The 56,507-nt window shown below is 62.5% G+C and carries 55 protein-coding genes and 2 pseudogenes (1 of these 57 running past the window's edge); 34 read left to right on the top strand and 23 right to left on the bottom strand.

Going from position 1 to position 56,507, the window contains the following annotated elements; genetic code table 11:
- The 4 genes from trpD to trpL all read right to left on the bottom strand — a co-directional run.
- Positions 1-1,009, bottom strand: partial view of an anthranilate phosphoribosyltransferase gene (gene trpD / locus H9627_RS05000; RefSeq protein ID WP_191732926.1) — the 5' portion only. It extends 20 nt beyond the left edge of the window; only the first 1,009 of its 1,029 coding nucleotides appear in the window; its start codon is at positions 1,007-1,009; the stop codon falls past the left edge of the window.
- Between the two features lie 22 nt (positions 1,010-1,031).
- Entirely contained in the window at positions 1,032-1,664 is a 633-nt protein-coding gene (locus H9627_RS04995; protein ID WP_191732925.1) for an anthranilate synthase component II, read from the bottom strand.
- Positions 1,661-3,241 (bottom strand): anthranilate synthase component 1, encoded by a 1,581-nt coding sequence (locus H9627_RS04990; RefSeq protein ID WP_191732924.1) that lies wholly within the window; start codon positions 3,239-3,241, stop codon positions 1,661-1,663. The genes H9627_RS04995 and H9627_RS04990 overlap by 4 nt, the downstream gene beginning before the upstream one ends.
- Positions 3,242-3,490: 249 nt before the next feature.
- Entirely contained in the window at positions 3,491-3,544 is a 54-nt protein-coding gene (gene trpL / locus H9627_RS14380; RefSeq protein ID WP_404826194.1) for a trp operon leader peptide, read from the bottom strand.
- A gap of 133 nt (positions 3,545-3,677) precedes the next feature.
- On the opposite strand from trpL, the gene H9627_RS04985 reads away from it, so the two are divergent.
- The gene (locus H9627_RS04985) at positions 3,678-4,070 is read left to right on the top strand and encodes a hypothetical protein (protein WP_191732923.1); all 393 of its coding nucleotides are present in this window, start codon (positions 3,678-3,680) and stop codon (positions 4,068-4,070) included.
- A 121-nt stretch (positions 4,071-4,191) separates the two neighbouring features.
- On the opposite strand, the gene H9627_RS04980 is transcribed toward H9627_RS04985, so the two are convergent.
- On the bottom strand, positions 4,192-4,731 hold the full coding sequence (locus tag H9627_RS04980) for an SdpI family protein (protein ID WP_191732922.1): 540 nt from the start codon (positions 4,729-4,731) through the stop codon (positions 4,192-4,194).
- Between the two features lie 385 nt (positions 4,732-5,116).
- Between H9627_RS04980 and H9627_RS04975 the strand changes: the two genes are divergently transcribed.
- On the top strand, positions 5,117-6,370 hold the full coding sequence (locus tag H9627_RS04975; protein ID WP_191732921.1) for a dicarboxylate/amino acid:cation symporter: 1,254 nt from the start codon (positions 5,117-5,119) through the stop codon (positions 6,368-6,370).
- 77 nt (positions 6,371-6,447) lie between these two features.
- Here H9627_RS04975 and H9627_RS04970 read toward each other — a convergent pair whose 3' ends face one another.
- Both H9627_RS04970 and H9627_RS04965 read right to left on the bottom strand, forming a co-directional pair.
- On the bottom strand, positions 6,448-7,791 hold the full coding sequence (locus tag H9627_RS04970; protein WP_191732920.1) for an FAD-dependent monooxygenase: 1,344 nt from the start codon (positions 7,789-7,791) through the stop codon (positions 6,448-6,450).
- Positions 7,792-7,959: 168 nt separating this feature from the next.
- A complete protein-coding gene (locus H9627_RS04965; protein ID WP_191732919.1) occupies positions 7,960-9,300 on the bottom strand; it encodes an MFS transporter in 1,341 nt (446 codons plus the stop codon).
- A 64-nt stretch (positions 9,301-9,364) separates the two neighbouring features.
- Here H9627_RS04965 and H9627_RS04960 point away from each other — a divergent pair, with 64 nt between their 5' ends.
- The 6 genes from H9627_RS04960 (at position 9,365) to H9627_RS04935 (ending at position 14,061) form a co-directional block, all read left to right on the top strand.
- Positions 9,365-10,132, top strand: a complete 768-nt coding sequence (locus tag H9627_RS04960) for an IclR family transcriptional regulator (RefSeq protein WP_191732918.1) — start codon at positions 9,365-9,367, stop codon at positions 10,130-10,132.
- A 323-nt stretch (positions 10,133-10,455) separates the two neighbouring features.
- Positions 10,456-11,583 carry a cupin domain-containing protein gene (locus H9627_RS04955; protein WP_191732917.1) on the top strand — a complete coding sequence of 376 codons (1,128 nt, stop codon included), beginning with the start codon at positions 10,456-10,458 and terminating at the stop codon, positions 11,581-11,583.
- A gap of 7 nt (positions 11,584-11,590) precedes the next feature.
- Positions 11,591-12,430 carry a fumarylacetoacetate hydrolase family protein gene (locus H9627_RS04950; RefSeq protein ID WP_191732916.1) on the top strand — a complete coding sequence of 280 codons (840 nt, stop codon included), beginning with the start codon at positions 11,591-11,593 and terminating at the stop codon, positions 12,428-12,430.
- Positions 12,430-13,164, top strand: a complete 735-nt coding sequence (locus H9627_RS04945) for a maleylpyruvate isomerase family mycothiol-dependent enzyme (RefSeq protein WP_191732915.1) — start codon at positions 12,430-12,432, stop codon at positions 13,162-13,164. The genes H9627_RS04950 and H9627_RS04945 overlap by 1 nt, the downstream gene beginning before the upstream one ends.
- Positions 13,165-13,261: 97 nt before the next feature.
- Entirely contained in the window at positions 13,262-13,597 is a 336-nt protein-coding gene (locus tag H9627_RS04940) for a Rieske 2Fe-2S domain-containing protein (protein ID WP_191732914.1), read from the top strand.
- Between the two features lie 128 nt (positions 13,598-13,725).
- Positions 13,726-14,061: a HigA family addiction module antitoxin gene (locus H9627_RS04935; RefSeq protein ID WP_191732913.1), complete on the top strand. Its 336-nt coding sequence runs from the start codon at positions 13,726-13,728 to the stop codon at positions 14,059-14,061.
- 122 nt (positions 14,062-14,183) lie between these two features.
- Here the strand turns inward: H9627_RS04935 and H9627_RS04930 are convergent, their stop codons facing one another.
- From H9627_RS04930 to H9627_RS04920, 3 genes are all read right to left on the bottom strand, one after another.
- Entirely contained in the window at positions 14,184-15,857 is a 1,674-nt protein-coding gene (locus H9627_RS04930; RefSeq protein WP_191732912.1) for an RNA-binding domain-containing protein, read from the bottom strand.
- A 113-nt stretch (positions 15,858-15,970) separates the two neighbouring features.
- Positions 15,971-16,393, bottom strand: a complete 423-nt coding sequence (locus H9627_RS04925; protein ID WP_191732911.1) for a YbaN family protein — start codon at positions 16,391-16,393, stop codon at positions 15,971-15,973.
- Positions 16,394-16,481: 88 nt separating this feature from the next.
- Positions 16,482-17,759: an amidohydrolase family protein gene (locus H9627_RS04920; protein ID WP_191732910.1), complete on the bottom strand. Its 1,278-nt coding sequence runs from the start codon at positions 17,757-17,759 to the stop codon at positions 16,482-16,484.
- 186 nt (positions 17,760-17,945) lie between these two features.
- Between H9627_RS04920 and leuS the strand changes: the two genes are divergently transcribed.
- Positions 17,946-20,819 carry a leucine--tRNA ligase gene (gene leuS / locus H9627_RS04915; RefSeq protein ID WP_191732909.1) on the top strand — a complete coding sequence of 958 codons (2,874 nt, stop codon included), beginning with the start codon at positions 17,946-17,948 and terminating at the stop codon, positions 20,817-20,819.
- An 84-nt stretch (positions 20,820-20,903) separates the two neighbouring features.
- Here the strand turns inward: leuS and H9627_RS04910 are convergent, their stop codons facing one another.
- Positions 20,904-21,521: a malonic semialdehyde reductase gene (locus H9627_RS04910; RefSeq protein ID WP_191732908.1), complete on the bottom strand. Its 618-nt coding sequence runs from the start codon at positions 21,519-21,521 to the stop codon at positions 20,904-20,906.
- 296 nt (positions 21,522-21,817) lie between these two features.
- Here H9627_RS04910 and H9627_RS04905 point away from each other — a divergent pair, with 296 nt between their 5' ends.
- The 3 genes from H9627_RS04905 (at position 21,818) to H9627_RS04895 (ending at position 24,203) form a co-directional block, all read left to right on the top strand.
- A complete protein-coding gene (locus H9627_RS04905; protein WP_191732907.1) occupies positions 21,818-22,147 on the top strand; it encodes a hypothetical protein in 330 nt (109 codons plus the stop codon).
- 154 nt (positions 22,148-22,301) lie between these two features.
- Entirely contained in the window at positions 22,302-23,525 is a 1,224-nt protein-coding gene (locus H9627_RS04900; protein ID WP_191732906.1) for an NAD(P)/FAD-dependent oxidoreductase, read from the top strand.
- Positions 23,526-23,624: 99 nt separating this feature from the next.
- The gene (locus H9627_RS04895; RefSeq protein WP_225213508.1) at positions 23,625-24,203 is read left to right on the top strand and encodes a VanZ family protein; all 579 of its coding nucleotides are present in this window, start codon (positions 23,625-23,627) and stop codon (positions 24,201-24,203) included.
- Between the two features lie 64 nt (positions 24,204-24,267).
- Here H9627_RS04895 and H9627_RS04890 read toward each other — a convergent pair whose 3' ends face one another.
- Complete coding sequence (locus H9627_RS04890; RefSeq protein WP_225213507.1) at positions 24,268-24,648, bottom strand: hypothetical protein; 381 nt, start codon at positions 24,646-24,648, stop codon at positions 24,268-24,270.
- Between the two features lie 468 nt (positions 24,649-25,116).
- Between H9627_RS04890 and H9627_RS04885 the strand changes: the two genes are divergently transcribed.
- Both H9627_RS04885 and H9627_RS04880 read left to right on the top strand, forming a co-directional pair.
- Positions 25,117-25,692 carry a VanZ family protein gene (locus H9627_RS04885; RefSeq protein ID WP_191733198.1) on the top strand — a complete coding sequence of 192 codons (576 nt, stop codon included), beginning with the start codon at positions 25,117-25,119 and terminating at the stop codon, positions 25,690-25,692.
- Between the two features lie 133 nt (positions 25,693-25,825).
- A complete protein-coding gene (locus tag H9627_RS04880; protein WP_191732904.1) occupies positions 25,826-27,367 on the top strand; it encodes a gluconokinase in 1,542 nt (513 codons plus the stop codon).
- On the opposite strand, the gene H9627_RS04875 is transcribed toward H9627_RS04880, so the two are convergent.
- Complete coding sequence (locus H9627_RS04875) at positions 27,364-28,542, bottom strand: NAD(P)-dependent malic enzyme (RefSeq protein ID WP_191732903.1); 1,179 nt, start codon at positions 28,540-28,542, stop codon at positions 27,364-27,366. The genes H9627_RS04880 and H9627_RS04875 overlap by 4 nt on opposite strands.
- Before the next feature lie 151 nt (positions 28,543-28,693).
- Between H9627_RS04875 and H9627_RS04870 the strand changes: the two genes are divergently transcribed.
- The 3 genes from H9627_RS04870 (at position 28,694) to H9627_RS04860 (ending at position 31,494) form a co-directional block, all read left to right on the top strand.
- Positions 28,694-29,695: a zinc-binding alcohol dehydrogenase family protein gene (locus H9627_RS04870; protein ID WP_191732902.1), complete on the top strand. Its 1,002-nt coding sequence runs from the start codon at positions 28,694-28,696 to the stop codon at positions 29,693-29,695.
- A gap of 5 nt (positions 29,696-29,700) precedes the next feature.
- Complete coding sequence (locus tag H9627_RS04865) at positions 29,701-30,195, top strand: methylated-DNA--[protein]-cysteine S-methyltransferase (protein WP_191732901.1); 495 nt, start codon at positions 29,701-29,703, stop codon at positions 30,193-30,195.
- 495 nt (positions 30,196-30,690) lie between these two features.
- Positions 30,691-31,494: a DeoR/GlpR family DNA-binding transcription regulator gene (locus tag H9627_RS04860; RefSeq protein WP_191732900.1), complete on the top strand. Its 804-nt coding sequence runs from the start codon at positions 30,691-30,693 to the stop codon at positions 31,492-31,494.
- A gap of 2 nt (positions 31,495-31,496) precedes the next feature.
- Here H9627_RS04860 and H9627_RS04855 read toward each other — a convergent pair whose 3' ends face one another.
- A complete protein-coding gene (locus tag H9627_RS04855) occupies positions 31,497-32,651 on the bottom strand; it encodes an RtcB family protein (protein ID WP_191732899.1) in 1,155 nt (384 codons plus the stop codon).
- Between the two features lie 308 nt (positions 32,652-32,959).
- A complete protein-coding gene (locus H9627_RS04850; protein ID WP_191732898.1) occupies positions 32,960-33,781 on the bottom strand; it encodes an Fpg/Nei family DNA glycosylase in 822 nt (273 codons plus the stop codon).
- Positions 33,782-33,942: 161 nt separating this feature from the next.
- On the opposite strand from H9627_RS04850, the gene H9627_RS04845 reads away from it, so the two are divergent.
- Complete coding sequence (locus H9627_RS04845) at positions 33,943-34,440, top strand: Dps family protein (protein WP_191732897.1); 498 nt, start codon at positions 33,943-33,945, stop codon at positions 34,438-34,440.
- Between the two features lie 178 nt (positions 34,441-34,618).
- On the top strand, positions 34,619-36,106 hold the full coding sequence (locus tag H9627_RS04840) for a DUF1846 domain-containing protein (RefSeq protein ID WP_191732896.1): 1,488 nt from the start codon (positions 34,619-34,621) through the stop codon (positions 36,104-36,106).
- 6 nt (positions 36,107-36,112) lie between these two features.
- Here the strand turns inward: H9627_RS04840 and H9627_RS04835 are convergent, their stop codons facing one another.
- Positions 36,113-37,201, bottom strand: a complete 1,089-nt coding sequence (locus H9627_RS04835; protein WP_191732895.1) for an inositol-3-phosphate synthase — start codon at positions 37,199-37,201, stop codon at positions 36,113-36,115.
- A 236-nt stretch (positions 37,202-37,437) separates the two neighbouring features.
- Between H9627_RS04835 and trhO the strand changes: the two genes are divergently transcribed.
- Positions 37,438-38,376, top strand: a complete 939-nt coding sequence (gene trhO / locus H9627_RS04830) for an oxygen-dependent tRNA uridine(34) hydroxylase TrhO (protein ID WP_191732894.1) — start codon at positions 37,438-37,440, stop codon at positions 38,374-38,376.
- 50 nt (positions 38,377-38,426) lie between these two features.
- On the top strand, positions 38,427-38,774 hold the full coding sequence (locus H9627_RS04825; protein WP_191732893.1) for an antibiotic biosynthesis monooxygenase family protein: 348 nt from the start codon (positions 38,427-38,429) through the stop codon (positions 38,772-38,774).
- Between the two features lie 80 nt (positions 38,775-38,854).
- Here H9627_RS04825 and H9627_RS04820 read toward each other — a convergent pair whose 3' ends face one another.
- The 3 genes from H9627_RS04820 to H9627_RS04810 form a co-directional block, all read right to left on the bottom strand.
- Positions 38,855-39,346, bottom strand: coding sequence for a hypothetical protein (locus tag H9627_RS04820; RefSeq protein ID WP_191732892.1), 492 nt, complete (start codon positions 39,344-39,346; stop codon positions 38,855-38,857).
- A 62-nt stretch (positions 39,347-39,408) separates the two neighbouring features.
- Positions 39,409-40,353: a universal stress protein gene (locus H9627_RS04815; protein WP_191732891.1), complete on the bottom strand. Its 945-nt coding sequence runs from the start codon at positions 40,351-40,353 to the stop codon at positions 39,409-39,411.
- 28 nt (positions 40,354-40,381) lie between these two features.
- The gene (locus tag H9627_RS04810) at positions 40,382-40,843 is read right to left on the bottom strand and encodes a MarR family winged helix-turn-helix transcriptional regulator (protein ID WP_191732890.1); all 462 of its coding nucleotides are present in this window, start codon (positions 40,841-40,843) and stop codon (positions 40,382-40,384) included.
- A gap of 197 nt (positions 40,844-41,040) precedes the next feature.
- On the opposite strand from H9627_RS04810, the gene H9627_RS04805 reads away from it, so the two are divergent.
- The 10 genes from H9627_RS04805 (at position 41,041) to H9627_RS04760 (ending at position 50,853) form a co-directional block, all read left to right on the top strand.
- The gene (locus H9627_RS04805; RefSeq protein WP_191732889.1) at positions 41,041-41,403 is read left to right on the top strand and encodes a DUF5318 family protein; all 363 of its coding nucleotides are present in this window, start codon (positions 41,041-41,043) and stop codon (positions 41,401-41,403) included.
- Between the two features lie 91 nt (positions 41,404-41,494).
- Positions 41,495-43,711: a transglycosylase domain-containing protein gene (locus H9627_RS04800; RefSeq protein ID WP_191732888.1), complete on the top strand. Its 2,217-nt coding sequence runs from the start codon at positions 41,495-41,497 to the stop codon at positions 43,709-43,711.
- Positions 43,712-43,776: 65 nt separating this feature from the next.
- Positions 43,777-45,258, top strand: a complete 1,482-nt coding sequence (locus H9627_RS04795) for a glycosyltransferase family 87 protein (RefSeq protein WP_191732887.1) — start codon at positions 43,777-43,779, stop codon at positions 45,256-45,258.
- 11 nt (positions 45,259-45,269) lie between these two features.
- The gene (locus H9627_RS04790; protein WP_006768823.1) at positions 45,270-45,461 is read left to right on the top strand and encodes a hypothetical protein; all 192 of its coding nucleotides are present in this window, start codon (positions 45,270-45,272) and stop codon (positions 45,459-45,461) included.
- A gap of 449 nt (positions 45,462-45,910) precedes the next feature.
- Positions 45,911-46,198 (top strand): 30S ribosomal protein S6, encoded by a 288-nt coding sequence (rpsF, locus tag H9627_RS04785; RefSeq protein ID WP_191732886.1) that lies wholly within the window; start codon positions 45,911-45,913, stop codon positions 46,196-46,198.
- 37 nt (positions 46,199-46,235) lie between these two features.
- The gene (locus H9627_RS04780) at positions 46,236-46,946 is read left to right on the top strand and encodes a single-stranded DNA-binding protein (RefSeq protein WP_191732885.1); all 711 of its coding nucleotides are present in this window, start codon (positions 46,236-46,238) and stop codon (positions 46,944-46,946) included.
- 54 nt (positions 46,947-47,000) lie between these two features.
- Positions 47,001-47,453, top strand: coding sequence for a 50S ribosomal protein L9 (gene rplI / locus H9627_RS04775; protein ID WP_191732884.1), 453 nt, complete (start codon positions 47,001-47,003; stop codon positions 47,451-47,453).
- A gap of 753 nt (positions 47,454-48,206) precedes the next feature.
- The gene (gene dnaB / locus H9627_RS04770) at positions 48,207-49,790 is read left to right on the top strand and encodes a replicative DNA helicase (protein WP_191732883.1); all 1,584 of its coding nucleotides are present in this window, start codon (positions 48,207-48,209) and stop codon (positions 49,788-49,790) included.
- A 291-nt stretch (positions 49,791-50,081) separates the two neighbouring features.
- A complete protein-coding gene (locus H9627_RS04765; RefSeq protein WP_225213505.1) occupies positions 50,082-50,660 on the top strand; it encodes a PadR family transcriptional regulator in 579 nt (192 codons plus the stop codon).
- Positions 50,635-50,853 (top strand): hypothetical protein, encoded by a 219-nt coding sequence (locus tag H9627_RS04760; RefSeq protein ID WP_225213504.1) that lies wholly within the window; start codon positions 50,635-50,637, stop codon positions 50,851-50,853. Before H9627_RS04765 ends, H9627_RS04760 begins: the two co-directional genes overlap by 26 nt.
- Here H9627_RS04760 and H9627_RS04755 read toward each other — a convergent pair.
- Positions 50,813-52,132 (bottom strand): MFS transporter, encoded by a 1,320-nt coding sequence (locus H9627_RS04755; RefSeq protein ID WP_191732881.1) that lies wholly within the window; start codon positions 52,130-52,132, stop codon positions 50,813-50,815. The two genes, H9627_RS04760 and H9627_RS04755, sit on opposite strands and share 41 nt — an antisense overlap.
- 193 nt (positions 52,133-52,325) lie before the next feature.
- Positions 52,326-52,535, bottom strand: a complete 210-nt coding sequence (locus tag H9627_RS04750; protein ID WP_191732880.1) for a heavy-metal-associated domain-containing protein — start codon at positions 52,533-52,535, stop codon at positions 52,326-52,328.
- A gap of 196 nt (positions 52,536-52,731) precedes the next feature.
- On the opposite strand from H9627_RS04750, the gene H9627_RS04745 reads away from it, so the two are divergent.
- Positions 52,732-53,109, top strand: a complete 378-nt coding sequence (locus H9627_RS04745) for a thioredoxin family protein (RefSeq protein WP_191732879.1) — start codon at positions 52,732-52,734, stop codon at positions 53,107-53,109.
- 212 nt (positions 53,110-53,321) lie between these two features.
- Positions 53,322-54,203 (top strand): PspA/IM30 family protein, encoded by an 882-nt coding sequence (locus H9627_RS04740; protein WP_191732878.1) that lies wholly within the window; start codon positions 53,322-53,324, stop codon positions 54,201-54,203.
- A 63-nt stretch (positions 54,204-54,266) separates the two neighbouring features.
- Here H9627_RS04740 and H9627_RS14375 read toward each other — a convergent pair.
- Both H9627_RS14375 and H9627_RS14370 read right to left on the bottom strand, forming a co-directional pair.
- Positions 54,267-54,605 (bottom strand): annotated as a pseudogene (locus H9627_RS14375) (NYN domain-containing protein); the annotation flags it as partial.
- 399 nt (positions 54,606-55,004) lie between these two features.
- Positions 55,005-55,574, bottom strand: a pseudogene (locus H9627_RS14370) (NYN domain-containing protein); the annotation flags it as partial.
- A gap of 218 nt (positions 55,575-55,792) precedes the next feature.
- Here H9627_RS14370 and H9627_RS04730 point away from each other — a divergent pair.
- Positions 55,793-56,167 (top strand): GntR family transcriptional regulator, encoded by a 375-nt coding sequence (locus H9627_RS04730; protein WP_191732876.1) that lies wholly within the window; start codon positions 55,793-55,795, stop codon positions 56,165-56,167.
- The last annotated feature ends 340 nt before the right edge of the window (positions 56,168-56,507 follow it).

Here is a 56,507-nt window from a genome sequence, read left to right as displayed (position 1 = left end):
CCTCGTGCTTCTTCAGCCAGTCGGCGACGGTGCCGTCATTGATCAGGGACAGTGCGTGGGCGGTGCCCTCGCGCAGGGATTCCGACTGGGAGTTCAGGTAGAACATCGCGCCCGCGTTCACGGCCACGGCGTTGCGGTGTGCGGCCGGACCGGTGCCGTCGAAGATGGCGCGCATGTGGCGGGCGTTCTCCACGCCGTCACCACCGACCAGATCAGCCAGGTTGCACTGTTCCACGCCGAGGTCTGCCGGGGTGACCTCATAGGAGATGATCTCCCCGTCCGCCTTCAGCTCCCACACCTGGGTGGTGCCGTGGACCGCTATCTCATCGGTGCCGGCGCCGTGGACCACCAGCGCGCGGGTGCGGCCGAGTTCGCGGAAGACCTCGGCGAGCATCTGGCCGTGGCGGGGGTTGGCCACACCCATGATCTGAAACTCGGGGCGCACCGGGGACAGCAGTGGGCCCAGGACGTTGAAGATGGTGGGCACCTTCAGCGCCTTGCGTACCGGCTGTGCATGGGCGATCGCAGGGTTGTAGGCCGGGGCAAACAGGAAGGTGAAGTTGGAGGCCTCGAACCAACGCTGGGCGCGTTCCGGATCCAGATCCAGGGGGATGTTCAGGGCTTCCAGAACATCGGCGGAACCGGACTTGGAGGACACGGAACGGTTGCCGTGCTTGACCACCTTGAGACCACCGGCGGCGGCCACGAGCGAGGCGCCGGTGGTGATGTTGATGGTGTTGGCGCCATCGCCACCGGTGCCCGCGGTGTCCAGGACACCCGTGCCCGGGACCGGGAACGGGCGGCCAGCGTTGAGGAAGGCCTTGGCGGCACCGGCGATATCGGCGAAGGTCTCGCCGCGGGTGCGGATGGTGGCCAGCAGGGCCGCGATGTGGACATCGTCGTATTCACCGATGGTCATCGGGGTGAACACCTCCACCGCCTCCTCGAGGGTGGGGTTGGGGTTGTCCAGGTACTTGATCAGTACGGCCAGGGTTGCATCAGAGGTCATATGGGAAAAATCCTTCACTTAACTAGTTGTTGACGGACAGCAGCTTGTCCACGCACCGGCTCAGGATGATCGGGCCCGTGGGACTGAGCACCGACTCCGGGTGGAACTGCAGGCCGATGGCCATCTCATCGGTGGTCTCGGCGGCCATGATCACATCCCCGATCTCGGAGGAACAGGTGCCCAGGGAGATCATCCCCTTCGGTGCCTCCACGCATCCGAGTGAGTGGTAACGCCCGATCGGGACGCACCGACCCGGGAGCTCCGGCCGGTCCGGTTCCACATCGGTGGCCAGTCCGGCGAACACGGAGTGGGTGACTCCGGCGTTGGTGAGCACCATGTCGTCGGTGGTGCCGTGCACCGGGCCGCAGGGCTCCACCCGGCCACCGTGGTGCTCGATGAGTGCCTGGAAACCCAGGCAGATGCCCAGGATCGGGATCTCACCCAGCACCCGGTCGAGCAGCGCCATCATGTTGCCCGCATCCGCCGGGTAGCCGGGGCCGGGTGACAGGCAGATCAGATCCGGTTCGGCGGCGAGCACCGTCTCGATGTCGACGGTGTTGCGGAACACGGTGCAGCGGTACCCGGCGACGGCGAAGGCATCGACGAGGTTGTAGACGAAGGAATCATGATTATCAATGAGGACCACGTGTGTCATCGGACGACCTCCAGGGTGGAACCGGCGGCGAGTGCGATGGCATTGAGCACGGCGTAGGCCTTGTGCAGTGTCTCATCGGCTTCGGACTGGGGATTGGAATCGCGCACAACACCGGCGCCGGCCTGGACGGCCGCCACCCCGTCCTGCACGAACGCGGAGCGGATGACAATGCAGTTATCCATGTCGCCATTGCCGCGCAGGTACCCCACGGCACCGCCGTAGGACCCACGACGACGCTTTTCGACGCCCCGCAGCAACTCCATGGCGCGCAGCTTCGGGGCACCCGTCAACGTCCCCATGTTCATGCATGCACGGTAGGCATCCAGGGCATCCAGCTCCGGATCCAAGGTGGCGGTGACTCGGGACACCAGGTGCATCACCCGGGAGTAGCGGTCGACCTGAAGGAGATCCGCCACACGACGGGTGGCGGGTACGGACACGCGCGCCAGGTCATTGCGGGCAAGGTCCACCAGCATGGTGTGCTCCGCAACCTCCTTGGCATTGGTGCGCATATCCAGTTCATTACGGATATCCAGCTCATCATTGATGGTGCCATCGGCATTCAACCCACGCGGGCGGGTGCCGGCGATCGGATACAGCTGCAGCTCCCCGGTGGCGGCGGTGAACTTCAGATTGGATTCCGGGGAGGCACCGAAGAGTTCATAGGGACGGTTGTTGTCCAGACCGCGCACGTAGAACATGTACGGGCTCGGGTTGGTGGCGCGCAGCTGAAGGTACGCGGCGAAGGCATCGGGGCACGGTGCGGAGAAGGACCGCGCCGGCACCACCTGGTAGATATCACCGTTGTGGATATTCGCCTTCAGGTCGGTCACCTGCTGGCGGAACTCCGCGTCCGGGATGTCAGCGACCACGCGCAGGGTGTCGCCGGCGTGTGGGGTGACCTTGTAGGCATGATCGGTGCCGGGCAGTGCGGCGTCGATAAGCCCGGCGAGCTGCGCGAGCTCCTCCCCCAGCGCGTCCGGGTTGCTGGACACCCCGACCAGCTGGGCGGTCTGCTCCTGGTGGTTGATGTCCAGGATGATCTCCGCGACCAGGAACTGGTAATCCGGGTAGGTGTTGATCCCCTCCCCCACCTCCGGCAGGGTCTCGAAGGTCTCCAGGTAGTCGAAGGCGAAACCACCCATCAGCAACGGCAGCGCCGGGTGATCATAACCGGAATCGAACTGCAGCTTCCGCAGCACCTCGATCGTGCTGATGGAGGTGAGACGCTCGCGCTCATCCACCGCATCCGAGACTGGGAACTCGAAGGTGACCGGGTTGCCGTGTTCCGGCGACAGGGCGGTGATCCGGTACTCACCCAGTTGCTCCGCCAGGCGCGAGGCCACGATGCGACCCGACTCCGTCAGGGGCTGCGCCGTGACCCGCTGGCCCTCGCAGGTGACCCGGACCGACCCCTTGAGCACAGCCAGGGAGGAGATGCCGTTCTTGGTGGTGATGTCCGCGCTCTCCAACAGTGCGGCATCATCGGCGACCGTGCCACCGAGGTGGGCGAACAGACTGGAGGCATCCTCGTGGTACCGCACCGTGCGGGATAGAACGTGGGGGGCGGTGCTCATGGGGCACTCACCTGCCTGAGACTCAGGACGGGTGTCACTACTGACATGGGAACCGGGCCTTTCACTGGAACGAACGTTTAAGAACAACTCATTAATGGGGCTTTGAGCTTCGTTCGATCCCGGGGCGTGCCGGTTGTGGGTTATCCAGGTTTGTCCTGGGAACCACAAAAGGCCCGCTGCTTCGCCGAACGAAGTGCACGAGCCTTGAAATCTTCAGTGTGAAAACAACTTGGTGATCCGTGGGCCCGCTTAACTAGCGCGCCACCACCACTGGGTGCCCTGGGATTGACAGAAGTTGTTCACAACCCAGAACTTTATCACGGAGTGGGAAATTTGTCTCATTACTACAGGGGGCAGGCCTTGTTCGTCCGTGGATGTAGGGATACATTTAAAGGGCCATATTTTTCATTGATCATGGATTAAAGGGGGTAGGGACATGAACCCGCGGGCCAAAGTCGTTCTCACCAGCGCAGTGTTCATGTTCCTCGGCTGGACGGAAGTCGCCATCATCACCGACTTTGCCCACACCCTCACCAGCGGGGCTCCGGGATGTTTCTGGATCGCGGTGGCGGTTGCCCTGATAATCACTGTAGCCTTCCCCCTCTGGCGCTTGAACCGACCCTACAAGGGCATCTGGCGGGAAATAGCCATGGGCTTCCTGGGATTCTGGCTCATGGGAGGGATCACGGAGTTGATCATCAGGGGTACAGAGGGTTTCGGTCTGCTGTGGTGGTTGTCTCCGGTATCCCTCCTGGTGATCCTCTGGGTGGCGCAGGAAACCGATAAGCAGGAAGCTGAACGGGCAGCCGCTCAGGCAGCGGGAAAATAGGGTGGGGCTGGAGCGGTTTCCGCGAGTAAATCTGTCCGAACAAAGAAGAAACCGGCCTTCTCCAACTGGAGAAGGCCGGTTCCACCCCTACGATGCTGGCCGGCGTAAGAAGCGTCAGAAATCAATCCTGCCTGGCCCGGCTCTGGGCCTGTGCGGCACGACGCACAGCATCCAGGTCAATCGCGGGCGCATTCAGCGCAGTGGTGTTCTCCACCGGCGCGGGAGCGCCATTGTCAGCAGGTGAGCAGCAACCGCCCTCTCCCCCACCATCGGCAGAACAACAGGCACCCTCGGAGCTGTCGCCAGCGGCCTTGCGCTTGGCGTCGACCATGGCCACGGTGTGGGCTCCCATGCCGGCACCCATGCCGAGGAAGACCAGACCTCCGATGACAGCGAGACCGACCACGAGCCACATCCATCCGGTGGCGGCGAACGCCATCAGGGACGCGATCGCCCAGGCGACACCGGACAGCACCCACAGGGGGCCGGCCACGCGGTGAGCCATGTCCCACAGTTCCTGGGACTTGCGGACCTCCGGGACACGGATGCCCAGAACAGGGTTGCCGGGGAGCTTCGCCTTCCAGGCGAGAACACCGGTTACGACGAGTAGGACTGCGAGAATGCCGAAGAGGCTGCCAAGGATAATGCCGATCACCGTCATATCAACCACTCTAACCCCTGGTTCATGCCTTCCAGTAATCCTTATCTGACAGGCTGGGAACAGCCTGATAGCCGGCAACAGGATAAGTTCTCCGGATAGGTCGTACCTGCGATGTGCAGTAATCTGACAGGTGTCGCAGCTGGCTGGTTGCTCCACCACACAAAACCCAGTGCCCTTCGTAGCTCCCGCAGTACTTCCCACCGGGCGCCAGCAGGAAACTCACCCGGGTATGCGGTGACTGCCCGATCCAGCGCGTGAACAACCTGAACAATTCGCCGCTTCCCCACGCGGATTGCCCGGCCCACCCCTCCCCTACCGGAGTCTCAAGGGGCCGGTTCCTTCCCGGGAGGCGGATCACACGCCCCACAAACATGTAGGAACAACCATGGACTTCAAGAGCATCCGCTCGTCGCTGCTGTTCCGGGTGGTCATCGCGATCATCCTCGGAATCGTCTGCAGCCTCTTCTTCCCGGTGTGGCTCGCCCAGATCTTCACCACCTTCAACGGCCTGTTCGGCAACTTCCTGAACTTCTTCATCCCGGTTCTGATCTTTGCCCTCATCGCCCCCGCCATCGCCGGGCTTGGCCGCGGTGCAGGTAAATGGTTGGGCATCGTCGCCGGTATCGCCTACGCCTCCACCATCCTGTCCGGCCTGATCGCCTATGGAGCAGCCCAGGCGCTATATCCGTGGATGCTCGCCGATCACGCCAACATCAGCGAGATTGACCTGGATGCTGATGCGCTGGTCCCCTACTTCAGCATTGAAATGCCCCCGCCATTTGAGGTCATGACCGCCCTGTTGCTGGCTTTCTGCCTGGGCCTGGCCATGACGGTGGTCAAATCCGATAATCTCTACCGGGTTACCCGTGAGCTCGAACGCGTGGTGATGAAGGTGATCACCGCGTTCGTGATCCCACTGTTGCCGGTGTTCATCTTCGGTATCTTCCTCGGCCTCGGTATGAACGGTGGTCTGTTGGAGATCATGTCGGCCTTCGGCAAGGTGCTCATCCTGGCTGTGGTGGGTACCCTGGTGTTCCTGGCCATCCAGTTCATCGCTGCCGGTGTCATCGCGGGCCGCAACCCGTGGACCCTGTTCAAAACCATGTTGCCGGCTTACTTCACCGCCCTGGGCACCTCCTCATCTGCCGCGACCATTCCAGTTACCTACCAGCAGACCCTGAAAAATGAGGTCGACGTCAACGTCGCCGGCTTTGTGGTGCCCCTGTGTGCCACCATCCACCTCGCCGGCTCCATGATGAAGATCGGTCTCTTCGCCTTTGCCGTGGTCTATATCTACAACATCGAGGTGAGCATCGGCCTGGCCCTGGGCTTCCTGCTCATGCTCGGCATCACCATGATCGCGGCCCCGGGTGTCCCGGGTGGTGCCATCATGGCGGCCACCGGCATGCTGTCCTCCATGCTCGGTTTCGACACCGAACAGGTCGCTCTCATGATCGCAGCCTACATCGCCATTGATTCCTTCGGCACCGCCGCCAATGTCACCGGTGACGGTGCCATCGCGGTCATCGTGAACAAGCTGTCCAAGGGTCGTATCTCCGAGACCCACCAGGAGGACCTCCCCGAGGAGGACCGCGTCGAGTTCGGAATCACCCCCTCCGACATCGACCACCGCGGCTAACGCCAGCCCCCCTGGAAACCCGAAACGGCCGCCCCACGCTACTGCGTGGGGCGGCCGTTTTTCGTCGTCAAGCGTGCTTAGGCATTGACTTCCCGGTTCTTCTCCAGGAGCGCGTAACGCCACTCCTGAATCTCCTTGGGCAGCTCACCCTTGGAAGGATCCTTCAGGTACTCACGCTTGGAGGCGTCGTAACCCCACAGCCAGTCTGCGTACTGGAACCAGCCGGTGCGGTCAGCCTGACGGAACAGCTCATTGCGGATCAGACGGGCGGTGCCCTCGAGGTGCCACAGCTCGCCCCAGAAACGGCCGGTGGTCTGGATGCGGGCACAGCGTGGTGCGCGCTCCGCGGAGACCTCCTCGAAGATCTGCTCCCAATCCAGGTTGCCGGCGTTGGCGGCGTCGGAAGCGAAGATCGCGATGGCCTCAGCGTCCTCCATGGCCATGACGGCACCGGAAGCGAGGTACTGCAGTGGTGGGTGTGCGGCATCGCCGACGAGGATCATGCGGCCGTGGTTCAGCTTCAGCAGCGGCTCACGGTCGGACATCTGCCACCAGTTGTGGGTCCACAGGGTGTCCAGACGATCCTGGATGAACTCGGAGCAGTGGGTATAGGCCTGCTTGAGCTCCTCCGGGTTACCCCAGTCCTCTGGGACATCACCGGCCTCACGGCCCTCCAGGTAACGCTTGGACTCGAAGACAGCCACCTGGTTGAGCAGCTCGCCACCACGCAGCGGGTACTGGATGAAGTGCACATGCGGTCCGATGTAACCGATGACGGACTTGAGATCCTTCATGGCCTCATCCTCCTGCAGCTTGGAGGTACCACGGTAGGCCACGTAGGCGGACGGGACAGGCGCATCCTCAACGAGGTGGTGGCGGTGACGGGAGTGGATGCCGTCGAACGCCAGGAAGGCATCAGCGTGGAAGGTGGCCGGGCCCTCCTTGCTCTCCCACTCCAGATCGACCTCAATGCCGGTCTCGGTACGACGGGACTCACCAACAGTGGCACCGTTGTGCAGGGTGGCACCGGCCTCACGAGCAGCATCCACAAGGATGGACAGCAGATCAGAGCGGTGGATGACCAGGTAGCGGCCACCGTAGTGCTTCTCGAACTCCTCGTCGAAGCTCAGGGTCAGGATGGTCTCACGGGTGATGGCATCACGAAACTGCATATCCTGCGGCAGGTAACCGGCCGCGATGATGCGGTCGATGACACCCCAGCCCTCCAGCATGCGCCAACCGTGCGGGCCGATCTGCAGGCCGGCACCGACCTCCTTGAACTCCGGTGCACGCTCGAAGAGGGTGACGTCCGCACCGCGCAGGGACAGCGCCAGGGCGCCAGCCGCGCCACCGATGCCACCGCCAGAGATGACAATGCTCTGGCCCTTCAGTTCATCTGTCTTGTTAAGAGTGGAAACCATGATTGAAACTTCCTTACTTGAAAACTTCGGTGATAGTGGTAGTCCCGGAGTCGATGATGTGCACCGGCCCCGGGGGACGTGCAACCCGGGCTCGCACCCTGGGAGGGGGATCCTCGTTTACTTCGGGGCCCGAGTGGCCCCTTGGTCGTGGTCGGGGTTGGGGTCTGTTTAACCCTGGACAACAACCTTGTGGCGTACGCTGAAGTTCTTCTGCAGACGAAGCAGAATGGCCAGTGAGAGCGCCGAGAATACGGCCGCGGCTGCGAACATGATGAAGTTGGAGTTCACGCCGAGGTTCCAGGCCAGCAGCAGACCCGCCAGCTGAGGTGCGGCGACCGCACCGATGCGTCCGAGGCCGAGCGACCAACCCAGAGCGGTGCCACGTAGGTTGCTTGGGTAGAAGTTGGCCACAGCCGCAATGATGAGGATCTGGGTGCCATGGGTGCCCACGCCTGCCAGGATCAGGATGATGTAGACCGCCCAGACCGGTGGGTAGAGCAGCAGGGTGAACAGGGCGATACCCGCGATGCCGGCGGCGATCGCACCGGAACGGATCGGTCCGAAGCGGTCACCGGCCCAGGCCGTGACGACGGAACCGATGATCGCACCGAGGTTGAGTGCCAGGGTGAACATCAGGGCGGCGCCGAAGTTGTAACCGGCTTGTTCCATGAGGCGGGGCAGCCAGGTGCCCAGGCCGTACCAGGCCAGCAGGGTGAAGAATGTGGCCACGGCGAACCAGATGGACACCCAGCGGAACCGGGAGTTCAGCAGGTCCTTGAAACTTGCGGATTCCTCCTCACCCTCGCGGGCTGCGTGGTCTGCACGGATCTCGTTGTCGGAGGGGATCACCTTCAGTGCCAGCGGGAGGCCCACAACCAGTGGGACGAGTGCCAGCAGGAACATCAGGCGCCAGCCCCACTCCTCGGAGGAGGTGACGATCGGGCCGGCGAGGACGGCGGCGATGGAGCCACCCAGGGGCACGCCTGACATCATGACGGTGGCCCATGCGGACATGGTCCGGCGTGGCACCATGTCGGAGACCATGGCGTTGATGGAGGGAACCAGTCCGCCGAGGCCCAGGCCCGCGATGAAGCGGAAGGCACCGAACACCCACGGGTTGGGCGCGAAGGCGCACAGGAGGGTGAACACGGAGAGGATCACCACGGAACCGATGACGGCTGCCTTGCGGCCGAGGCGGTCGGAGAGGCGTCCGATGAAAACTGCACCGATGGCCATGCCGAAGAATGCCATGGAGCCGATGGTGCCGAGTTGGGCGGAACCTAGGCCCCACTCGTTGGCGAGCGCGGACTGGACGGTGCCGTAGACGATCAGGTCGTATCCGTCGAAGACGACGAAGAACCAACCGAGGAGTACCGCTGCCAGACGTCGTCCACCGATGCCGAGAATGGTGAATGAGTGTTGCTGGGATTCGAGAGTGTCTACCCCGGCGGTGGCCGGGCCGGAACCGCCTTTGGAGGCGCCCCCGTTCTCTGTTGCGTGTGATGTCATAGAAATATGTTCGAGGTGAGTTAGGTTACAATCAAAATGATTCCTCTATGTGGAAAGCAGAATAATGAGAAACATTTCCCCCACCCACGGCCTACCCCCGAAGTCATTTCTGAGCTCAGTCGACACCGCCCTGCAGCTCATTTTGCTGCTGCGTGATTCCGGCGCCCTCACTATATCCGCCGCTGCGGAGGAGCTGAACGTGGGCCTGTCCACCGTGCACCGATCCATGGCCATGCTCGTCTACCGGGGGTTCGCGGTGCGCAGCGAATCCCGCACCTACCTGCCCGGTCCCGCCCTGGCCACCTCAGCGCTCCAGCCGGGGCTCGGGTCCGATCTGACCCGCTTGTGCCAGCACCACATGGAGGCCATGGCTCGGGAAACCGGTGAGACCAGCCATCTCATCATTCTCCAGGGTGCGAACTGCCACTTCATCCACAGTGTTGAGGGCACCAATCCGGTGCGCGTGGGCAGTCGCCGGGGGCAGGTGATGCCCGCGACGCAGAACTCCGGAGGGCTGGTGATGTTGGCGGAGCTGTCCCAGGGTGAGCTCCGGTCGCTGTATTCCACTCTGAGCGATGACGAGTTTGAGAATCTGCGCAAACGCCTACGGCGCACCCGTGATCGTGGGCATGGAACGAACTTCGGCTTCTTCGAACAGGATGTGAGCGCCGTTGCAGAATGCCTGCTCAATGACGTGGGTGACGTTCTGGGCGCATTGTCGCTCGCCGTACCCTCCAGTCGCTTTCGTGAGGCGTACCCCCGTTGCGTGGAGGCGATGAACCGTCATATGAAGGATTTGAACCGCACTCTGGCCTCATATCGAATCCCCTAAAACTGCATTCAAGGGGTGAAAAATAAAGCCTTTCCACCCCCGGAAAGTATAACTTCCGCATAGCGGAAACTCTTTGAGTCACCTTCCATAAGTCAATATGTTCGAGTTCACAAACAGTGAGAAGACTTAGCTGTTCGCCACAACTGTTAAACGGTGGGATCCCCCTCCACGGCATGCACACCCACGGGATGAAACACCCGGGACCAACATCCCGGATCTGGACTCCGGCACCGGCCACCCCGCGGTGCCCGGCACCTGGACCATCCCGGAGATGCCGACGGATGGATCGACGACACCGACATCACAACGAGGAGGAATCCACGATGGGCGCCCCAAAGAACACCGATTACTCGACCGAGCACGTCAAGATGGAGGTCCCGCCACCCACCCCTGAGGAGCAGGCTGAGCTCGACGCCATGTACCAGCGCATGGATGAGATCCACCTGAAGCCACTGTGGACCCAGATCGGTGGCCTCATGCCGAACCACCCTGAGCCCCGCGCAGTTGCCCATAAGTGGGACTGGGCCGAGTTGCTCAAGATGGCACAGCGCTCCGGTGAGCTCGTTCCCGTTGGACGCGGCGGTGAGCGTCGCGCCATCGGTCTGGCCAACCCGGGCCTGGACGGTAACACTTACATCTCCCCCACCCTGTGGGCTGCGATCCAGTACCTCGCACCGGGTGAGAACGCCCCGGAGCACCGCCACTCCCAGAACGCCTTCCGTTTCGTCATCGAAGGCGAGGGTGTCTGGACCGTGGTCAACGGTGACCCGGTTCCGATGCGTCGCGGTGACTTCCTTCTGACCCCGGGTTGGAACTACCACGGTCACCACAACATTGCGACCGAGCCGATGGCCTGGCTTGACGGCCTGGACATCCCGTTCGCGTACCAGATGGACACCGGATTCTTCGAGTACGGCACCGAGAAGCTCACCGATGAGTCCACTCCTGAGTTGTCCCGCTCCGAGCGCCTGTGGGCGCACCCGGGCCTGCGTCCGGTTGCCTTCCCGGGCAAGACCTCCTCCTCCACCATCGGCCGTTACGCATGGGAGCACACCGACGCTGCCCTCAACGATCAGCTGGCACTGGAGGAAGAGGGTCATCCGGGCACCGTGGCACCTGGCCACGCCGCCATCCGTTACACCAACCCCACCACCGGTGGGGACGTCATGACCACCATCCGTGCAGAATTCCACCGTCTGCGCCCGGGTGCTGCGACCACCCCGATCCACGAGGTCGGTAACCGCTGCTTCCAGGTTTTCGAGGGATCCGCCACCATCAACGTGGGTGACAAGACCTTCGAGGCCAAGCACGGCGATATTGTGAATGTGCCATCCTGGCAGAAGTGGAACATCGAGGCTGGCGCCGAGGGCGTCGACCTGTTCTGCTTCTCCGATGCACCCATCTTCGAGGCCCTTAACCTCGCACGTACCTTTACCCCGGAAGGAATCTAGAACCAATATGCGTCTAGCAACAATTCGTACCAACGGCTCCACCATCGCCGCGCGCGTCGAGACCGAAACCACCGCAACCCCGATCGAGGGTTACGCCAACGTCGGCGAGCTGCTGCAGGAGAGCAACTGGCGCGACCTCGCCGAGAAGGCCTCCGGCGAGGAGGTCACCTTCGACAAGAAGGACCTGGATGCAGTTGTTCCTGCTCCGAAGAAGATCGTGTGCGTTGGTCTGAACTACGCCAACCACATCAAGGAGATGGGCCGTAACCTGCCCACCGATCCGACCCTGTTCGTGAAGTACCCGGATGCCCTGGTCGGTCCCTACGACGATGTTGTCGTCCCGGAGTGGGCCAACGAGGCTCTCGACTGGGAAGGTGAGCTGGCGGTTGTCATCTCCAAGCGCGCACGCCGCGTCAAGGAGGCCGACGCCAAGGAGTACATCGCCGGTTACGCCGTCATGAACGACTACACCATGCGTGACTTCCAGTACCGTGCGCCTGCCGCCTCCCCGCAGTGGCACCAGGGCAAGTCGTTTGAGAAGTCTGCCGGTTTCGGTCCCTGGATGACCACCCCTGAGTCCTTCGAGTTCGGTGGCGAGCTGGCCACCTACCTCGAGGGCGAGAAGATGCAGTCCACCCCGACCAATGACCTGGTCTTCAGCCCTGAGAAGCTGATCGAGTACATCACCCACATCTACCCACTGGATGCAGGCGACGTCATCGTCACCGGCACCCCGGGTGGTGTCGGCCACGCCCGCGACCCAAAGCGTTACATCGGTGACGGCGAGACCGTGAAGGTTGAGATCGAGGGCCTGGGCAACGTCGAGAACAAGACGGTGTTCGAGTAATGAGCACTTTCCACGATCTCCCGCTTTCCGAGCGGCTGACCTTGGCAAGGCTGGGCACGTCCCACTACTCACGTCAGCTGTCCCTGATCGACAACGCTGACTTCGATGAGGACACCAACCTCGCTGGTTGGACCCGTTCCCACATCGTCGCGCACGTCGCCTACAACGCGATCGCGCTGTGCAACCTCATGCACTGGGCGAACACCGGGGAGAAAACCCCGATGTACTCCTCCCCGCAGGCCCGCAACGAGGAGATCGCCTACGGTGCCACGCTGATTCCGGATGCCCTGCGCAACCTCCACGAGCACTCCGTTGCCCGCCTGGACGTTGACTGGCGCGAGTCCTCCGAGGAGGCCTGGGATCACGAGGTGCTCACCGCGCAGGGACGCACCGTCCCGGCCAGCGAGACCCTGTGGATGCGTTCCCGCGAGGTGTGGATCCACGCCGTGGACCTCGGTGCCGTCGCCGGTTTCGGCGACATCCCCGAGATCATCCTCACCACGCTCGTCGCCGAGATCACCGCAAAGTGGGCCGGCCAGGGTGCAGGCGAGGGCCTGGTGCTTGTCGACGCAGCCACCGGTGACCGTTACGCGGCCGCCCCGGCTGGCGACGGCGGTGCGGTGGTTGAGGTGACCGGCAGCCTTGCCGGCATCGTCCGCTACGCCGCCGGCCGCGGCGCCGAGGGCGTCACCTCCTCCACCGGTGAGGTTCCAGAGCCCCCGCGCTGGCTCTAGGTAACCCGCACGCTGTGACCCGTTAGACTGATGAGATCTTCTCCGCTCCCCGCGGAGAGGGTCTCTTCTTTCATCCCGACAGCTGTGAGGTTCACACATGCTCGAGATCTGTGCACTCATTGACTTCCCCGATGGCGACCGGCGTCTGATTCCTGCCGCGGATTCCGGTTATGAACTGGACATCGTGATCTTCCGCGAGGGGGACCGGTTCTACGCCATCGATGATGCCTGCACGCATGTTGGTGCCAGTCATCTGAAGAGCAGGGTTGAGGACGGTGTGGTCGAGTGCTGGCTCCATAAGGGGAAGTTCTGCCTGGAGTCGGGCGAACCCGTCCGTTACCCCGCACGCATCGCGGCGCAGATCCATGCAGTGCAGGTGATCAACGGGGTGGTGACCCTCTTCCCCGGCGTGCACCCCCGCGACGCGTCATAGGGGGCTTTTGGCCCTGCGGGGTATGACACAGCGCGTTATGATGCAGGACAGAGGCCTAAAGCACCATATTTCCTGAAGGCGAAGCTTGGTGGGCCCGTGTCACTGCGGAGGAGAGGACATCAACCATCATGGGTAAGAATCGTCCGATGAGGCCCGGCCAGATCCTGCTCGAGGAATTCATGGAGCCACTGGGTCTGTCCCAGAATGGCCTCGCCCGCGCGCTCGGCGTTCCCCCTCGCAGGATCAATGAGATCGTCCACGGCAAGCGCGCCATCACAGCCGACACCGCTCTGCGCCTGGCTGCCTATCTTGGCCCTGATCCGCAGTTCTGGATGACTCTACAGACCCACTATGATCTCTCCGTTACCTACCTGGACAACCGTGCGGTCCTGGAGGCGATCATTCCCTTCGACGGTGATGGAAACTCGACCTCCCGGTTGAACCCGGTGCTCGAGCAGGAGTAATCATCCCGGGCATCACGACAATGAGCACGCTGCTCAACCCCTGTTTGATCTAATGATTCAATCATGGGAATGTCCCCTGCACTTTGATTGAATCAATTGAATCAATGATTGAATAGGGATGATCAGGGGAGAATGTAGTGGGTATTTCTCGTTTGACCCTGCTTGACGATTGCTCCCCGCTCATTGAGCGATCGTAGGGTTCGATATGCTGCCTGGCCCGTTAAACCACATGTCTCTGCGGCCTGGGCACGAGTGATGGAACCGTACTCCCCGATATAAGCCAGAATGAGCTGTTCGGCCCGCACATCATTCATCACCTGAGAACGGATGAAATCGGGGCGACGGCCGACGATGTCATAGAAACCACTGCCCAATCTGAACTCTCTGGATCCACCCCGGCCGATGACCTCGATCAGGGAGGTATCCGCCAGGTGATTGAGCGTGCGCCGCAGACGCGTGGGCGTGTCATGCAGAAGATCAATGATCTCCTCCATGGTGAGACGGCCCTCGGTATGTATCAGGTGGAGAAGGCGAAGTTCCAGAACCCCCAACTCGCCCTTCTTCTCCTGCCAGTCATTGACAAAACGAGCGAATTCCAGGTTCGATCCGGTGACCGGTATCTCAACGGAAACCATGTCATCAGTGGTTGCTGAATAATCGGGGGCAGCACGGCCAGCGGACAGCAGAATGCGATACATGACCTGGATGCCACGCCCTGCGCGGTCCACGAGCCCTGCCCGCTTGAAGGCATCAGCGAGGGCGGGACTTCGGGGAGTCGATGCGCTGAGCAGGGTGTCCAGGGTGACTCCGCGGGGCAGGCCCCCCGGGCTTGTCACGCTGAGGCTCTGGTTGTCCAACACGATTCTCACTGCGCCCAGGGCCGTGTAATCACGATGCACCAGTGCATTGGCCACCGCTTCACGGGTTACACGCTCGGGGAGGTTCGGTAACGCTATCCGGAGCAGTCCGGAGTTTATTTCTTCTTCTATGCGATAAACATCCAGACGCTCGGCAACTTCGTTCATCGCGCTGAACAAGGGGGAAACGATCCGCTTATTCAGTCTGATGTCGGAACCGTCCAACACCTGCAGGATAATCTCGTGATTGGGTATCCACCGTCGAATCGAATCGTGGGTGCCGAAGAGAAGGATTGCCCCGTTTTTCACGGGGTGGGGGTCATCGTTGTAGAAACCCAGGGCGCGGAGGGTTTCTTCATTGTTCAGGTTCGCAAGAACTCCATCCCCGCCTTGCTGACGCACCATACGTCGGAAGAGCTCAAATTCTTCCGGGTCCAGATGTTCCAGGGATGCCCCCGGAGCGTCGAGTCGTGCCCAGTCCCGTGCGTTGACAGAATTGTATCTGCTGAACAGATAGCTCGGATCCATGGCAACACACTCGGGTTGCCCATCAATCCTTAACGCCCGTCTCTGATAGACCCCTTTCGAGGTGGCAACCGGTGATTCCACTTTGGGAACATGAACGCACAGGATCTCCTGGCCCTCTAATGTGTGTACCTCGGCGGTTGTCGCAAGGGCGGGGATTGTCTGGTGTGCAATCAGTGCTTCAATCCTGCGGGGGTCCGTCTCGTTCGATCTGGGGTGGAAGGGTGCACAGCCAGTGATTGACCCGTCATCTTCCACGCCTACGAGTAAAAATCCACCTTCCCCGTTGGCCAGGCAGGCGACGTTTCGGACCAGTTCCGTATCGTTGAAGTCTTGTGAACTCCGCCGCCGTTTGAATTCGACATCGATCTTCTCCCCGTGCGAGATGATTTCCCGGAGTTCTTTTATGTGCATGACCTGCAGTTTAATCTCTTTGATCTAATGATTCAATCATGGGAATGTTCCCTGCACTTTGATTGAATCAATTGCACCAATGATTGAATGCCAACTCCCGGACCGCCAGGTGGTCAGCTGGAGGATTTAACCGTCGGGCGGGCGTCATCGATGGAACCGTCCCCGGGCTCCGGCGCGGCCTCCGGGCGGGGTTTCAGGCGGATGATGTGGATGCTCACCAGGGCGGCGATGATCGGCAGGATGATCCAGGGGATCGTGGCGCCGATGAGGATGCAGGAGACAATGATGCCGAACCAGAGCAACACCAGCGTGCGGGCCTTGTGGCGCGGTGTCATCGCGTGGTTGTAGTAGTTGGAGATGTACTCCCCGAACACCCGGTGGTTCACCAGGTACCGGTGTAGCCGGTCGGAACTGCGGGCGAAGCAGTAGGCCGCCAGCAGCATGAAGGGCGTGGTGGGGATGACGGGAAGAAAAATGCCCACTGCCCCCAATGCCAGACTGATCAGTCCGACGGCGAGGAACAGGGGTTTGAGCATGGTCCTGAGTCTAGTTTCGGCGTCGGTCGGACACCAGGGCAGGTGAGCTGGGTTACTGCCCGCGGGCCCTCAGACCGGTGCCTGTCACCTAATCACGTGGGGAGCCGGGCGCCCCACCCTCGATGGCCCAGGTGGGGGCGGTGGGTTCCCGGCGCAGAACCTCGGTGCCCCGGTGGATGCTCAACAGCACCGCTGCCTTCGTCTGTACGGCCTCCCGATCATCGGTGGCGTCCAGGACGAGCAGGTTCGCTGTCCGCCCCTCGGCGATGTCGTGATCAGTCATCCCGAGATTTCCCGCCGGGTTCGAGGTGATGAAATCCAACGCCGTGGGGAGGTGCTGTGGCGTGAGCATATGGGACACATGCAATCCGGAGTCCAGGATCCGCAGCAGGTCACCGTTCCCCATCGGGTAGAAGGGGTCGCTCATGGAATCCTGGCAGAAGCTGACGGGGATGCCGTATTCGGTGAGGGTCTTCACCGGGGCGACCCCGCGCGGGACCGGACCGCTGAATCCGAGCCCCTGCAGGTGGAGGTTCTCATTGGGGCACACGGCGAAACGGACCTTGGAGGCGGCCAGTTTGGGCATGAGGCGGGCGATGTACCCGGGTGAGTAGTACGCCATGGCGACGGAATGGGAGATCACCGTCTGCTCCCCCATGCTCCGTTTGGTGGCCTCTGCGGCCATGACCTCCACGAAGCGGGAGTGTGGATCGTCGATCTCATCGGTGTGCACGTCAATGGGGGCGGAGTGTTTCTCGGCCAGGTCGAAAAGCCACGCAAGGGAGGCCACACCCGCCTCGCGGGTCGGTTCCAGGTGTGGGATGCCACCGACCACATCGGCACCGGCGTCCAGGGCACGCTCCATGAGCGTGTCGCCGCCGTCGAAGGCGTAGATCCCGTTCTGGGGGAAGGCGACGATCTGCAGGTCGCACCACGGTCTGATCTCATCGCGGAGTTCTGCGAGGGCCTCAAAACCTGCGAAGGATGGGTCTGTCACATCCACGTGGGTCCGGATGAAGCCCACGCCGTGTTCGGCTGCCCGGCGTGCGGCGGCGAGCGCCCTGGTCTTGATGTCCTCCTTGGTGTGGAGTCCCAGGCGTTTGCGCTCACTCCAGATATCGATGGCCTCGAAGAGGGTGCCGGATTCGTTCTCGCGGGGAACACCCTCGGTGTTGGCGTAGTCCAGGTGGATGTGAGCTTCCACGAACTGCGGCGTGACCAGACGTCCGGCTGCATCGTAGTCCCTGGGGTGTGGGGCATGCTCCCGGGCCTCGGGAGCGGGTGTGATCCGGGTGATCCGCTCACCCTCGATCTCGATATCCACCAGTGCTGTCCTGCCACGGAGGCGTGCGTTGAGAATATGCATGATGTCCCAGTTTCTTCAGTTGGTCCCGGAATCAGTGTGGTCGGCGGGCACAGAACGACCCGCCCTCGTTCTATAAAAGGATAGATATAAGTCGAGGGGAATGCAGGTTAATACTGCCGACCTGCTTCCTAGGAAAAAACTGCCCGGAATATCCCGTGTCCGGTCCCTCTACTACACTGTCTAACCATGACGAATCCGAGCGAGGGCACCTCTTCTTCCGCACAGTCACTGGCCTACCGGTACACCCCGGAGCTGGCGAATGCGATTGAGCGTGAGTGGCAGAATTACTGGACCGACAAGGGCACCTTCAACGCGCCGAACCCGGTGGGTGATCTGGCACCGGAGGACGGTCGTGAGCTTCCCGAGGACAAGCTGTTTGTCCAGGATATGTTCCCCTACCCCTCCGGTGCCGGCCTGCATGTGGGCCACCCGCTGGGGTACATCGCCACGGATGTTTTCGCCCGCTACAACCGCATGCTGGGCAAGAACGTCCTGCACACCCTGGGCTATGATGCCTTCGGCCTGCCGGCGGAGCAGTACGCCATCCAGACCGGTACCCACCCGCGTACCACCACCATGGCCAATATCGAGAACATGAAGCGCCAGCTCGGTGCGCTCGGCCTGGGCCATGATCCGCGTCGCGCCGTCGCCTCCACCGACCCGGAGTTCTACAAGTGGACCCAGTGGATCTTCCTGCAGATCTTCAACTCCTGGTTCGATGAGAAGCAGCAGAAGGCACGCCCGATCTCCGAGCTGATCCCCCTGCTCGAATCCGGCGAGATCGCCACCCGGGACGGTGCTGATTACAACGGGCTGGATCGCGTCGCAAAGCAGCTTGCCGTCGACGAGTTCCGCCTGGTCTACCGCTCCAACTCCACTGTGAACTGGTGCCCGGGTCTGGGCACCGTGCTGGCCAATGAGGAGGTCACCGGCGACGGGCGCTCCGAGCGCGGTAATTTCCCGGTGTTCCGCAAGAACCTCTCCCAGTGGATGATGCGCATCACCGCCTACTCCGACCGTCTGATCGATGATCTGGAGCTGCTCGACTGGCCGGAGAAGGTCAAGGCCATGCAGCGCAACTGGATCGGCCGCTCCCGTGGCGCAGAGGTGGATTTCACCGCCGCCGACGAAACCATCACCGTATTCACCACGCGCCCCGACACCCTCTTCGGCGCCACCTACATGGTGCTGGCGCCTGAGCATGAGCTTGTCGACGTCCTCGTCGCCCGCAGTTCGGGTTCCTACGAGGGTGTCGACCCCCGCTGGACCAACGGCCAGGCCACCCCGGCTGAGGCCGTGGCCGCCTACCGCGCCTCCATCGCCGCCAAGTCCGACCTGGAACGCCAGGAGAACAAGGACAAGACCGGTGTCTTCCTGGGCGTGCACGCCACAAACCCGGTCAACGGTGAGCAGATCCCCGTCTTCATCGCCGACTACGTGCTCACCGGTTACGGCACCGGCGCCATCATGGCCGTTCCTGCCCACGATGACCGCGACTACGAGTTCGCCACCGTTTTCGGCCTGCCGATCGTCGAGGTCGTCGCCGGCGGCAACATCGCCGAGGCCGCCTTCACCGCCTCCGGCGAGTCCGTCAACTCCGCCAATGACCAGGGACTGGACATCAATGGTCTGGCCATGGCGGATGCGGTTGCACGCACCATCGAATGGCTGGAGGAGAAGCAGCTCGGACGCGGCACCATCCAGTACAAGCTGCGCGACTGGCTGTTCGCCCGTCAGCGCTACTGGGGTGAGCCCTTCCCGGTGGTCTACGACGAGGACGGTGTGGCCCACGCCCTGCCCGAGTCGATGCTGCCCGTCGAGCTGCCCGAGGTCGAGGACTACAAGCCGGTCTCCTTCGACCCGGAGGATGCCGATTCCGAGCCCTCCCCGCCCCTGGCCAAGGCCCGCGAGTGGGTGGAGGTGGAACTCGACCTCGGCGACGGCGTGAAGAAGTACACCCGCGACACCAACGTCATGCCGCAGTGGGCCGGTTCCTCCTGGTACCAGCTGCGTTATATCGACCCCACCAATGATGACCAGTTCTGCAACCTGGAGAACGAGGCCTACTGGACCGGCCCCCGCCCGGATGTCCACGGCCCCAACGATCCCGGCGGTGTGGACCTCTACGTCGGTGGCGTCGAGCACGCCGTCCTGCACCTGCTGTACTCCCGTTTCTGGCACAAGGTCCTCTTCGACCTGGGGTATGTCACCTCGAAGGAGCCCTACCGCCGCCTGTACAACCAGGGATACATCCAGGCCTTCGCCTACACCGACTCCCGTGGCGTGTACGTCCCGGCTGAGGAAGTGGAGGAAAAGGACGGCAAGTTCTTCTACCAGGGCGAGGAGGTCACCCAGGAATACGGCAAGATGGGCAAGTCCCTGAAGAACGCCGTCGCACCGGATGACATCTGCAACAACTACGGTGCGGACACCCTGCGCGTGTACGAGATGTCCATGGGACCGCTCGACACCTCACGCCCGTGGGCCACCAAGGACGTGGTGGGTGCGCAGCGCTTCCTGCAGCGCCTGTGGCGCCTGATCGTGGACGAGAACACCGGCGAGGCCCTCACCCGCGATGAGGCACTGACCGATGAGGACAACAAGCACCTGCACCGCACCATCGCCGGTGTGCGCGATGATTACGCCAACCTGCGGGTGAACACCGTGGTGGCCAAGCTCATCGAGTACGTCAACTACCTCACCAAGACCTACCCCGACACCATCCCGACCGGTGCGGTCCTGCCGCTGGTGGTCATGGTCTCCCCCGTCGCCCCGCACATCGCGGAGGAACTGTGGAAGAAACTCGGCCACACCGACACCGTCACCTACGAGCCCTTCCCCACCTTCGAGGAGAAGTGGCTCACCGACGATGAGGTCGAACTGCCCGTCCAGATCAACGGCAAGGTCCGCAGCCGCATCACCGTAGCCGCCGACGCCTCCCAGGAGCAGATCATCGAGGTCGCGCTTGCCGACGAGAAGATCGCCCCCCAGATCGAAGGCAAGAACCTGGTCAAGCAGATCGTCATCCCGGGCCGCATGGTCAACCTCGTGGTGAAATAACCTGGCTCACCATTGGACAACGCAACACCCCTGTCCCCTCAATGAGGGGACAGGGGTGTTGCGTTGTCTTATGGGGAACTGAGACTAGAGGGTCTCCACAACCTCTTCGAAGGCCAGGCGTGGGAGACGGTCGTACCAGGCGTTCTCGGCTGGCTTGCCCATGTTGATGGCCACCATGACGCGGTGCTTGCCGTCGGGGAAGAACTCCTTGGAGATGGCATCGGCGTCGAAACCGGTCATCGGGCCTGCGGCCAGGCCGGCTGCGCGGATACCGATGATGGCGTAACCGATCTGCAGGCCGGTGTTGAGCTCGGCGGTGGCGGCGCGCATCTGATCATCGGCGGCGAACATGTCGCGCGCACCCTCGAAGTGCGGGAAGAGCTGTGGCATCTCCTCGTGGAAGTCGAGGTCGGCTGCCAGCAGGGCGACGGCCGGTGCCTTGGCGGTCTTCTCACGGTTGCCCTCGGCCATGTGTGGCAGCAGGCGTGCCTTGGCCTCCTCGGAACGGATGACCACCACGCGCAGTGGCTGGTTGTTCATGGAGGTCGGGGCCCACTTGACCAGGTCGAAGATGGCGTTGATCTGCTCGTCGGTCACTGGCTCGTCGGTGAAGGCGTTGGCGGTGCGTGCCTCGCGGAAGAGGATGTTCTGAGACTCCTCGTTGATGACGAGGGCGTCCTTGAGATTCTGGGTTTCAGTCATAGTCAGTTCAACTTTCGTCTGAGGGGAAAAATCCCGTTTTCACAGTGATGCTTGACACGGTAAGTTTCTTTCCGGCGTGGTGCCGGTCCGAGTCCGTGGCCTGGCACGAAATTTTATTGTCATATCAACAAAGTGTCAAACGGTGGCTGGTCCGCCCATAAATCACCCCCTAAAGTGCTCCAGTTCTGCGACATTCCGAGAATCTTGAATGTAAGCTGCCTACTTCCTGGCTCCAGGTGCTAGCATTGTCCGGGTATCACACGTGATTCATTGATTAATCAAAAGGACTTTTTCTCATGCGCAAGATCCGCACCTCCGCTGTTGCTCTCCTCGCCGCCGGCGCCCTCGCACTGACCGCTACCCCGGCTGTGGCCCAGTCCTCCGCCACCTCCTCCGGTTCCTCCGCCTCCGCTGAGGTTGGCACCGCCCTGGATGCCAACGAGTACGAGCGCAGCATCTTCGGTTCCTCCAAGGACTTCGACAACGTCACCCCGTTCGGCCAGGCATGGTACTTCTACACCCTCGCCGCCACCGCCACCGCTGTCGCCGGCGTGGTGTACGCAAACCTCGAGAACATCGAGAACGCTGCAGCCGCCGCAGGCATCCAGCTCCAGCTCCCCCGCTAGTCGGACAACCCCGCGCCTTCCGCGTGGCACCACTACCCGGTGCGCGACACCCCACGGTGCTCGCGTGCTGGGTGGTGCTGTTTTAACGGTGCTTGTCGACGCCCCACTCCCCCACCTTGGATATGGTGGGTGTCACACTTCTAAGGAGGGATCGATGAGCAGGGTCATAGTCATCGGTGCGGGCATGGTGGGACTGGCCACCGCCTGGCACCTGCAGGAACGTGGATACGAGGTGACCGTCCTCGACCGTGAGGGTGTGGCGGCGGGATCCTCCTGGGGTAACGCGGGATGGCTGACACCGGCCAAGACGCTGCCCCTGGCGGACCCGGTGCTGTGGAAATACGGGCCCCGTACCCTGTTCGATCCGGATTCCCCGCTCCATATGCCGTTCCGCGTGGATCCGAAGCTCTGGCTCTTCCTGGCCCGGTTCATGGCCAATGCCACCACCAACCGGTGGGATGACGCACTCAAGGCACTCACCCCGATCAGCATGGTGGCCCTCGAGGCCTTCGACGAGCTGGGCCAGGGTGGGGTGGATGGGTTGACCTACAAGAAGCCGTTCATCGTGGGTTTTGAAAACGAGGACCAGTCCGCCGGCTTCCTCCGGGAGGTGGCGGCCGTGCGCAGGAATGGCCAGGACGTGGAGATGACCCGCCTGGACAACCCGCAGGATTTCGCCCCCATGCTCAATAATCAGGTGCCCATCGCCTACCGCATGGAGGGCCAGCGGTTCATTGAACCGGGCCCCTACATGGAGGCGCTCGCCCGGTCGGTGGAGCAGCGTGGTGGGGAGATCCGCACCGGTGTGGAGGTCACCCACGTGGCGGCCGGGGATCGTCCGGCGGTGTTGTTCCGTGATGGGTCGAGGCATGAGGCCGACAAGGTGATCATCGCGACCGGTGCGTGGCTGCCGGCGCTCGCCCGGGAGTACGGGGTGAAGACAATCGTCCAGGCCGGTCGTGGTTATTCCTTCTCGGTGGCCACCGAGCACCCCGCGGAGCATTCCCTGTACCTGCCCCACCACCGCATGGCCTGCACCCCGTACCAGGGTCGTTTCCGCATCGCCGGGACCATGGAGTTCCGTGGCCCGGATGAGCCCTTGGACCCGCACCGCATCCAGGCGATCATCAACCAGGCCAGCCGCCTCATGAGGGGCATCGACTTCGACGAGCGTCAGGATGAATGGGTGGGATCGAGGCCGGTGAGCACCGACGGCAAACCGCTCGTCGGTCAGACCACCGCCCGCGACATCTACGTCGCCGGCGGCCACGGCATGTGGGGTATCGTGCTGGGGCCCGCCACGGGTAAGTACCTCGCCGAGTTGATGGACACCGGTGTCACCCACCCGGTGATCGCCCCGTTCGACCCGCTGCGGTAGGCGGCGGGGTGGGGCGTCGACAAGCGCGGAGGGTCCCGCCACGGAATCTCCGGCATCGTGACAGTCGGTGCACAGGAGGCGTGCCTAATGTGGTTTCGCATGACTTCACTCAAAACCCGTGAGCCCGACGCCGTCGGGAACCTGACGAGCCAGGGTGACCACACGCGCAGACGGACCCTGTCACCGGTGGTTCCCGTGGCCTTCGGGATCTACGCCGTGCTGCTGATGGTGCTGACCCTGCTGAAGAACAGGCTCTCCCTCGGCGGCCTGTGGGACACCACCGCCCACGACCAGCGCTCGCTGGACCTGGTGCTGTTCAACGGCTTCCAGGACGCACCCATCTGGTGGGGACCGTGGGTGAACACCTTCGGCAATATCGCCCTGTTCCTGCCCCTCGGCTTTTTCCTGTACGCCGTCCTGCGCGCCCGTCGCAGCCGCTTCCCGTGGGTGGAGGTGGTGGTGTTCTCCGCGCTGACCAGCCTGGCCATCGAATGCCTCCAGTGGGTCTTCGCGGTTGGCTACAGCGATGTGGATGACCTGCTGTTCAACACCATCGGTGGTGCCATCGGTGCCACCATCGCGGCAGTGACCCCGCGCCGGGCTGTGCCCTGGTTGTCGCTGGCACTCACCGCGGGCTTCCTGGTTGTGCTCGGGGTGATGGTGGCCACCAACCCGTAACCTAACCCGGCTGGATAGGAATAACACCGCAGGAAACATTCAGTTTCCTGCGGTGTCGTCGTTATCAGGGGGTGGGCTCGTCATCGCCGCGGTGTCGTGGAGAACCCACGGACAGGCGGAGATACCGGCTGTAGATCTGGATGGTCAGCGAAACACCCCACAACAGCGCCATCCCGATGAGATAGACCAGCACGATCTCCAACTCATGTCTGATCCAGTCCGCATCCACTATCCCCCTGTTGGCTTCCGGCAACTGTTCCAGGACGTCGAAGATGCCGTTAACAGCACCGGCGAAACACAGCAGACCACCCACGACCACCAGAGGCTGGATGATGAAGATGAGCACCTTGGTCAGGGTGGAACCTCCGGGGTTACCGAATCCACCGAACCCGCCGGAGTCACCGGTGCTGCTGACACCGGGGTGATCCGTGGAGTTCGTGGACATCATTCTCCTGAGTGGGGCTGTTGGTAAGGGCTTGTCTGGGCTTCTAGGGAGAAACTCTACGTGCAAACGCCACATGCGGCCCTGATATGGATCTTTAAATGCGGGCACGGAAAACCCCTGCACCGGGTCCTCCGCAGGGTTCTCCATTGGCCCTCCATCAAGAACCTTCCGGCGACCCCTGAGTCGCACCCCGGGGTCCATCTCGAAGTGCCTCGCGGGGCGCAGCGACGATGGAACCCCGGTGGACCCGGGGATTGTCCGTGCGAGGATGCCACCACAAGATCCACCCCGTGGGAACCCCGGTGGACCCGGGGATTGTCCACTACCATCCGCGGAATGGGAAAAACACAGAAGAAATCATCCACCGCAGCTGGTGCGGAGACGGCTGAGGACACGGGAACCCGGGCAGGGCCCCGCTCGCGCACCCGCTCCCCCGGTCGCCCACGCGCGCGACGCCGCCCACCGCAGATGCTCGTGTTGCTGGCCCTGGTGGTCTACTCGGCGGTGATGGTGTCACTGACCATGCTGAAGGCCTTCTTCGTCATCGGGTTGCTGTGGCGCACCGACGCCCACCGCAACCGGTCCCTGGAACTGGTGCCCTTCAATGAGTACGCGGAGACGGGCACCTGGTTCGCCCCACTGTTCGGCTACGGGGGCAACTTCGCCTTCTTCGTGCCCTTCGGGGTGTTGCTTTATGTGCTGCTGCGCAACTCCCGACGTGGGTCCCGGCGCAGGAACACGGTGGCCAGGGTGGTGCTGGCCGGTGCGCTGTTCAGTCTGGCCATTGAGATCTGTCAGTATGTGTTCGCCCTCGGTTACAGCGATATCGATGATCTCATCTTCAACACCCTGGGGGCGTTGACGGGTGCGGTGATCGCGAAACTCGCCGGCCCCCGGATGCACCGGGTGTGGGTGTGGTGGGCGCTGCTGCTCGGGGTGGTCTTCGCCGTGCTGGTGGCTGCAGGTCCGCGTCTGGGGGATCCGGACAAGGTGGTGGATATCTACGGGATATCCTGGGAGGAACACACGGTGTCGGTGATCTGACACCCTCGACATTCTCGAAACCCCCGACACTCTCCACACCACCGATCCGGATGCTGTGATCCCCCACCTGCGGGGTCGCGCGCCGGGTCATACACCGGGTCACACACCCCTCAGGATCAGAAGAAGGTGCGCCATGGGAAGCAACCCCGCCGACCCCACCAAACCCGCCAAACCCGCCATCCCCACCATGTCGATTCCACTGTCGGAGGCCACCGGCCCCTATGTGGTGGGACTGGACATAGGATCCACGGCCTCACGCGGCGGGCTCTACGACAGCAGCGGCCGACCCATCAAGGGATCCAAGCAGCGCGTGTCCCACGTGTTCACCACCGGGGAGGAGGGTGCGTCCACCATCGATGCCGACCAGGTGGTGGATGAGGTCCGCGAGGTGATCGACAACCTGCTGGCGTTTGCGGCAGCCAAGGATCTCACCGAGCAGATCGGGGGCGTGATCCTGGATTCCTTCGCCTCCTCGCTCATCCTCGTCGATGAGCACGACAACGCCGTGACCCCGTGCATCACCTACGCAGACAGCCGGTGCGCACCCTTCGTGGACCGGTTGCGCCGGCAGATCGATGAGGCCGACTACCACCAGCGCACCGGCGTGCGCCTGCACACCTCCTATCACCCGGCGCGTCTGCTGTGGTTGAAGGAGGACCACCCGCAGCTGTTCGCACGGGCCCGCAGCGTGATGACGATCGGTGAGTACGTCTACCTCAAACTCGCCTGCATCCGGGGCATCTCCACCTCGGTGGCGGCGTGGAGCGGCATCCTCGACGCACACACCGGGCAGCTGGATCTGCCCATCCTCGAGCACATCGGTGTCACTCCGGATCTCCTCTCGCCGGTGTGTGATCCGGATCAGCCCGCCACACCGGTCAGGCTCAGCTCGGAGGAGCACGCAGCGCTGGCCCATGTGCCGTGGTTCCACGCCATCGCGGATGGTTGGTCCTCCAATGTCGGTCCCGGCGCGCTGGACGCGAGCACCGTCGCCGTGGCTGCCGCCACCTCCGGGGCGATGCGGGTGATCCTGCCGCAGGTACCTGAGCACATCCCGTCGGGGCTGTGGTGCTACCGCCTGTCGCGTGGTCAGTGCATCGTCGGCGGTGCCCTCAATGATGTGGGTCGCGCCGTCGGGTGGCTGGAGCGCACCGTCGCGCCGGTGGAGAACCTCCCCCGGGTGCTCGCCGGCCCGCCGTTGGAGGCGACGCCGTCGGTCCTGCCGTTCTTCTCCGGGGAGCGGTCCACGGGGTGGGCCAGTGATGCCACCGCGGTGTTCACCAACGTCACCGACCAGACCGGGCCGGAGCAGATGTGGCGCGGGGTGTTCGAGGCGCTGGCGTTGTCGTATCAGCGCGTGTGGGCGGAGATGACCGGTGCCGGCGCGGCACCCGAGCGGGTCATCGCCTCAGGTCGGGTCACCACCGATCACCCCACCTGGTTGCAGTTGCTTTGCGACGCCCTGGACACCCCCGTCATCCCGCTGGAGATGAAACGCGCCACCCTGCGCGGCACCACTCTGATCGCCCTGGAGATCATCGACCCCGGCGGCACCCGCGCGACTCCCCCACTGGGTGAGCCGCTGGAACCCCGGTACGCGGAGCACTATGTGGCGGCGCGCCGCACCTTCGATGAGCTCTACGCCACCCTCATCGGCGCGGACAGCACCAGTTAGGCTCCCTCAGCCTCCGCCGCGGCCTGCACCGCCGCGCTGACCGCGGGGGCCACCCGGGGATCCAGCGGAGAGGGCACCACATGGCCCACATCGAGGTTCCCGGCGGCGATATCCGCAATCGCCTGCGAGGCCGCCAGTCTCATGGCCGGAGTGATCGACCGGGCCTGCGCGGCGAGTGCCCCGTGGAAGATACCCGGGAAGGCCAGCACATTGTTGATCTGGTTCGGCAGATCACTGCGCCCGGTGGCCACGATCGCCCCGTACCGGCCCGCCAGCTCCGGATCGATCTCCGGTGAGGGGTTGGCCAGACTGAACAGGATGGGCCGGTCAGCCATGAGCTGCAGGGCCTTCTCGGTGACATGGCCACCGGAGACCCCGATGTAGACATCCGCCCCGGTCAGGGCTTCGACCACCCCGCCGGTGACTCCGCGGGGGTTGGTGGTGGTGGCGAGTGCCTGCTTGACCGGGTTGAGGTCCTCCCGCCCGGCGTGGATGACACCCCGGGAATCCAGCACGACGATATCCCGGGCACCGGCCCCACGGAGCATCTCCACCGCGGCCACACCCGCGGCACCTGCACCGGAGACAACGATCCTGGTCTCCCCGATCTGACGGTCCAGCAGCCGCAGGGAGTTGCGCAGGGCCGCCAGGATCACCACCGCGGTACCGTGCTGATCATCGTGCATCACCGGGATATCCAGGCGTTCGATGAGCCGGCGCTCCACCTCGAAGCAGCGGGGCGCGGAGATGTCCTCCAGGTTGATGGCCCCGAAGGACGGTGCCATGGCGGCGATGGTGTCCACCAGTTCATCCACACCGTGGACATCCAGGACGATCGGGATGGCGTTGAGGCCGGCGAACGAACTGAACAGCTGGGCCTTGCCCTCCATGACAGGCAGGGCCGCCTCGGGGCCGATATTGCCCAGGCCCAGCACCGCGGTGCCATCCGAGATGATCGCCACGGTCCGGCCCCGCCCGGTATGGGTGCGCGCCACCGCCTGATCGGCGGCGATGGCCTCGCACACCACTGCCACACCGGGGGTGTAGGCCAGGGACAGATCATGCATATCGGCCAGTGGACGTGTGGAGGTGATGGACAGCTTGCCACCCTCGTGGGCCGCGAAGATCTCCTCACGGTCGAGATGGAATGCGCTGGCTGGGGTGCTGGAGGTCATGGGGGTTCACCTGTGTGGGAGGGACGGGAAATAATACTGATCTCATCCGAGTCTAACCAGGTCGGCGCACAACCAGCGGTTCCCAGCACGGCCTGTGGCATGGGGATAGTTCACACCCCGAAACAGACATAACCTGATTAGCATTTGCTATATGACTGAACTTCCCCACACCATGCCAGCGGTTGGCCTCGTTGACTCCCTGCCCGCCGACCACCCGGATTTCCTCATCGACGTAGAAGTTCCCCGCCCCGACCCGGGACCCCGTGACCTGCTGGTGGAGATCACCGCGGTGTCCATCAACCCGGTGGACACCAAGGTGCGCATGCGGGTCGGCAAGCAGGACACCCCGAAGATCCTGGGGTATGACGCCGCCGGAACCGTCGTCGCGGTCGGCTCCGAGGTATCCCTCTTCCGCCCCGGTGACACCGTGTTCTACGCCGGATCCAACCAGCGCCAGGGCACCAACGCCCGGTTCCACCTCGTCGATGAGCGTCTCGTCGGTCACGCGCCGGGCAGCGTGGATGCCACCCACGCCGCCGCCCTGCCCCTGGTCTGCCTCACCGCCTGGGAGGCCCTGTTCGACCGTCTGCCGGTCACCCAGTCCACCACCGGCACCCTCCTGGTGCTGGGTGGGGCCGGAGGCGTGCCCTCTGCCCTCATCCAGCTGGCCCGGGCCCTGACCAACCTGCGGGTGGTGGCCACCGCCTCACGCCCGGAATCCACCCGCTGGGTACGCGAGATGGGCGCCCACGATGTCATCAACCACCACCACGATCTACGGGAGCAGATCAGCGGGGTGGACTTCGTCTTCAGCTCCTGGACCACCGGGCGCGAGGAGGAACTCGCCGCGGTCATGTCACCGCAGTCGCACCTGGTGCTTATCGACGATCCCCTCAACCCCAACCTCGGCACCTTCAAACAGAAATCCATCGCCGTCCATTGGGAGTTCATGTTCACCCGCGCCATGTTCGAGACCCCCGACATGGAGATGCAGGGACAGATCCTCACCAAGATCGCCGACATGGTCGACCGCGGACAGCTCCGCTCAGTCACCGACCGGGTCCTTACCGGCCTGACCGCCGAGTCCCTCATGGAGGGCCACCGCCTCATCGAAGAGGGACACACCACCGGCAAGATTGTCGTGAAAGTGTAGACACTATGACTCTCCATCACACCCGAGTCGACTCACCCATCGGTGAGTTGCTGCTCGTCGCCGACGACACCGGCCTGACCTATCTGGCATTCACGGGCGAGGACCACACCCGCCACACCGCGGGTTCCACCGCCGCACGAACCCCGATTCTCGACCGGGCTGTGGAGGAACTCGAGCAGTACTTCGCCAGGGAACGGACGACCTTCACCGTGCCGCTGTCCCGGCCCGGCGAAGGAGAGGTGGGATTCCACGGCAGGGTGCAACGACTGTTGGCCACCGTCCCCTACGGGAGTTTCGTCACGTATAAGGAATTGGCCGTGATGGCGAGGAACCCGGGTGCCGTGCGGGCGGTCGGCTCCGCCTGCGCCACCAACCCCGTCCCCATCTTCTCCCCCTGCCACCGTGTTCTGCGCACCGATGGTGGCCTGGGAGGTTACCGGGGTGGCACGAAAGCGAAAGAACTGCTGCTTCGTTTGGAGAACATTGACTTTCGAAACTGAGGGCTTATCGAAAGTGTTGGGCTTGAGTAAACGAAAGGGCGAACGAAGCTTTCGAAACCTGCGGATCTGACCCTTTCGTTTCGAAAGTGCAGAAAGGAACGGCGGTTCTTTCGAATAGTGAACCGCACAGCCTGCGGTTACCTACCCCGCGTCTTCGCCTGAGAAAACGTCTTAAGCTGCATGAATGGACGATCGGAACCCCTTCTGTGCATATACCTCCATCCCTTCCTTCGCTTTCGAACTACGCAAATGTAATTACGAAGCTGTGCTTTCCGAAAGTCACCATATCGACGCTTTCGATTGCGCTTCGAAAGGTGTTTCGATATCGAAACCGAAGGCTCGAATGGCACCAGCGGTTTCGAAAGTATGGTGTTTCGATTTCGGATCACATTCGAAAGCTCTAGAGGTCTGTTGATCCCCTCATCATGGGCCTGCGCTGGTGGGGCAGGGTTGGTCGCGGAGACTGCGGGCAGGCGGTTGGGTAATGTCTGAGGAATGAACACCCAGCCAGCGAACGGAGCCAAACCCGACTCCGCGGAGGAACGACGCGCACGCATCGCCAAGGTCGTGCAGGAGCGTGGCAGCATCCGCGTCGTGGATCTGGTGGACCCTCTCGGGGTGTCCGAACCCACGCTGCGCAAGGACCTCACCATCCTGGAGAAGGAGGGGGTGTTGAAGCGCACCCACGGCGGTGCCATCGCCGTGGAGGGTGCGGTGCCTGAGGTGGGTGGCCAGCCCGTCGCCCCGGCAACACCACAGCCGGCCGCCCCGCAGGCGACGAAGGACGGGATCGCCCGCTACTGCCTGGACATGATCGAGGATGATTCCTCGGCGTTCTTCGACTCCGGGCCCACCATCGTCAGGATGGCCGAGCTCATGGACCAGCCCGCCAACATCCTCACCCACTCCATTCCGGTGATCCCCATCCTCGCGGAGAAACCCCGCATCCGGCACACCCTTCTCGGTGGCCAGTACCGGCCGCTGGGTCAATGTGTCACCGGGCCGATCACCATGATGGGACTGCGCCAGTTCACTGTCGACACCGCCTTCATCAGCGTCGTGGGTGTCACCGCCGATGGCGGTTACGTCACCGATGTCTCCGAGGCGGATATCAAGCGGGCCGCCATCGAGACCGCCCGGCGCGTGGTCATCCCCCTCGAGGGCCGCAAGGTGGGCCAGGTGGGGTTCTGCCACCTCGTGGGTCTGGAGCGTGTCGACGACATCGTCACCGACACCGTCAACCCCGACCTGCAGAAGTGGTGCACCGACAACGGGGTGCGGCTGCACACCGTGCGCTGATCCTAGGTGCCCTTGACGTTGACGATCTGGCGCAGTTTATGCCGGATGCTCACCAGATCGGTGGCATCGGCCATCACCTGGTCGATGTCCTTGTAGGCGTCCGGGATCTCATCGATCCACTCCTTGCCCGGGCGGTAGACGATGCCGGACATCCGGTTGTCCAGATCCTTCGCGGTGAAGGTCTTCTTGGCCTGGGTGCGTGACATGCGCCGGCCCGCACCGTGCGGGGCTGACCGGAGGGCCTCCCTATTGCCCTTGCCCTCCACCACGTAGGAGGCGGTGCCCATGGAGCCGGGGATCAGTGCCATGGTGCCCTCGTCGGCAAGCACCGCGCCCTTGCGGGTCAGCCAGACGGTCTCCCCGTAGTGCTCCTCCTCGACCGTGTAGTTGTGGTGGCAGTTGATGCGTTCGATCTCGCGGACGGGTGTGCCCACGAACCGGCCCAGCTGCCCGGCGAAGCGGTCCATCATCTCCTCGCGGTTGAGGAAGGCGAAGCGCTGCGCCCACTCCAGTTCGCGCAGGTAGTCGTTGAACTCCCGGGTGCCCTCGGTGAGGTAGGCCAGATCCCGGTCGGGCAGGTCCTCCCCGGCGCAGGCGTCGCGGGCGATGCGGATGTGTTTCTGGGCGATCTTGTTGCCCACCCCGCGGGATCCGGAGTGGAGGAACATCCAGACGCGGTCCTCCTCATCCAGGCACAGTTCGATGAAGTGGTTGCCTCCACCGAGGGACCCCAGCTGCTGCTTCCACTTCGGGGAGTGGGACAGATCCACATCGTTTTTCTCCGCGAGTGCCTCCAGCTCCCCGATCTTCACCAGGGCGGAATCCTCCAGTGCGCCCTTGTTGTAATTACCCGGGGACAGTGGGATGGCGCGTTCGAGGGAATCCCGCAGCCGGGTCAGATCGCGGCCCTCCAGATCGGAGGCGGTGAACTGGGTGCGCACGCCGATCATGCCGCAGCCGATGTCCACACCGACCGCCGCGGGGATGATCGCCCCCTTCGTGCCGAAGACGGTGCCCACCGAGGACCCCAGCCCGTAGTGGGCATCGGGCATGAGGGCGACATGCGGGTAGATGAACGGCATGGTGGCGGTGGCCTTCGCCTGGTTGAGTGCGGCCTCCTCCAGGACGGAGGCGAAGGAGATGACATCGGTGGTCATGGGTGACACTGGTCCTTTCTCGGTGGAACATGATAGACAAAGGCCCCCGCGGGTGGGTGCTGATCTGGCACGTACCTGCGGGGGCCTCGGGGTGGGGCGTGGGGCGCTGGGGTTTTTACAACAACTCCCGGCGCACAGGGAGGCAGGACGGTACGTGCCGATGTAATTGCTGAAGCAACTGATACGCACGCATCGTGTCTCCATCCTCCCTAAAGAACTCACCAACTAACTGTGACCGCCATCATGGCATGGAAAACCATGTGGGGCAATGGTGGGGCGGGGGTTGGGCGTCGATAAGCAGGTGCCACCTACCGCTGGCACTCCGGGCACCAGAAGAGGTTGCGGCCCTCCATCACCTGATCCCGGATCGGGGTGCCACACAGGTAGCACGGCTGGCCGGTGCGGCGGTAGGTGTAGACCTCGCCGCCGTGGTCGTCCTTGCGTGGCGCGCGGCCCATGGCCTCCGGGGTGTGTTCGTGGCGCACGGTGTCGATGCGTCCGGCGGTCACCCCCTCCTTCATCAGGCCCACCAGGTCGGCCCAGATGGAGGTGAACTGCGCGTCGGTGATCTCGCGTCCGGGTGTGAACGGTGAGATGCCCAGGCGGAAGAGGGTCTCGGCGCGGTAGATGTTGCCCACCCCGGCGAAGAGTTTCTGATCCATGAGCAGGGAGCCGATGCTGCGGCCCGAGCGCTGCACCTTGCACCGGATGGGCTCCGGGTCGGCATCGTCACGGATCGGGTCGGCGCCGAGCTTGCCGATCGCGATATCGCGTTCCTCATCGGTGATGAGGCGACACCACTGGGGGCCACGCAGGTTGGCGGCCACCGTACCGTCGGAGATGTGCAGACGGATCTGCCCGCGGGTCTCCTCCACCGGTTCGAACTGGAGGGTGCCGATCAGACCCAGGTGGATGTAGATGATGTGCTCGGGGTGATCCACGTCGAAGTCAATGAACAGATGCTTGCCGTGGGCATCGGCGCGCAGCAGCCGGCTCTGGTCCACGATCGCCGCTTCCCTGGCGAAGCGTCCCTGGGGGGAGGTAATGTCGAGCGCAGGCCCCCGGCCGGAGTTCCCGAACCTCTGGGTGAGCTCCCCGGCGAGACGGTGGATAACATGTCCTTCAGGCATGGATTCCACCCTATCCAGTGCCGATGCCCCCGCGAAAATGAGGGGAACGAGGGGACATGCGGATGGTGGATACTGTCCCAGTGAATCCAGCTTCACCTGTGATTAATTAGTTTAGGCTAAGATTCAGTGACAATTGATAAATTCTTAGTATAATGGGTGTCATGAGTAACTACACAGTCCCAGGAATCAATGACACCGACGCCAAGCAGCTTATTGATGGACTGCAGGAGCGTCTCACCGATTACAACGATCTCCACCTCATCCTCAAGCACGTCCACTGGAACGTTGTCGGCCCTAACTTCATCGCCGTCCACGAGATGATCGACCCCCAGGTCGACCTCGTCCGCGGTTACGCCGATGAGGTCGCAGAGCGCATCTCCACCCTCGGCGGTGAGCCGATCGGCACCCCGGCCGGCCACGTGGACAACCGCACCCCCCTCGAATACGAGAAGAACCGCGGCACCACCCTGGACCACCTCGCCGCACTGGACAAGGTCTACGTCCAGGTGCTTGAGCGTCTGCGCGAATCCCTCGCCCAGGCCGGCGACGTTGACCCCGTCACCGAGGACATCTACATCGCCCAGGCCGCTGAACTGGAGAAGTTCCAGTGGTTCATGCGTGCACACCTCGATGACGGTTCCGGTGACATCACGCGGTAACCGCATCCCGTAACGCCGGCAACGCCGATCCCCGCCCCAGGGGGTCGGCGTTTCGTCGTCGTCATGCTCCCTGAGCGCGTCCCGAGCGCACCCCGTGCGCGGATGTCCGTGTTGAGGGGCTCAGGGGTAGAGTCGAGGCGTCAAGATAACAAGCAGATCCAACTGGGGAGTAGACGCAATGCGCACCGGATTCGACCGTGACCTCTACGTCAGGATGCAGTCGCAGCACATCAACGAGAGGCGCGAGCAGATCGGTGGCAAGCTGTATCTGGAGATGGGCGGCAAACTCTTCGACGACCTGCACGCCTCCCGGGTACTGCCCGGTTTCACCCCGGATAACAAGATCGCCATGCTGGAGCAGCTCAAGGATGAGCTCGAGATCCTGGTCACCATCAACGGCAAGGACCTGCAGCGCAACAAGACCCGCGCGGACCTCGACATCTCCTACGAGGATGATGTCCTGCGTCTGATCGATGTCTTCCGCGAGGCCGGGTTCCTCACCGAACATGTCGTGCTCACCCAGCTGGAGGATGACAACTACCAGGCCATCCAGTTCATCCAGCGCCTGGAACGCCTGGGCATCAAGGTCGCCCGCCACCGTGTGATCCCTGGCTACCCCACCGATGCCCGCCGGATCGTCAGCGAGGAGGGGTTCGGCCGCAACGAGTACGTGGAGACCACCCGCAACCTCGTGGTGGTCACCGCGCCGGGCCCGGGTTCCGGCAAGCTCGCGACCTGCCTCAGCCAGATCTACGGCGATCACCAGCGTGGTATCTCCTCAGGCTATGCCAAGTTCGAGACCTTCCCCATCTGGGACCTGCCGCTCGAGCACCCGGTCAACCTTGCCTATGAGGCCGCCACCGCGGACCTCGACGACATCAATGTCATCGACCCCTTCCACCTCACCGCCTACGGCGAGAAGGCCACCAGCTACAACCGCGATGTCGAGGTCTTCCCGCTGCTGAAGACCATGCTGGAGATGCTCAGTGGCTCCTCCCCCTACCAGTCCCCCACCGACATGGGCGTGAACCTGGTCGGCAGCGCCATCATCGACGACGAGGTGTGCCGCGAGGCCGCCCGCCAGGAGATCGTGCGCCGTTACTTCAAGGCGCTTGTCGACGAGCGCCGCGACGAACTCGACGACACCGTCTCCTCGCGGATCGCCATCGTCATGAGCAAGGCCGGCTGCTCGGTGGAGGACCGCACCATGGTGGCGCGCGCCCTCGAGCTCGAGAGCGAGACCGGTGCGCCGGCCTCGGCCATCCTGCTTGACGACGGCCGGATCGTCACCGGCAAGACCTCCGCCCTCCTGGGCTGCTCCGCAGCAATGCTGCTCAACGCCCTCAAGGAACTCGCCGGCATCGACCCGTCGGTGGATCTGCTCTCCCCGGAATCCATCGAACCGATCCAGACCCTCAAGACCGAACACCTCGGCTCCCGCAATCCCCGTCTGCACACCGATGAGGTGCTCATCGCGCTGTCGGTCTCCGCGGCGACCTCCGACAATGCGCGCCGGGCACTGGATGAATTGAAAAATCTCCGGGGTTGCGATGTCCACACCACCACGATCCTGGGATCGGTGGATGAGGGTATCTTCCGCAACCTCGGAGTGCTGGTTACCTCGGAGCCGAAGTACCAGCGTAAGGCGCTCTACCGCAAGCGCTAGCAGGCCTTATCCGTGGATGAAGGTCTCCAGGCGATCGCGGGCCTCGTCGTCGTCAAGCTGCTCCGGCGGGGACTTCATCAGGTAGGACGAGGCCGGCATGACCGGTCCGCCGATACCGCGGTCCATGGCGATCCGGCACGCGCGGATCGCGTCGATGATGATGCCCGCGGAGTTCGGGGAATCCCACACCTCGAGCTTGTACTCCAGGTTCAGTGGCACACCACCGAAGGCGGTGCCCTCCAGGCGGACGTAGGCCCACTTGCGGTCATCCAGCCACTCCACGTGATCGGAGGGGCCGATGTGGACGTTGCGGTCCGCCACCTTGCCGGCCAGCGGGCCCTCCTTCAGGTTGGAGGTCACGGCCTGGGTCTTGGAGATCTTCTTGGATTCCAGACGGTTGCGGTCGAGCATGTTCTTGAAGTCCATGTTGCCGCCCACGTTCAGCTGCATGGTGCGGTCAACGCGGACGCCGCGCTCCTCGAAGAGACGGGCCAGCACACGGTGGGTGATGGTGGCACCGACCTGGGACTTGATGTCATCACCGACGATGGGCAGACCGGCGTCGGTGAACTTCTGTGCCCACTCCGGATCGGAGGCGATGAAGACGGGCAGGGCGTTGACGAAACCACAGCCCGCATCCAGGGCCGCCTGGGCGTAGAACTTGTCCGCCTCCTCGGAACCGACCGGGAGGTAGGAGACCAGGACGTCCACGCGGGCATCCTTGAGTGCCTGGACGACGTCGACAGGCTCGGCGGTGGATTCCTCGATGGTGGCACGGTAGTGCTCACCCAGGCCATCCAGCGTGGGGCCGCGCTGCACGGTCACACCGGTGGTCGGGACATCGGCGATCTTGATGGTGCAGTTCTGGGATGCCTCGGTGGCGTCCGCGAGATCCACGCCGACCTTCTCCGCATCGACGTCGAACGCTGCCACGAACTCCAGATCGCCGACGTGGTAATCGCCGAACTTCACATGCATGAGGCCGGGGACCTTTTCATCCGCAGCGGCGTCACGGTAGTACTCCACACCCTGGATGAGGGAGGTCGCACAGTTACCAACACCGGCGATGGCGACCCGGATGGTGGAATCACTCATAGTCTTCAATTCTCCTTAAATCGAAAGGCGGCTACAGCCGCATAACCATCGACGCTACGTTCACATACCGCAGAAGTGGGATCCAGGCGCGAACATTATCGATCAAGAGGTTCAGTTGATCGATCAAGCATTCCCCCGTTCGCGGGTGGGTGGTCGTGGTGCGATCCCGGCTGCGTGATCCCGGGATGTCACCCGCGTTTTCGTGGTAGCTGCTACCGGGCAGTAGAATTTAACCCGTGTCTATCGGAAAAATTCTCCTCTACTACGCCTTCACCCCCCTGTCCGACCCGAAGGCGGTTCAGCTCTGGCAGCGCGATCTGTGCGAATCCCTGAACCTCCGCGGGCGCATCCTCATCTCTGAACACGGCATCAACGGCACCGTCGGTGGCGACATCAACGACTGCAAGGCCTACATCAAGAAAACCCGTGAATACCCCGGTTTCGCCACGATGGAATTCAAGTGGTCCGAGGGTGGCGCGGAGGACTTCCCCAAGCTGTCCGTCAAGGTCCGCGATGAGATCGTGGCATTCGGGGCACCGAATGAGATCAAGGTGGATGAGAACGGCATCATCGGCGGCGGTGTCCACCTCAAACCGGAGGAGGTAAACCAGCTCGTCGAGGAACGCGGTGACGAGGTGGTCTTCTTCGATGGCCGCAACGCCATGGAGGCCCAGATCGGCAAGTTCCGTGACGCCGTGGTGCCCGACGTTGACACCACCCACGACTTCATCAAGGAGATCGAATCCGGCAAGTATGACGATCTGAAGGACAAACCGGTGGTGACCTACTGCACCGGCGGCATCCGCTGCGAGGTCCTCAGCTCCCTGATGATCAACCGTGGTTTCCAGGAGGTCTACCAGATCGACGGCGGCATCGTCCGCTACGGCGAACAGTTCGGCAACCGGGGTCTGTGGGAGGGTTCCCTCTACGTCTTCGACAAGCGCATGCACATGGAATTCGGTGAGGACTACAAACGCCTCGGCCACTGCATCCACTGCGAGACACCCACCAACAAATTCGAGCACTGCGTCAATGAGGACGAATGCCGCCAGCTCGTGCTCATGTGCCCGGACTGCTACGCCAACGTGGAAACCCGCCACTGCGGGCAGGACGACTGCATCGAGATCGCCGCGGATCTCGCCGCCCGCGGGGTGGACCCACTGGTGACGCAGTAGCGGTGTGAAACCGGAACCCCGGGGCCGGGATTTCAGGTAGGTTACAGGGCATGAGCATCGTGAAGATCAATGCAATTTCCGTCCCCGAGGGAGCCGGCCCCGAGCTGGAGAAGCGTTTCGCCGCACGCAAGCAGGCGATCGATTCCCAGCCGGGCTTCGAGGGCTTCCAGCTGCTGCGCCCCGTCGCCGGTGAGGACCGCTACTTCGTGGTCACCCGCTGGGCCGATGAGGAATCCTACAACGCCTGGCGCGACGCCGAGATGGCATCCGGCACGCACGGTGGGGGCGCCCATGGTGGCCAGGGTGCGCACGGCGCTCACGGTGGTGACCGCAAGCCCGTCGCCAGCGGTGCCACCCTGCTCGAGTTCGAGGTTGTGCTCGACTCCCTGGAGCCCTAACCCGCCACACCGGTGGTGCGCATGACAAAGACCCGGGGGAATCCCCCGGGTCTTTCTCTTACCTGTGTGCCAGTAGGATCCTAGTCACCCAGGATGGCCATCGGCAGCACCGAGGTGGCCCACAACATGCTGAAGGGGATGAGGACCCACAGCACACCCATCCAGGCGCGCCACCGGATGAAGTTGCGGTACTTGTCATAGAGGATCCAGGCACAACCGAGCATGCCGCCGAAGGCGATCAGGCTGGTGGAGATGGGCCACCACAGCTGGGCTGCCCGGGAACAGATCCACGTCGCCTCCCCGGCATCACACAGCGGCCCACCCATAAGCCGCGCGACCCACGCCAACAGGAAGGCGGATACGAACGTCACGATCGGCACCGCCGCCAGGTAGATCAGTGCCTGACGGGATGACTGCTCATTCTTGCGCTGCTGCTCGAGGGGATCGGGGATCCTGTTCACATCCGAGAAGTCATTGGCGAAGGTGGGGCGCAGATTGGCGTAGTCCGCCTCCTCGCTGAACACATTCTCCGGGTGATCCGGGTTGAGCGGATTCTTCTTTTTCTTACTCATGGGGATGTCCTCCTGTTAGGACAAGACGTTAGTCCCAACTCTGCTGCCAAGCCAGTATCGCGTTACTGACCAGGGTGGATGATGGTGGGTACCGGGGAGTTCCGGATGATCTCCATGGTTTCAGTGCCCACGAAAACCCTCGAGATGGTGTCTGCTCTGCGCGAACCGAGACACAACAGATCACCCTTCTTCCACTTGAGCGCGTTGATGGCCCCGTTCCATCCCCAGCCGGAACCGATCTCACTGGTCACCACCAGTGAGGGATGGATGGCAAGAACCTCATCGCGTGCACCGTCGAGCATGGCCAGGGAATGCTCCCGCCATTCACTGGACAACAGCGAGGGCAGGTCGAGGCTGTCGGAGGCGGAACCGTCCGCGATGCCCGCGGAGGAGAAGGAGAGGATGCGCAACGGCACACCCCAGGCGGAAGCCAGCTCCGCGGCGTACATCAGGCCCCGGTCATGCGCGTTCCCATTCTCACTGGTGAATGCATAGTTGACGCGGGTGACACCCTTCTTGGACAACTTGACACCCCTGGGCACCAACCCGAGGGGCACCGGTGAGGAGTGCAGGAGCGCATCGGCGGTGGACCCGGCGAGGAAACGTCCCTTCGGGGCCGTCGCAGCGGACCCGAGCAGAATCAGATCGGCGTTGAAATCCTCGGCGGCGTGGGTCAGCAGCACCGATTCCGAGGGGCCGTCGGCGAAGGTTGAAACCGTGGCATCCCAGTGGGATTTATCCACATCGGCGCGTTTCAATGCCTTGATGGTGCGTGATTCGTATCGGGATTCCAGGTTCTGGAACCATTTCTTATATTTGCCACCGAGTTTGCTCACAGACGATGACGGCCACGGGCGGGTGAATGTGGTCACACCCCTGACCCGGATGTCAGTGGTTCGCGACAGCCACGCGGCGAACTCGAAGACAGCGGCGTTTTGTTCACCGGGATTTCCATCAGGATCATTCTCCGGGCGGCAGGATACGAGTACACGCAGGGTGGTGTTCATTAACTTCCGGGGTTGAGTTGCAGAAACTTTAGGAGGAGCTGGCTGGCTCTCTCCAGTTACCGTACACCTCAGCCAGTTCGTTGATGATATCGACCAGCTCCCCGGTCCGCTCCAACTTCTCCTGCGGTAGCAGCTTCAACATCTCCGCCATCTGGGCATCTCGTTCCTTGTTCACCCGCTCCAGTTCCCGGGCACCGTGTTCGGTGAGTTGAACCTGTACACCGCGACGGTCTTTGGTGTCGCGGATGCGCTCGACCAGCTTGAGCTGTTCCAGGTGATGGAGCGCATTGGAGGCCGTGGGCATCCGGATGTCCTCCAGTTCGGCGATCCTGCTGATGCGAGACGGTCCGTGTTCGGCCAGGCGACTGAGGACGGTCAGCTGCGGCCCGGACAGATCAGAATGCGCGGATCGACGGAAATAGAGGACATACAGCTTAGTCAGTGCAGGTCGCACTCGGGCGGCGAGTTCCTCGGGGGTAGCATCAGTCATGTTATGCAGCTTAGCGACTAACCGGATTCTTTTCTGTACCGGAAACTAAATGCATCTATTACATCACTGTAGTTTTACAGTAATTTCACTGTACTTTTCCCACGGTTCCCCTGTGGTGCGGGCACACCGTTCCGGATGATGATGGTCTGCCTCTCGTTCCTCTTTCTTTCGCCCCTGCCGGGTCTACACTTGCCCGTGTGGTGAATTATCGAAATGAGATCAGTCACCAGTGGGCCAGGAGGCATGTGCTCCGGCAGTTCCGGGAGGGACAGGTGTCCAGGGAGACTATCTGCGATGCTGACTTCCTCCTTGTCACCGCCGGTCATTATCACGGTGAGCCCGCGGAGTACCCCTGCCCGGTCTGCGGTGGTGACAACCTGCGCATCGTGTTGTGGGTGTACGGCGAACAGATCGGCAAAGCCTCCGGATCCGCCCGCAACGAAGAGGAAATCAGGAAATTGGTAGACAATGGGCGGGAATGCACCGTCCATACCGTCGAAGTGTGCCCGGACTGCAAATGGAATCACCTGCTCAAGGCGGAAACCGCCTCGGCCAGGTGATTCTCAGATTCCGGCGAACACCCGACAGGGCAGTATCCTCTACACCGACCCCCTCAGATAACCACTTGATCTGATTGAACGGACATATCAGTTGACGAACAACAACACATCCCCGGCCAGGCCCGCCTCCGGGAAACGACGGGCCAAGAACCGTCGCACCCTGCGCAACAGCATCATCGGTGTCCTCATCGCCATGATCGCGATCCCGGCGCTGGTCTTCATGACCGCGTACATCGTGGTTGACGTGCCGGAGCCTGAGGAACTTGTCACTCCGCAGGTATCCCAGATCTACGCCGCCGACGGTGAAACCGAACTGGCGCGGATCGTCCCACCCGAAGGCAACCGTCAGATGGTGAGCCTGGATGAGGTGCCGGAGTCGGTGCGTAATGCCGTCATGGCAGCCGAGGACCGCGAGTTCTACACCAACCCGGGTTTCTCCATCACCGGTTACGCCCGTGCGGCACTGGGTGTGATCACCGGTAACTCCTCCGCCGGTGGTGGATCCACCATCACCCAGCAGTATGTGAAGAAGGCGGTGGTCGGTGATGAACGCTCGGTCATCCGTAAGGCCAAGGAACTGGTCTATTCCGCCAAGATGGCCAATGAGTGGTCCAAGGATGAGGTGCTGCAGGCCTACCTGAATACCGTGTACTTCGGTCGTAACGCCTACGGTGTGCAGGCTGCCGCCCATGCCTACTTCGATAAGCCCGTCAGCGAACTCTCCCCCGAGGAGGGAGCAGTCCTGGCAGCTAGCATCCAGCTGCCGAGCGCCCTGGAACCGTGGACCAACCGTGAGGCAGCGGAATCACGGTGGAACTACGTCCTGGACGGCATGGTGGATATCGGTGCCATCACCCCGGAGTACCGTGCGCAGGCGCAGTACCCCGAGACCACCGATCCCTCCCTCAACCGTGCCTACACCGAGGCGACCGGCACCAACGGACTGATCAAGAACAACGTGATGACCGAACTGGCGTCGGTGGGTATCACCGAGCAGGACGTGCAGAACCGTGGCCTGCAGATCACCACCACCATCGATCCGGTGGCCCAGCAGGGTGCCGTCGATGCGGTACGCGAACAGTACGAAACCCACGGCGAGGAGATCCGGGCCGCGGTCGTGTCCATCGATCCGGACAACGGTGCTGTCCGTGCCTACTACGGTGGCGAGGACGCGGGAGGCTGGGACTACGCCAACTCCCCGCTCCAGACCGGTTCCACCTTCAAGATCTTCGGTCTTGCCGCCGCGCTGCAGCAGGGCATCCCACTGTCCCAGGGGTACAGCTCCGATCCGGTGACCTCCGGTGATGCGACCATCAGCAACGTCAATGGTTCCGGTTGTGGCTACTGCTCCATTGAAGAGGCCCTGAAGCATTCCTACAACACCAGCTTCATCCGTCTGCAGCAGGATCTCGAGAACGGTCCCCAGGACACCGCCGACATGGCGCATGCACTGGGTGTCGCTCGTTCCCTGCCGGGTATCCCGAAGACCCTCACGGAAAACGGTGAGACCCCCTACGAGGGCATCATCCTCGGACAGTACTCATCCCGCCCCATTGACATGGCGTCGGCCATGGCCACCATCGCCAATGTGGGCATCTGGCACCGTCCGCACTTCGTCGAGAAGGTCGAGACCCTGTCGGGTGAGATCCTGTACGAGGCTGAGGAGAGCGAAGGTGAGCGCCGGGCCTCGGAGAAGGTGATGACCAACCTCCTCGATGCCATGGCCCCGATCGCCGCGTACTCCAACTACAACAACCTTGCCGGCGGTCGCCCGTCGGCAGCCAAGACCGGCACCACCCAGCTGGGTGACACGGGCTACAACAAGGATGCCTGGATGGTCGGTGCGACCCCGCAACTCGCCACCGCCGTCTGGGTAGGAACCGTGGAGAACACCCCCCTGTTCAACGAATGGGGAGGCAACATGTACGGCTCCCTCGCCCCCTCGGTGATCTGGAAGAACACCATGGACACCGCCCTGGAGGATGAGGACATCGAGGAGTTCCCCACCTCGCGTCCATTGGGTTACGGCAACTCCCCGTCCTATAACTACTGGGCTCCCTCCACCCCGTCCTACGGCGGTGGAACCGGAACTGGAACAGGTACAGGAACCGGCACGGGTACCGATGGCACCGATGACACCGCCTCTGTTGCTCCTACCGTTCCCGACCAGGCACCCGCACCCGGGGATGCACAGTCACCCGCCCCGGCCCCGGAGGCACCAGCCCCCGAGGCCCCGGCTGAGGGCACCGGCGACATTGAGCTCGCGCCGGGCATCGTTATCCCAGGAGACCTGCTCAACCTGGGTTAGAATCACAGGCAGACTCCGCCCACCCGGGGCCAGGGAGTAACGCCACACACAAGGAGCCGACCTCGATGGACCAGAAGGTGATCACAGACCGGGTGTCACCGGCTGACACGGAACTCGTTGCCAACGATTTCATCAACGCCATCGGAGGTCGGCTCGGCCGTTTCGCGAAGGTGGGCACCCAGCGATTCTGGACCCCCCTCCGCGTTCTCATTACCACCTCCCTGGTCTTCCTGGCGGTGGGTTTCCTCACCAAGGCTAACTGCATCCAGGGCGGGCGGGCTGAGGACGGAACCCTCAGTCTGAACTGGTCCGGCAACCGCCAGTACACCTCCGCCTGTTATAACGACATCGTTCCCCTCTACGGGGCGCGCGGATTGGACTCCCCCGGTTTCCCCTATGCCTACTCGTGGCAGGAGGGTGACCTCACCCGGTACATGGAATACCCCGTGCTGGGAGGCATCTTCCAGTGGATAGCCGCCACCATCACCCGATTCCTCTACCCGCTCGTGGAGGCACTACCCTTCAACTCCCTCCCCGAGGCCGGCTTCTACTTCATCATCACCGCCCTGGGATTGGCGTTCTTCTGGGTGCTGGTCATCCGCATGATGGTGGAACTCACCGGCAACCGGGTGTGGGACACCGTCCTGGTGGCGGCCTCCCCCCTGGTCGCCGTCCACGCATTCACCAACTGGGACACCCCCTCCATTGCAGCGGTTGTCGGTGCACTGCTCGCGGTCAAACGCGGTAACCCGGTGTGGGCAGGTGTGCTCATCGGCCTGGGCACCGCCTTCAAACTGTGGCCCCTCTACCTGCTCGGTGCCTTCCTCGTGCTGGGTGTGCGCAGCGGCAAGCTGAAGGAGTTCTTCTCCATGCTCGGCGCGGCCGTGGTGAGCTGGCTCGTGGTCAACGTTCCCGTGATGATTGCCTACCCCAACGCCTGGTACGAGTTCATCCGCCTCAACGAGACCCGTGGTGCGGAATGGACCACGATCTACCAGATCCTCGACCGCAACCTGCCGTTCCCGATCAACAATCCCGAGGCCCTCAACACCATTAGTTTCCTGTTGTTCGCGGCCACCTGCCTGGCCATCGCCATCTTCGGACTGAAGGTGCAGCGACGCCCCCGGGTGGCGGAACTCGCGTTCCTGATCGTCGCTGCCTTCCTCCTTGTCAACAAGGTCTGGAGCCCCCAGTACTCCCTCTGGCTGGTACCCCTGGCGGTGCTCGCACTCCCCCGCTGGCGTCTCCTCTTCCCCTGGATGGTGGTGGATGCCATGGTGTGGCCGATACTGATGTGGCACATGCTGGGTACCGAGAACATGGGAATCCCGAGCGGTCTGCTGGACATCGTCCTGATCACCCGCGACGGATTCATCATTGCCATGGTCGTCATGGTCATTCGCCAGATGATGGGACGTATCCCCGATCCCGTCCTGGATGCGCATGGCGGGAAGGATCCCCTCGTTGGGGTGTTCGGGGACACGGATACGTTCACGCTGGCCGGAAAGCGGCCAGCGGAGCGTCGAAAAGCACTAGAGAAGCAGTAGAAGGAAAATTAGTGAACGACACCGTTCTGATCATCACCATGGCAAGTGTTTTTGTGGGTTTCCTGTTCTTCGGCGGGGCGTTCGCCAGTTTCATGTACAAGAAACCCCAGCGTCTGATCTGGACGCTGTTCACCATCGCCATCGTGCTGATCACCGTCATCCCGGTGGGCATCGCCGTCTTCTGGGGCACCACCCTGTCCTGATGCGCGCCGGGTCGCAGCAGGCATCCCCGTGGGCACCGAATTACATCGAGGGCTGTGGGGAACTGCCGGGAGCTGTCGGGAACCAGGGTGCCGTTGTGGTCGTTGAGTGAGTAGTATCACATCACGAGCGAATATGGTGAAAGGACAGGCCCACGTGAATACTTCATCCTCCTTCTCGGGAATCCTCGCGGTTTCTGCGCTGACACTCGCCGGTATGACCACCGGTACCGCCCAGCATTCAGCTCAGGCCAAGTAACTGCTGGGCTACACCGGGTCATGCCAGGTGGCGCGGAGGTGTCGCGAAGGTCACCTGGATTCCCCGCGGCGGGGAATCGACATTCGGTGTCTGCTGGTGTACCTTGAATAGGTTGCTGACGCAACGACCCTCCTGCTACGCCACAAGGGCGTGGCCGAAAACAATTACTAGACCATAGGAGGTGATGAGGTCCGTGCGTCAATACGAACTCATGATCATTCTCGATCCTTCTCAGGATGAGCGCACCGTTGCCCCGTCCCTGGATAAGTTCCTCGAGGTTGTCCGCAAGGACAAGGGCGATGTTGTGAAGGTTGATGTCTGGGGCAAGCGCCGTCTGGCCTACCCGATCAACAAGAAGGAAGAGGGCATCTACGCCGTCGTCGATCTCAAGTGCGAGTCTGCAACCGTGCTCGAGCTCGATCGTGTTCTGAACCTGAACGATGGTGTCCTGCGCACCAAGGTTCTGCGACTCGACAAGTAAAGAACGCTACAAAGCTCTAGAGAGGTAGTTGAAGGACATGGCACAGGGAGATACAAACATCACCGTCGTGGGCAACCTGGTTGCCGACCCGGAGTTGCGCTTCACCCCATCGGGTGCAGCAGTCGCTAACTTCCGTATCGCCTCCACCCCACGGACGTTCAACAGGACGACCAACCAGTGGGAAGATGGAGAAGGCCTGTTCCTCACCTGCAATGTCTGGCGCGAAGCCGCTGAAAATGTGGCTGAATCACTGACGAAGGGCATGCGCGTCATCGTGCAGGGCCGTCTCCGTCAGCGCTCCTACGAAACCCGTGAGGGCGAGAAGCGCACCATCTTCGAGGTTGAGGTCGACGAGGTCGGCCCTTCCCTGAAGTACGCCAAGGCCGAGGTCACCCGTATTCCACGCGGTGGCGGCCAGGGCGGCCAGGGTGGCGGCTTCGGCGGCAACCAGGGCGGTGGCTTCGGAGGCCAGGGCGGCAACCAGGGTGCAAACCCGGGCGGCGGTCAGGGTGGATTCGGTCAGAACACCGGTGGTTTCGGCGGACAGCAGGGCAACCAGGGCGGTTTCGGTGGTGGCCAGGGTGCAAACCCAGGCGGCAACCAGGGCCAGTCCGGTAACAACTTCAACCAGGGTGGTTTCGGTGGTGGCGGCAATCAGGCTGCAGCCCCGGACAATGATCCCTGGAATTCCGCACCACCCGCCGGCAGCGGCGGATTCGGTGGCGCGGACGATGAGCCCCCGTTCTAAACTTTTCTTCTTTTCCAACATCACACTTTTTAAAAACCACGAAAGGCAGGGATCATGAAGCTGATCCTCACCGCCGCCGTTGAGAACCTCGGTGTCGCTGGCGACATCGTCGAGGTCAAGGACGGCTACGGACGTAACCTGCTGCTCCCGCGTGGCCTGGCCATTCCGGCTACCCCGGGCGCTGAGAAGCAGATCGAGGGCATCAAGCGTGCCCAGGAGGCTCGCTCAATCCGCGACCTCGACCATGCTCGCGAAGTCAAGACTCAGCTGGAGGCCCTCGAGGGCGTCAAGGTTGCAGTCCGCACCTCCGAGAGCGGTAAGCTGTTCGGTTCTGTCAAGGCTGACGACATCGTCGACGCAGTCAAGGCAGCCGGCGGCCCGAACCTGGACAAGCGTGCCATCGTTCTCCCGAAGAACCTGGTCAAGACCACAGGTAAGTACCAGGTAGAAGCAAAGATTCATGAGGGCATTGTGTCCCGCGTGAAGTTTGAGGTCGTCGCCGCGTAACGACAACGCGCATGCGACGGCGGTGCCCCTCACCTTGAGGTGAGCACCCAACGACAACAGCATTTTTCAACCCCACACCAAACAGCAGGTGTGGGGTTGAAATCTTTCTCCATGCAGGCGTGGGTCGCCCGCCGTCGGTTCCTCACCCGAGCTCGCCGGAGCTTATCGGAGCTTGTCGACGCCCCTCTGTCACCCAGGAAAATCCACCCCGGTGGGCCCACTCATCCGGGCCTTCCCGGCCTGTCTGTCAGTGGCTCGGAATGAGCGCGCGATGAGGTTATCCCGAGCCTGTGGATAACTGTGGGCAATTGTGGATAGTTCACCGGTTGTTAGCGGATGTGAAAACCCCTGCACAGGCGTGGTGAATGGGTTTTCGAACCCGGATAAGCGCAGGTGGGGAGAGTTATCCACCGCATCACCACAGTTATCCACAGGGCGACACTCCGCACTGAGCTGCAGGGATAGTGGTTTTCCCCACTCCTGGGAGGGAGTTGTCCACAAGTTATCCACAGGCCGGAGGGCCAAATGTGGGTAACTTGTAGAAATTGGGGAAAACTGGGGGGACGACAACAACCGTTAACCCATTGTTTTGTGGATAAATCCTGTGGGAAACCGTGCAGCCGGTAGATATCCGGGGTGTGGGAGTGGTAGCTCACAACCACACGGGGATGAGACTTCGGGGCAGCCCGGGGGAAATGACTAGAGGACCGAAAAACACTAGAGTTAAGCAGGCTAAGAGAAAGGGGATCAGCGATGTCAGCTGATGTATCAGCCAGTTTCGACGATGACTTTGTTCCCCCACCGGAGCCGGGTGATGATGTGGCACCGGAGAGTACGGATTTCCCCACGCGCGCCTTCGCGGATGTGGATTTCGCCGCGGCACCCGGTGCCGGGTCCGGCGGTGGTTTCAACCGTGGCGGTCGGGACGGTGGTGACAGCCGTGACGGTCGATCCTTCAACAAGGGGCCGGGCCGTGGTGGTCGGGACCGTGACGCCGGTTCGCGGGAGTACCGTGATTTCAGGTCCCCGCCCTACGACAATGACGCCGAGATGGGCGTGCTGGGTGCGATGCTGCTCAGCCCCAATACCGTCATTGACATCCTTGATGTCCTGACCCCGGATGATTTCTACCGTCCGGCGCACCAGCTGATCTTCCAGGCGATCATCGATCTGTTCAGTGATAACAAGGACATCGACCCGGTGATCGTCTCGGGCCGCCTCGATCGCACCAATGATCTGGAGCGTGTCGGTGGTGGTGCGTATCTGCACACCCTCATCCAGTCGGTGCCCACCGCGGCCAATGCCCGTTACTATGCGGAGATCGTCTCGGAGAAGGCGGTCCTGCGCCGGCTGGTCGATGCCGGCACCCGCGTGGTGCAGCTGGGTTATGAGGGCGATGATGGTGCAGAGATCGACGCGGTCATCGACCGTGCCCAGCAGGAGGTCTTCGCGGTCTCCCAGAAGAACCAGTCCGAGGATTATGCGGTGCTGGCTGACATCCTGGGTGACACCATGGAGGAGCTGGAGCAACTGTCCACCGATGGTGGCCTGGCGGCGGGCATCCCGACCGGTTTCAAGGATCTGGATGACCTGACCAATGGTCTGCGTGGTGGCCAGATGGTCATCGTCGCGGCGCGTCCGGGTGTGGGTAAGTCCACGCTGGCCCTGGATTTCATGCGGTCGGCCTCGATCCGCAATGACCTGGCCTCGGCCATCTTCTCCCTGGAAATGTCGAAATCCGAGATCGTCATGCGTCTGCTGTCCGCGGAGACGGAGATCCGTCTATCGGACATGCGTGGTGGTCGGATGGACGAGGAGGCGTGGGAGAAGATGGTCCAGCGCCTGGATAAGGTGGCCAAGGCCCCGCTGTTCATCGATGATTCCGCGAACCTGACCATGATGGAGATCCGGTCCAAGGCCCGCAAGCTCAAGCAGAAGCATGACCTCAAGCTCATCGTGGTGGACTACCTGCAGCTGATGAGCTCAGGCAAGCGGGTCGAGTCGCGTCAGCAGGAGGTCTCGGAGTTCTCCCGTCAGCTCAAGCTGTTGGCCAAGGAACTGGATGTGCCCGTGATCGCCATCTCCCAGCTCAACCGTGGCCCGGAGTCCCGTACCGATAAGCGCCCGCAGCTCGCCGATCTGCGTGAGTCGGGTTCCCTGGAGCAGGACGCTGATATCGTCATGCTGCTCTACCGTCCCGACTCCCAGGACAAGGATGATGAGCGCGCAGGCGAGGCGGACATCATCCTGGCGAAGCACCGTGGCGGTCCGATCGACACCGTCCAGGTGGCGCATCAGCTCCACTACTCGCGTTTTGTGGATATGGCACGCGGATAAGGCTTCACTAAGAAGCCCAGCTTATGAGAGCGGTGACCGGTAACGGTCACCGTTTCTGCGTTTCCGGGGGGTGTGCTTATCGACGCCTGTGGCCCCCATTACTCCTTCCGGGCGCGCTCGCCGCGGTCACTAACCCTAGCCTAATCTATGTTTGGCAAGCCTTAGCGACCTAGCCTGACCAGCATATATTGGTTATTATGGCCGTATCGTTCACATAGCGATAAGTTGAGACATATCGTTAACTTCTCACTAGTGCGGAGGTCTTCTCCGGGCCGGGGAAAGGGATACGGAATGCGCTTCCAACGACAGCTCAACGCTTCACAACTTAAAAGTGAAACCTATCGAGAGTGTCCACCGGGCCGCCGACATCCCCGCCGGGACCATCAGGGTCACGGCATCGGCAACCCGGGGCGCCGCCCGGGGCGTGGCCGCGGAGGTCGTGCCGGTCGTGGGGATCTGCGCCATGCCATCCTGTGGCTGTTGAGCTCGGAGCCCATGCACGGTTACCAGATCATCACGATCATCACCGAGCGTACCAACGGCAACTGGACACCCAGCCCGGGGGCCATCTATCCGACCCTGTCCATGCTGGAGGATGAGCAGCTGATCACCATCAGCAACCAATCCGGCCGGAAGATGGCCCGTCTGACCGCGGAGGGCGCACAACGCGTCGCCGAGAACGGGGAGACATGGTCCGGCATTCTCGAGGCATACCGCGACCCCGGGTCGCGGGAATCCGGAATCCACAACATCCGGAGCGAGTACTACAAAATCAGGGAGCTGCTCAAGGCAGCTCCCGAAGGTAATGAAGAGAAAATCATCGAGATATTGAGGAAGGCAGCAGATGACATCAAGAACATTCAACCCTGATACCGTGCAGCTGCGCGATGACATCGTGGTCGCCCGTAAGAGCGATGCCACGGTGATCGCGAACCTGCCGCGCAACATCGAGGATTTCGCCGCCCGCGAGAACCGCGGTGTGGTGGGCCAGCTGAAATCCTGGTGGCGCGACGTCACCTCCGCTAATCAGCCAGGGCTTTACCCTTCTGCTCAGGCAGCGTAAACGCCGCCACGGCAGCCAGCGCGAACGCTGAGGCGAACAGCGCGAACAGCAGCACCGGGCCACCCAGGCTGATCACGGGTGGAACAATCAACGGTGCGATGATGGACGCGATGCGTCCGAAACCTGCGGCAGCACCTGTGCCGGTGCCACGCACATCCGTCGGATACAACTCCGGCCCGATGGCGTAGAGGGCACCCCATGCGCCCAGGTTGAAGAACGACAACAGGCAGCCTGCAACGAGGATCTGCCATTCCGCATCAGCCATGCCGTACATGGCGGCAGACACGGCGGAACCGGCCAGGAAGGTCGAGAGAGTCGCCCTGCGACCCCACTTCTCAATGAGCCACGCGGCCGCCGCATAACCCGGCAACTGTGCCAGGGTGATGATCAGCGTGAACTGGAATGACTTGACCAGGGTGAAGCCGTCGGCCACCAGCAGGGACGGGATCCAGATGAAGGCGCCGTAGTAGGACAGGTTGATGCAGAACCACACCACCCAGAGGGCAGCCGTGCGCTTACGCAGGTTCTTGTCCCAGATCGAGTCAGATCCCTCGACCTCCACATCGCGGATCTCCGGAAGGGTGTCCGTGAGGGGCTTGCCCTCCCGCGCGGCCTGTTCCTCGAAGGAGACCACGATGGCCTCTGCCTCCTCGTGACGGCCCTTGCTCTCCAGGAAGCGGACCGACTCCGGCAGGCCGAGGCGGATATAGATGGCGTAGGCGGCGGGTACGCAGCCCAGTGCCAGTGCCCAGCGCCATCCGTTCTCACCGATGGTGACCACGAAGGTGCCGATGATGGCGGCCATGATCCATCCCAGTGCCCAGAAGGCCTCGAGGATGACCACCATGCGGCCACGGATGCGGCGCGGTGAGAACTCGGAGATGAGCGTGGAGGCCACCGGGAGTTCCGCGCCCAGGCCGAGGCCGACGACAAAGCGCAGTGCCATGAGCATGATGAGGGAAACGGACAGGGCGGAGGCCCCGGTGGCGATGCCGTACACCAGCAGGGAGAGGGCGAACACCTGGCGGCGCCCCACCTTGTCGGCGAGCAAACCACCGAAGGTGGCACCCAGCGCCATGCCGACGAAACCGATGGAGCCGAGCAGGGAGGCCTCCGTGGGGGACAGATCCCAGTGGGTGACCAGCGCGGCCATGATGAAGGAGATCAGTCCGACGTCCATGGCGTCCAGGGCCCAGCCGATCCCTGAACCACCGAGGAGCTTCCTGTGTTTTGAGGTGACAGGCAGACGATCCAGCCTGTCATTACGCGTTAGGTTCATACGCGGAAACTCTACTCCGCTTGGGCGGGGGTATCTGGCGTCGATAAGCGCCCCGGCGCACAAAATAACCCCGGTCCGGCTCGGCGTGCGAGTCGGACCGGGGTGGGTCCCGCCATGATGCATGCACCACCCCTTATGTAGGGTGGCTGGCGGGCACGGGACGGCCTGTGGATTCCTGCTTCAGGCGCGAAGGTCAGTGTTCCTGCTGGATCTTATAACCGGCGCGTTCGACGGCGGCGGCGATGGCCTCATCGCTGAAACCCTCACCGGTCACGACGAGGCGGCCGGACTCCAGCTCCACCTCCACACCCTGGGTGCCGGCGACCTCGGCAACTTCCTCCTGGACGGATGCGACGCAGTGCTCGCAGGTCATGCCCTCAACCGAATAATTCTTCGTGCTCATAGAAATCGTCCTTTCTCGATGTGGATCCCTCCGGAACCCGGACCGGCCACCATGCGCACTGTACGATGTCCCTTGAGTCGGATTCAGGCGCGGAGTCTCCCCGGGGCGGGATCCTGACCGCCACGGGAATGTCCGGAACCCACATTTAGTTGATCTATATATACAGACCATACAAAGTTTCAGAAGGAGTTATTACATGGCAACGATTGATGTAACCGAAGACACATTTGAACAGACCGTCACCGGCGAGGGCATCGTCCTTGTTGATGCATGGGCTTCCTGGTGCGGTCCGTGCCGTCAGTTCGCCCCCACCTACGAGAAGGTGTCCGGCGATCACCCGGATGCGGTCTTCGCCAAGCTGGACACCGAGGCGAACCAGAGCCTCGCCGCTGCATTGGAGATCCAGTCCATCCCCACCCTGATGATCTTCCGCGATGGCATCATGGTCTTCCGCGAGGCTGGCACCATGCCAGCCCCCGCCCTGGATGATCTGGTTTCGCAGGTCAAGCAGCTGGACATGGAGGATGTCCGTCGTCAGATCGCCGAGCAGCAGGCCGCCCAGGGCGACGCCTAAGTCACCCCGGTAGTTGAGGGTCAGCCTCTGGTCTGATCCTCCTCCGCGCGCCCCGGTTCCTCCCCGACGCCACCAACCCATATAGGGATTCATGGTGGCAGGGGAGGGATCGGGGCGTTCGTTTTATGTTCCCGGCGGGTGGGCACCTGTGAATTTACGTAGACTCGGGGCCACAACGACACACACGAACTACTCCTGGGAAGTGACTGACAATGGCTAATCCATTCAGCAAGGGCTGGAAGTATCTCATGGCTTCCTTTGACAACAAGATCGACGAGAACGCGGATCCCAAGGTCCAGATCCAGCAGGCCGTCACTGCCGCCAAGCAGCAGCACAATCAGATCATGCAGCAGGCCTCGCAGGTCATCGGCCAGAAGAAGCAGCTGGAGATGAAACTCGACCGCCTGGTCAAGGATCGGGATGCGCTGCAGGACAAGGCCCGTCAGGCCATCCAGCTCGCCGACAAGGCAGCCCAGGATGGCGATGCCACCAAGGCCCAGGAGTTCAACAACACCGCCGAGGTCTTCGCCTCCCAGCTGGTGTCAGTGGAGCAGCAGCTGGAGGAGACCACCGCGCTGCACAACCAGGCCGAGGCCGCCGCTGAGGATGCCACCAAGAAGTCCAAGGAATCCGAGATGCGGCTGAAGGAGCAGCTCTCCCAGATCGATGCCCTGCGTGCGCAGGCGGATCAGGCGCAGATGCAGGAAACCGTCACCCAGTCCATGGATAGCCTCAACCAGTTCGGTGGGAATGATGATTCCGTGCCCACCCTGGATGCGGTGCGTGAGAAGATCGAGCGTCGATACGCCGATGCCCTGGGCGCGCAGGAACTCACCCAGAATTCCGTCAATGACCGCATCGCCGAGATCCAGCAGACCGGCACCGACATGCGTGCCTCGGCCCGCCTCGAGCAGATTCGCGCGGAGGCCGGCCTGGGTTCCGGGGCCGCCGGCCAGCTGGAGAAGGGCACCGGCGAGTCGGTGGAGGACGCCGAGGAGCTTGTCGACGACACCACCGAGGCCCCGGACACCACCGGTGCTCCGGATACTCCTGATGCTCCTGCTGACGGCGCGGAGAACACCGACAAGAAGTAGACAAACACCAAGGCCGTCACCTGATGTGGTTCATCGGGTGACGGCCTTCGTGCTGGGTTGTAGTTAATCGTCGTGGATGTTGAGCAGCACACCGCGGATCCCGGAGTGGAAACCGTCCCGCAGGCTCACCCGCTGGGATTCGGTGAGCGTGTACTCATGGAGCGTCTCACACGCGAACTGCAACAGGGGACGATCAATCTCGGGCGGTAGACCACCGCCGGAGAGCAGATGCGCCTGATCACGCTGCTCTGCGGTGGCGGCATGCTCAAACCACCAGGACGCGTACTGCTGGCCCACGTCATAGGGGGTCTGGAACCCCGCTGATGTCCACACCTCATTGGGGAGCGGAACATAACGGGAGCGCAGCTTGCGCCGGGGAGCCATCATCGAGGGATTCGGGATGGCCTTCGACTTGTTCTGATCAACCTGTTCCTGTACCTCCTCCTCCACCTGGGATGGGGCATCGTCCGCCGGTGGCAGGGGTGGTTCGGCTGGCACGACTGGGTCTGGGGTGCTTGTCGACGGGCCTGGCCTGGGCGTGCCGGGAACTGGTCCTGGCACTGGGCTGGTCACCTGGCTGGGGGCCCGGCCGGGTTTCGGGGGTGAGGCGATGGTCGCCGGGGTGACCGGGGCCTGGGTCAGCTTGGCGGTTGTCTCAGTTGCCTCCGCTTGATCTGACTGTTTGTCGTCTTCTGCAAGTTCCGGGGTGCTGGTCGGTGCCGGGGGTATATCGCCATTCGCATTGGGAACCGGGGTGAGACCGGGTTCCTCCAGTGGTTCCGCATCGCCGATGGGTTTGACGCGCACGGCCGGCGGCACTGGCCCCTCAAGGACCTGCAGCTGCATGCAGTCGGCGAAATCCTCGCGGGGGTCCAGAATGGTGGTGGTGTCACAGCAGTGACGCAGCTGGGAGGACATGGAATCCCAGCCGAAGCCGTAGAGGTGGACGCGGACACCGGCGTTGGCGGCCTCCTGCACACCCGGAATCATGTCGGCATCACCGGAGACGAGCACGATGTCTGAGCACTGGCCCCGCACGCCCGCCAGGACCAGGTCGGCCACCAGGCGGGTGTCGACGGCCTTCTGCGTACGACGCTCTCCCCATTCAATCAGCTGGCCAGCGCGCAGCTGCACACCGTCGCAGGTGCGCAGGGCGCGTTGGTAACGGTGGGGTCCGGAGTCGGGGATCCCGTCGTACCACATCTGTCTCTGTACAGGCTGTTTGAGTTGTTGTTCTATCATCCTTCCTAAAACCCCGACTACCTCGGGGAGGTCGATTTCTAATTGGGCGCGTGCGCCTGTCTCCCAAGAGTTGTAAAAGCTTGCGAGGAGGTACGACGTGTCCACGAATATCTGTGTGCGTTCAAGCATGGCTCCTAATTCCGATTCTGTTGAGTTATAAATCTGTTTACTTAAGCATGCCTTATTCAGTAAATTTGCGTCTATTTGCAGTGGATAAACAGCGGTTGGGTTTTTCAAAGCATGTGAAAGCATGTCGCGGCAGCGGCCGTCAGTGCTTGTGGAGGGCCGGAGACAGATCTAGGGTTAGTTACATGAGTAACCAACCAGTGAGGCGGTTGCGGTGACCGATGGATGAGAACAATGCCCCACTCTTCCGACAGATTGCACTGTTATTAGAAGACACCATCGTGGACGGATCCCTGAAGGTGGGGGAACAGGCCCCCTCGATGAATGAGTTGGCCGGCTTCCACCGGATCAACCCGGCAACCGCCCGCAGGGGACTGTCCCTCCTCATTGATTCCGGCGTTCTTGAGAAGAGGCGGGGTATCGGCATGTTTGTCACCGAAGGGGCGCGCGACCTCATCCTCCAGCGCCGTCAACGGGAATTTGCCGCTACATACGTAGTGCCGCTTGTCGACGAGGCCACCAAGCTCGGCATCTCCCGACAAGGTGTCCAGACCCTGTTTGAACAGGTCGCGGAAAGCAGGGGACTCTATAAATGATGGTCAGAGGCGAAGTGCCTGCTGGTCGGTTCGTCGGTTTAGTGCTGTGAGCTGGTGGTTTGTGGGTTGTCGGTGGGGTGTGTAGATTAATACCAGTCAGCGCGACCGACAACGCCCCATCCAGTCAACTACTGGAGTGTGCGGCGGTAGGACAACAGGTGCTGACCCCAACGACACCATCACATCGAAACCGAAACAGCGTTTTGACTTCGATGAGCACGGTGAGTAACGTTGATCAAGCTGCCAACGAGCACCAACCACCATAAAACGGTTTGTGTTTCAGGTGTGCGAATGTTGTTTGAGAACTCAATAGTGTGCCATTTATTTTTATGTTTGTCGT

Source organism: Corynebacterium gallinarum (assembly GCF_014837045.1).
In the GTDB taxonomy this organism is placed as follows: Bacteria; Actinomycetota; Actinomycetes; order Mycobacteriales; family Mycobacteriaceae; genus Corynebacterium; species Corynebacterium gallinarum.
This window is presented reverse-complemented; position numbering and strand designations above follow the sequence as displayed.

Bases quoted from the DNA above. Each gene is read 5' to 3' on its own strand.
- H9627_RS04995 (WP_191732925.1), bottom strand. From the start codon at position 1,664: ATGACACACGTGGTCCTCATTGATAATCATGATTCCTTCGTCTACAAC.
- H9627_RS04990 (WP_191732924.1), bottom strand. From the start codon at position 3,241: ATGAGCACCGCCCCCCACGTTCTATCCCGCACGGTGCGGTACCACGAG.
- H9627_RS04985 (WP_191732923.1), top strand. From the start codon at position 3,678: ATGAACCCGCGGGCCAAAGTCGTTCTCACCAGCGCAGTGTTCATGTTC.
- H9627_RS04980 (WP_191732922.1), bottom strand. From the start codon at position 4,731: ATGACGGTGATCGGCATTATCCTTGGCAGCCTCTTCGGCATTCTCGCA.
- H9627_RS04975 (WP_191732921.1), top strand. From the start codon at position 5,117: ATGGACTTCAAGAGCATCCGCTCGTCGCTGCTGTTCCGGGTGGTCATC.
- H9627_RS04970 (WP_191732920.1), bottom strand. From the start codon at position 7,791: ATGGTTTCCACTCTTAACAAGACAGATGAACTGAAGGGCCAGAGCATT.
- H9627_RS04965 (WP_191732919.1), bottom strand. From the start codon at position 9,300: ATGACATCACACGCAACAGAGAACGGGGGCGCCTCCAAAGGCGGTTCC.
- H9627_RS04960 (WP_191732918.1), top strand. From the start codon at position 9,365: ATGAGAAACATTTCCCCCACCCACGGCCTACCCCCGAAGTCATTTCTG.
- H9627_RS04955 (WP_191732917.1), top strand. From the start codon at position 10,456: ATGGGCGCCCCAAAGAACACCGATTACTCGACCGAGCACGTCAAGATG.
- H9627_RS04950 (WP_191732916.1), top strand. From the start codon at position 11,591: ATGCGTCTAGCAACAATTCGTACCAACGGCTCCACCATCGCCGCGCGC.
- H9627_RS04945 (WP_191732915.1), top strand. From the start codon at position 12,430: ATGAGCACTTTCCACGATCTCCCGCTTTCCGAGCGGCTGACCTTGGCA.
- H9627_RS04940 (WP_191732914.1), top strand. From the start codon at position 13,262: ATGCTCGAGATCTGTGCACTCATTGACTTCCCCGATGGCGACCGGCGT.
- H9627_RS04935 (WP_191732913.1), top strand. From the start codon at position 13,726: ATGGGTAAGAATCGTCCGATGAGGCCCGGCCAGATCCTGCTCGAGGAA.
- H9627_RS04930 (WP_191732912.1), bottom strand. From the start codon at position 15,857: ATGCACATAAAAGAACTCCGGGAAATCATCTCGCACGGGGAGAAGATC.
- H9627_RS04925 (WP_191732911.1), bottom strand. From the start codon at position 16,393: ATGCTCAAACCCCTGTTCCTCGCCGTCGGACTGATCAGTCTGGCATTG.
- H9627_RS04920 (WP_191732910.1), bottom strand. From the start codon at position 17,759: ATGCATATTCTCAACGCACGCCTCCGTGGCAGGACAGCACTGGTGGAT.
- leuS (WP_191732909.1), top strand. From the start codon at position 17,946: ATGACGAATCCGAGCGAGGGCACCTCTTCTTCCGCACAGTCACTGGCC.
- H9627_RS04910 (WP_191732908.1), bottom strand. From the start codon at position 21,521: ATGACTGAAACCCAGAATCTCAAGGACGCCCTCGTCATCAACGAGGAG.
- H9627_RS04905 (WP_191732907.1), top strand. From the start codon at position 21,818: ATGCGCAAGATCCGCACCTCCGCTGTTGCTCTCCTCGCCGCCGGCGCC.
- H9627_RS04900 (WP_191732906.1), top strand. From the start codon at position 22,302: ATGAGCAGGGTCATAGTCATCGGTGCGGGCATGGTGGGACTGGCCACC.
- H9627_RS04895 (WP_225213508.1), top strand. From the start codon at position 23,625: ATGACTTCACTCAAAACCCGTGAGCCCGACGCCGTCGGGAACCTGACG.
- H9627_RS04890 (WP_225213507.1), bottom strand. From the start codon at position 24,648: ATGTCCACGAACTCCACGGATCACCCCGGTGTCAGCAGCACCGGTGAC.
- H9627_RS04885 (WP_191733198.1), top strand. From the start codon at position 25,117: ATGCTCGTGTTGCTGGCCCTGGTGGTCTACTCGGCGGTGATGGTGTCA.
- H9627_RS04880 (WP_191732904.1), top strand. From the start codon at position 25,826: ATGGGAAGCAACCCCGCCGACCCCACCAAACCCGCCAAACCCGCCATC.
- H9627_RS04875 (WP_191732903.1), bottom strand. From the start codon at position 28,542: ATGACCTCCAGCACCCCAGCCAGCGCATTCCATCTCGACCGTGAGGAG.
- H9627_RS04870 (WP_191732902.1), top strand. From the start codon at position 28,694: ATGACTGAACTTCCCCACACCATGCCAGCGGTTGGCCTCGTTGACTCC.
- H9627_RS04865 (WP_191732901.1), top strand. From the start codon at position 29,701: ATGACTCTCCATCACACCCGAGTCGACTCACCCATCGGTGAGTTGCTG.
- H9627_RS04860 (WP_191732900.1), top strand. From the start codon at position 30,691: ATGAACACCCAGCCAGCGAACGGAGCCAAACCCGACTCCGCGGAGGAA.
- H9627_RS04855 (WP_191732899.1), bottom strand. From the start codon at position 32,651: ATGACCACCGATGTCATCTCCTTCGCCTCCGTCCTGGAGGAGGCCGCA.
- H9627_RS04850 (WP_191732898.1), bottom strand. From the start codon at position 33,781: ATGCCTGAAGGACATGTTATCCACCGTCTCGCCGGGGAGCTCACCCAG.
- H9627_RS04845 (WP_191732897.1), top strand. From the start codon at position 33,943: ATGAGTAACTACACAGTCCCAGGAATCAATGACACCGACGCCAAGCAG.
- H9627_RS04840 (WP_191732896.1), top strand. From the start codon at position 34,619: ATGCGCACCGGATTCGACCGTGACCTCTACGTCAGGATGCAGTCGCAG.
- H9627_RS04835 (WP_191732895.1), bottom strand. From the start codon at position 37,201: ATGAGTGATTCCACCATCCGGGTCGCCATCGCCGGTGTTGGTAACTGT.
- H9627_RS04825 (WP_191732893.1), top strand. From the start codon at position 38,427: ATGAGCATCGTGAAGATCAATGCAATTTCCGTCCCCGAGGGAGCCGGC.
- H9627_RS04820 (WP_191732892.1), bottom strand. From the start codon at position 39,346: ATGAGTAAGAAAAAGAAGAATCCGCTCAACCCGGATCACCCGGAGAAT.
- H9627_RS04815 (WP_191732891.1), bottom strand. From the start codon at position 40,353: ATGAACACCACCCTGCGTGTACTCGTATCCTGCCGCCCGGAGAATGAT.
- H9627_RS04810 (WP_191732890.1), bottom strand. From the start codon at position 40,843: ATGACTGATGCTACCCCCGAGGAACTCGCCGCCCGAGTGCGACCTGCA.
- H9627_RS04795 (WP_191732887.1), top strand. From the start codon at position 43,777: ATGGACCAGAAGGTGATCACAGACCGGGTGTCACCGGCTGACACGGAA.
- H9627_RS04780 (WP_191732885.1), top strand. From the start codon at position 46,236: ATGGCACAGGGAGATACAAACATCACCGTCGTGGGCAACCTGGTTGCC.
- rplI (WP_191732884.1), top strand. From the start codon at position 47,001: ATGAAGCTGATCCTCACCGCCGCCGTTGAGAACCTCGGTGTCGCTGGC.
- dnaB (WP_191732883.1), top strand. From the start codon at position 48,207: ATGTCAGCTGATGTATCAGCCAGTTTCGACGATGACTTTGTTCCCCCA.
- H9627_RS04765 (WP_225213505.1), top strand. From the start codon at position 50,082: ATGCGCTTCCAACGACAGCTCAACGCTTCACAACTTAAAAGTGAAACC.
- H9627_RS04760 (WP_225213504.1), top strand. From the start codon at position 50,635: ATGACATCAAGAACATTCAACCCTGATACCGTGCAGCTGCGCGATGAC.
- H9627_RS04755 (WP_191732881.1), bottom strand. From the start codon at position 52,132: ATGAACCTAACGCGTAATGACAGGCTGGATCGTCTGCCTGTCACCTCA.
- H9627_RS04750 (WP_191732880.1), bottom strand. From the start codon at position 52,535: ATGAGCACGAAGAATTATTCGGTTGAGGGCATGACCTGCGAGCACTGC.
- H9627_RS04745 (WP_191732879.1), top strand. From the start codon at position 52,732: ATGGCAACGATTGATGTAACCGAAGACACATTTGAACAGACCGTCACC.
- H9627_RS04740 (WP_191732878.1), top strand. From the start codon at position 53,322: ATGGCTAATCCATTCAGCAAGGGCTGGAAGTATCTCATGGCTTCCTTT.
- H9627_RS04730 (WP_191732876.1), top strand. From the start codon at position 55,793: ATGGATGAGAACAATGCCCCACTCTTCCGACAGATTGCACTGTTATTA.